This window comes from Mesorhizobium sp. M0276, assembly GCF_040321755.1.
In the GTDB taxonomy this organism is placed as follows: domain Bacteria; phylum Pseudomonadota; class Alphaproteobacteria; order Rhizobiales; family Rhizobiaceae; genus Mesorhizobium.
This window is the reverse complement of sequence record NZ_JAMYSC010000045.1, coordinates 1-48,066: the sequence shown is the minus strand read 5'-3', so window position 1 is coordinate 48,066 and position 48,066 is coordinate 1. Positions and strand designations below refer to the sequence as shown.

51 protein-coding genes and 4 pseudogenes are annotated in these 48,066 nt (G+C 60.1%); 24 read left to right on the top strand and 31 right to left on the bottom strand.

What is annotated here, in order from left to right; genetic code table 11:
• Nucleotides 1–285 precede the first annotated feature (285 nt).
• The 5 genes from pqqE to pqqA all read right to left on the bottom strand — a co-directional run bounded on the left by pqqE (nucleotide 286) and on the right by pqqA (nucleotide 3,544).
• Nucleotides 286–1,428, bottom strand: coding sequence for a pyrroloquinoline quinone biosynthesis protein PqqE (gene pqqE / locus NKJ01_RS27715; protein ID WP_050589501.1), 1,143 nt, complete (start codon nucleotides 1,426–1,428; stop codon nucleotides 286–288).
• Complete coding sequence (pqqD, locus tag NKJ01_RS27710; protein WP_023758472.1) at nucleotides 1,398–1,694, bottom strand: pyrroloquinoline quinone biosynthesis peptide chaperone PqqD; 297 nt, start codon at nucleotides 1,692–1,694, stop codon at nucleotides 1,398–1,400. The genes pqqE and pqqD overlap by 31 nt, the downstream gene beginning before the upstream one ends.
• Nucleotides 1,691–2,449, bottom strand: a complete 759-nt coding sequence (gene pqqC / locus NKJ01_RS27705) for a pyrroloquinoline-quinone synthase PqqC (protein WP_352732901.1) — start codon at nucleotides 2,447–2,449, stop codon at nucleotides 1,691–1,693. The genes pqqD and pqqC overlap by 4 nt, the downstream gene beginning before the upstream one ends.
• Nucleotides 2,446–3,372 (bottom strand): pyrroloquinoline quinone biosynthesis protein PqqB, encoded by a 927-nt coding sequence (pqqB, locus tag NKJ01_RS27700; protein WP_352732911.1) that lies wholly within the window; start codon nucleotides 3,370–3,372, stop codon nucleotides 2,446–2,448. The genes pqqC and pqqB overlap by 4 nt, the downstream gene beginning before the upstream one ends.
• A gap of 79 nt (nucleotides 3,373–3,451) precedes the next feature.
• Nucleotides 3,452–3,544 carry a pyrroloquinoline quinone precursor peptide PqqA gene (gene pqqA, locus NKJ01_RS36525; protein WP_156938501.1) on the bottom strand — a complete coding sequence of 31 codons (93 nt, stop codon included), beginning with the start codon at nucleotides 3,542–3,544 and terminating at the stop codon, nucleotides 3,452–3,454.
• Nucleotides 3,545–3,760: 216 nt separating this feature from the next.
• Between pqqA and NKJ01_RS27695 the strand changes: the two genes are divergently transcribed.
• Together NKJ01_RS27695 and NKJ01_RS27690 are read left to right on the top strand one after the other, a co-directional pair.
• Nucleotides 3,761–4,375, top strand: a complete 615-nt coding sequence (locus tag NKJ01_RS27695; RefSeq protein WP_352732898.1) for a Crp/Fnr family transcriptional regulator — start codon at nucleotides 3,761–3,763, stop codon at nucleotides 4,373–4,375.
• Nucleotides 4,376–4,530: 155 nt separating this feature from the next.
• Complete coding sequence (locus tag NKJ01_RS27690; protein WP_023758467.1) at nucleotides 4,531–5,058, top strand: YciE/YciF ferroxidase family protein; 528 nt, start codon at nucleotides 4,531–4,533, stop codon at nucleotides 5,056–5,058.
• Between the two features lie 51 nt (nucleotides 5,059–5,109).
• Here NKJ01_RS27690 and NKJ01_RS27685 read toward each other — a convergent pair whose 3' ends face one another.
• Together NKJ01_RS27685 and xth are read right to left on the bottom strand one after the other, a co-directional pair.
• A complete protein-coding gene (locus NKJ01_RS27685; RefSeq protein WP_023758466.1) occupies nucleotides 5,110–5,709 on the bottom strand; it encodes a cupin domain-containing protein in 600 nt (199 codons plus the stop codon).
• Between the two features lie 158 nt (nucleotides 5,710–5,867).
• Nucleotides 5,868–6,686, bottom strand: coding sequence for an exodeoxyribonuclease III (gene xth / locus NKJ01_RS27680; protein ID WP_352732895.1), 819 nt, complete (start codon nucleotides 6,684–6,686; stop codon nucleotides 5,868–5,870).
• A 411-nt stretch (nucleotides 6,687–7,097) separates the two neighbouring features.
• Here xth and NKJ01_RS27675 point away from each other — a divergent pair, with 411 nt between their 5' ends.
• Together NKJ01_RS27675 and NKJ01_RS27670 are read left to right on the top strand one after the other, a co-directional pair.
• Nucleotides 7,098–7,982 (top strand): hypothetical protein, encoded by an 885-nt coding sequence (locus NKJ01_RS27675; protein ID WP_352732892.1) that lies wholly within the window; start codon nucleotides 7,098–7,100, stop codon nucleotides 7,980–7,982.
• Nucleotides 7,983–8,298: 316 nt separating this feature from the next.
• On the top strand, nucleotides 8,299–8,505 hold the full coding sequence (locus tag NKJ01_RS27670) for a hypothetical protein (RefSeq protein ID WP_352732908.1): 207 nt from the start codon (nucleotides 8,299–8,301) through the stop codon (nucleotides 8,503–8,505).
• A gap of 354 nt (nucleotides 8,506–8,859) precedes the next feature.
• Here the strand turns inward: NKJ01_RS27670 and NKJ01_RS27665 are convergent, their stop codons facing one another.
• The 9 genes and pseudogenes from NKJ01_RS27665 to NKJ01_RS27625 form a co-directional block, all read right to left on the bottom strand.
• The gene (locus NKJ01_RS27665; protein ID WP_352732889.1) at nucleotides 8,860–9,291 is read right to left on the bottom strand and encodes a hypothetical protein; all 432 of its coding nucleotides are present in this window, start codon (nucleotides 9,289–9,291) and stop codon (nucleotides 8,860–8,862) included.
• A 353-nt stretch (nucleotides 9,292–9,644) separates the two neighbouring features.
• On the bottom strand, nucleotides 9,645–10,301 hold the full coding sequence (locus tag NKJ01_RS27660) for an integrase core domain-containing protein (protein WP_352732886.1): 657 nt from the start codon (nucleotides 10,299–10,301) through the stop codon (nucleotides 9,645–9,647).
• Nucleotides 10,302–10,803: 502 nt separating this feature from the next.
• A pseudogene (locus NKJ01_RS27655) lies at nucleotides 10,804–11,399 on the bottom strand (ABC transporter permease); the annotation flags it as partial.
• Between the two features lie 129 nt (nucleotides 11,400–11,528).
• The gene (locus tag NKJ01_RS27650) at nucleotides 11,529–12,092 is read right to left on the bottom strand and encodes a sigma-70 family RNA polymerase sigma factor (RefSeq protein WP_352732883.1); all 564 of its coding nucleotides are present in this window, start codon (nucleotides 12,090–12,092) and stop codon (nucleotides 11,529–11,531) included.
• Between the two features lie 716 nt (nucleotides 12,093–12,808).
• Nucleotides 12,809–13,132: a hypothetical protein gene (locus tag NKJ01_RS27645; RefSeq protein WP_352732880.1), complete on the bottom strand. Its 324-nt coding sequence runs from the start codon at nucleotides 13,130–13,132 to the stop codon at nucleotides 12,809–12,811.
• 1,103 nt (nucleotides 13,133–14,235) lie between these two features.
• On the bottom strand, nucleotides 14,236–14,478 hold the full coding sequence (locus NKJ01_RS27640; RefSeq protein WP_352732877.1) for a hypothetical protein: 243 nt from the start codon (nucleotides 14,476–14,478) through the stop codon (nucleotides 14,236–14,238).
• Nucleotides 14,479–15,384: 906 nt separating this feature from the next.
• Nucleotides 15,385–15,585, bottom strand: a complete 201-nt coding sequence (locus tag NKJ01_RS27635) for a DUF768 domain-containing protein (RefSeq protein ID WP_023762771.1) — start codon at nucleotides 15,583–15,585, stop codon at nucleotides 15,385–15,387.
• Nucleotides 15,566–15,787: a DUF768 domain-containing protein gene (locus NKJ01_RS27630; protein ID WP_023762770.1), complete on the bottom strand. Its 222-nt coding sequence runs from the start codon at nucleotides 15,785–15,787 to the stop codon at nucleotides 15,566–15,568. The genes NKJ01_RS27635 and NKJ01_RS27630 overlap by 20 nt, the downstream gene beginning before the upstream one ends.
• Before the next feature lie 607 nt (nucleotides 15,788–16,394).
• Nucleotides 16,395–16,706 carry a hypothetical protein gene (locus NKJ01_RS27625; RefSeq protein WP_352732873.1) on the bottom strand — a complete coding sequence of 104 codons (312 nt, stop codon included), beginning with the start codon at nucleotides 16,704–16,706 and terminating at the stop codon, nucleotides 16,395–16,397.
• A 1,172-nt stretch (nucleotides 16,707–17,878) separates the two neighbouring features.
• Here NKJ01_RS27625 and NKJ01_RS27620 point away from each other — a divergent pair.
• The 5 genes from NKJ01_RS27620 (at nucleotide 17,879) to NKJ01_RS27600 (ending at nucleotide 22,249) form a co-directional block, all read left to right on the top strand.
• On the top strand, nucleotides 17,879–18,619 hold the full coding sequence (locus tag NKJ01_RS27620) for an ATP-binding cassette domain-containing protein (protein WP_352487523.1): 741 nt from the start codon (nucleotides 17,879–17,881) through the stop codon (nucleotides 18,617–18,619).
• A 55-nt stretch (nucleotides 18,620–18,674) separates the two neighbouring features.
• Nucleotides 18,675–19,736 carry an ABC transporter permease gene (locus NKJ01_RS27615; protein ID WP_023762763.1) on the top strand — a complete coding sequence of 354 codons (1,062 nt, stop codon included), beginning with the start codon at nucleotides 18,675–18,677 and terminating at the stop codon, nucleotides 19,734–19,736.
• A gap of 55 nt (nucleotides 19,737–19,791) precedes the next feature.
• Nucleotides 19,792–20,796 carry a sugar-binding protein gene (locus tag NKJ01_RS27610; protein WP_352487520.1) on the top strand — a complete coding sequence of 335 codons (1,005 nt, stop codon included), beginning with the start codon at nucleotides 19,792–19,794 and terminating at the stop codon, nucleotides 20,794–20,796.
• A 93-nt stretch (nucleotides 20,797–20,889) separates the two neighbouring features.
• Complete coding sequence (locus NKJ01_RS27605; protein ID WP_352732868.1) at nucleotides 20,890–21,639, top strand: glucose 1-dehydrogenase; 750 nt, start codon at nucleotides 20,890–20,892, stop codon at nucleotides 21,637–21,639.
• 346 nt (nucleotides 21,640–21,985) lie between these two features.
• Entirely contained in the window at nucleotides 21,986–22,249 is a 264-nt protein-coding gene (locus NKJ01_RS27600) for a hypothetical protein (RefSeq protein WP_352732866.1), read from the top strand.
• Nucleotides 22,250–22,582: 333 nt separating this feature from the next.
• Here NKJ01_RS27600 and NKJ01_RS27595 read toward each other — a convergent pair whose 3' ends face one another.
• A complete protein-coding gene (locus NKJ01_RS27595) occupies nucleotides 22,583–23,272 on the bottom strand; it encodes a PIG-L deacetylase family protein (RefSeq protein ID WP_352487518.1) in 690 nt (229 codons plus the stop codon).
• 28 nt (nucleotides 23,273–23,300) lie between these two features.
• On the opposite strand from NKJ01_RS27595, the pseudogene NKJ01_RS27590 reads away from it, so the two are divergent.
• Both NKJ01_RS27590 and NKJ01_RS27585 read left to right on the top strand, forming a co-directional pair.
• Nucleotides 23,301–23,684 (top strand): annotated as a pseudogene (locus NKJ01_RS27590) (EamA family transporter); the annotation flags it as partial.
• Nucleotides 23,650–23,850: pseudogene (locus NKJ01_RS27585) on the top strand (hypothetical protein); the annotation flags it as partial. The pseudogenes NKJ01_RS27590 and NKJ01_RS27585, both read left to right, overlap by 35 nt.
• 365 nt (nucleotides 23,851–24,215) lie before the next feature.
• Here the strand turns inward: NKJ01_RS27585 and ligD are convergent.
• The 3 genes from ligD to NKJ01_RS27570 form a co-directional block, all read right to left on the bottom strand.
• Entirely contained in the window at nucleotides 24,216–25,994 is a 1,779-nt protein-coding gene (gene ligD / locus NKJ01_RS27580) for a DNA ligase D (protein ID WP_502898183.1), read from the bottom strand.
• 123 nt (nucleotides 25,995–26,117) lie between these two features.
• Nucleotides 26,118–27,569 carry a sensor histidine kinase gene (locus tag NKJ01_RS27575; RefSeq protein WP_352732863.1) on the bottom strand — a complete coding sequence of 484 codons (1,452 nt, stop codon included), beginning with the start codon at nucleotides 27,567–27,569 and terminating at the stop codon, nucleotides 26,118–26,120.
• Nucleotides 27,570–27,834: 265 nt separating this feature from the next.
• The gene (locus NKJ01_RS27570; protein WP_156938600.1) at nucleotides 27,835–28,017 is read right to left on the bottom strand and encodes a hypothetical protein; all 183 of its coding nucleotides are present in this window, start codon (nucleotides 28,015–28,017) and stop codon (nucleotides 27,835–27,837) included.
• 774 nt (nucleotides 28,018–28,791) lie between these two features.
• On the opposite strand from NKJ01_RS27570, the gene NKJ01_RS27565 reads away from it, so the two are divergent.
• A complete protein-coding gene (locus NKJ01_RS27565; protein ID WP_352487515.1) occupies nucleotides 28,792–29,097 on the top strand; it encodes a DUF982 domain-containing protein in 306 nt (101 codons plus the stop codon).
• 20 nt (nucleotides 29,098–29,117) lie between these two features.
• On the top strand, nucleotides 29,118–29,402 hold the full coding sequence (locus NKJ01_RS27560) for a DUF982 domain-containing protein (RefSeq protein ID WP_023761537.1): 285 nt from the start codon (nucleotides 29,118–29,120) through the stop codon (nucleotides 29,400–29,402).
• Here the strand turns inward: NKJ01_RS27560 and NKJ01_RS27555 are convergent.
• The 3 genes from NKJ01_RS27555 to NKJ01_RS27545 all read right to left on the bottom strand — a co-directional run bounded on the left by NKJ01_RS27555 (nucleotide 29,377) and on the right by NKJ01_RS27545 (nucleotide 32,447).
• The gene (locus tag NKJ01_RS27555; protein ID WP_352732858.1) at nucleotides 29,377–29,661 is read right to left on the bottom strand and encodes a hypothetical protein; all 285 of its coding nucleotides are present in this window, start codon (nucleotides 29,659–29,661) and stop codon (nucleotides 29,377–29,379) included. The two genes, NKJ01_RS27560 and NKJ01_RS27555, sit on opposite strands and share 26 nt — an antisense overlap.
• 360 nt (nucleotides 29,662–30,021) lie before the next feature.
• Complete coding sequence (locus NKJ01_RS27550) at nucleotides 30,022–30,894, bottom strand: SDR family oxidoreductase (RefSeq protein WP_352487513.1); 873 nt, start codon at nucleotides 30,892–30,894, stop codon at nucleotides 30,022–30,024.
• Nucleotides 30,895–31,667: 773 nt separating this feature from the next.
• Entirely contained in the window at nucleotides 31,668–32,447 is a 780-nt protein-coding gene (locus NKJ01_RS27545) for a Crp/Fnr family transcriptional regulator (RefSeq protein ID WP_352487512.1), read from the bottom strand.
• 262 nt (nucleotides 32,448–32,709) lie between these two features.
• Between NKJ01_RS27545 and NKJ01_RS27540 the strand changes: the two genes are divergently transcribed.
• The 3 genes from NKJ01_RS27540 to NKJ01_RS27530 are packed head-to-tail and all read left to right on the top strand — an operon-like array spanning nucleotide 32,710 to nucleotide 35,659.
• Nucleotides 32,710–33,030 (top strand): circadian clock KaiB family protein, encoded by a 321-nt coding sequence (locus NKJ01_RS27540; RefSeq protein ID WP_352732855.1) that lies wholly within the window; start codon nucleotides 32,710–32,712, stop codon nucleotides 33,028–33,030.
• Nucleotides 33,017–34,510, top strand: coding sequence for a circadian clock protein KaiC (gene kaiC, locus NKJ01_RS27535; RefSeq protein ID WP_352732853.1), 1,494 nt, complete (start codon nucleotides 33,017–33,019; stop codon nucleotides 34,508–34,510). Before NKJ01_RS27540 ends, kaiC begins: the two co-directional genes overlap by 14 nt.
• A gap of 3 nt (nucleotides 34,511–34,513) precedes the next feature.
• Nucleotides 34,514–35,659, top strand: a complete 1,146-nt coding sequence (locus NKJ01_RS27530; RefSeq protein WP_352732850.1) for a two-component system sensor histidine kinase NtrB — start codon at nucleotides 34,514–34,516, stop codon at nucleotides 35,657–35,659.
• Between the two features lie 375 nt (nucleotides 35,660–36,034).
• Here NKJ01_RS27530 and NKJ01_RS27525 read toward each other — a convergent pair whose 3' ends face one another.
• A complete protein-coding gene (locus NKJ01_RS27525) occupies nucleotides 36,035–36,319 on the bottom strand; it encodes a hypothetical protein (RefSeq protein ID WP_352732847.1) in 285 nt (94 codons plus the stop codon).
• 237 nt (nucleotides 36,320–36,556) lie between these two features.
• Here NKJ01_RS27525 and NKJ01_RS27520 point away from each other — a divergent pair, with 237 nt between their 5' ends.
• Nucleotides 36,557–37,954: a Do family serine endopeptidase gene (locus tag NKJ01_RS27520; protein ID WP_352732844.1), complete on the top strand. Its 1,398-nt coding sequence runs from the start codon at nucleotides 36,557–36,559 to the stop codon at nucleotides 37,952–37,954.
• 725 nt (nucleotides 37,955–38,679) lie between these two features.
• On the opposite strand, the gene NKJ01_RS27510 is transcribed toward NKJ01_RS27520, so the two are convergent.
• Nucleotides 38,680–38,904 carry a hypothetical protein gene (locus tag NKJ01_RS27510; RefSeq protein WP_352487507.1) on the bottom strand — a complete coding sequence of 75 codons (225 nt, stop codon included), beginning with the start codon at nucleotides 38,902–38,904 and terminating at the stop codon, nucleotides 38,680–38,682.
• Between the two features lie 525 nt (nucleotides 38,905–39,429).
• On the opposite strand from NKJ01_RS27510, the gene NKJ01_RS27505 reads away from it, so the two are divergent.
• Nucleotides 39,430–39,939, top strand: a complete 510-nt coding sequence (locus tag NKJ01_RS27505) for a ferritin-like domain-containing protein (protein WP_352487506.1) — start codon at nucleotides 39,430–39,432, stop codon at nucleotides 39,937–39,939.
• 62 nt (nucleotides 39,940–40,001) lie between these two features.
• On the opposite strand, the gene NKJ01_RS27500 is transcribed toward NKJ01_RS27505, so the two are convergent.
• The 4 genes and pseudogenes from NKJ01_RS27500 to NKJ01_RS27485 all read right to left on the bottom strand — a co-directional run bounded on the left by NKJ01_RS27500 (nucleotide 40,002) and on the right by NKJ01_RS27485 (nucleotide 43,189).
• Entirely contained in the window at nucleotides 40,002–40,412 is a 411-nt protein-coding gene (locus NKJ01_RS27500) for a hypothetical protein (protein ID WP_352732841.1), read from the bottom strand.
• The gene (locus NKJ01_RS27495) at nucleotides 40,409–41,221 is read right to left on the bottom strand and encodes an SIR2 family NAD-dependent protein deacylase (RefSeq protein WP_352732905.1); all 813 of its coding nucleotides are present in this window, start codon (nucleotides 41,219–41,221) and stop codon (nucleotides 40,409–40,411) included. The genes NKJ01_RS27500 and NKJ01_RS27495 overlap by 4 nt, the downstream gene beginning before the upstream one ends.
• Before the next feature lie 370 nt (nucleotides 41,222–41,591).
• Nucleotides 41,592–42,790: pseudogene (locus NKJ01_RS27490) on the bottom strand (IS256 family transposase).
• Between the two features lie 243 nt (nucleotides 42,791–43,033).
• Nucleotides 43,034–43,189 carry a hypothetical protein gene (locus NKJ01_RS27485; protein WP_352487745.1) on the bottom strand — a complete coding sequence of 52 codons (156 nt, stop codon included), beginning with the start codon at nucleotides 43,187–43,189 and terminating at the stop codon, nucleotides 43,034–43,036.
• A 144-nt stretch (nucleotides 43,190–43,333) separates the two neighbouring features.
• On the opposite strand from NKJ01_RS27485, the gene NKJ01_RS27480 reads away from it, so the two are divergent.
• Complete coding sequence (locus NKJ01_RS27480; RefSeq protein WP_023763179.1) at nucleotides 43,334–43,537, top strand: CsbD family protein; 204 nt, start codon at nucleotides 43,334–43,336, stop codon at nucleotides 43,535–43,537.
• 223 nt (nucleotides 43,538–43,760) lie between these two features.
• Here NKJ01_RS27480 and NKJ01_RS27475 read toward each other — a convergent pair whose 3' ends face one another.
• Both NKJ01_RS27475 and NKJ01_RS27470 read right to left on the bottom strand, forming a co-directional pair.
• The gene (locus NKJ01_RS27475; RefSeq protein ID WP_023763180.1) at nucleotides 43,761–44,153 is read right to left on the bottom strand and encodes a preprotein translocase subunit YajC; all 393 of its coding nucleotides are present in this window, start codon (nucleotides 44,151–44,153) and stop codon (nucleotides 43,761–43,763) included.
• A gap of 290 nt (nucleotides 44,154–44,443) precedes the next feature.
• On the bottom strand, nucleotides 44,444–44,674 hold the full coding sequence (locus tag NKJ01_RS27470; RefSeq protein WP_023763181.1) for a hypothetical protein: 231 nt from the start codon (nucleotides 44,672–44,674) through the stop codon (nucleotides 44,444–44,446).
• 392 nt (nucleotides 44,675–45,066) lie between these two features.
• On the opposite strand from NKJ01_RS27470, the gene NKJ01_RS27465 reads away from it, so the two are divergent.
• From NKJ01_RS27465 to NKJ01_RS27445, 5 genes are all read left to right on the top strand, one after another.
• On the top strand, nucleotides 45,067–45,537 hold the full coding sequence (locus NKJ01_RS27465) for an Hsp20 family protein (protein WP_352487747.1): 471 nt from the start codon (nucleotides 45,067–45,069) through the stop codon (nucleotides 45,535–45,537).
• Between the two features lie 75 nt (nucleotides 45,538–45,612).
• Nucleotides 45,613–46,107: an Hsp20/alpha crystallin family protein gene (locus tag NKJ01_RS27460; RefSeq protein ID WP_352487748.1), complete on the top strand. Its 495-nt coding sequence runs from the start codon at nucleotides 45,613–45,615 to the stop codon at nucleotides 46,105–46,107.
• Nucleotides 46,108–46,175: 68 nt separating this feature from the next.
• Nucleotides 46,176–46,928, top strand: coding sequence for an NADH dehydrogenase ubiquinone Fe-S protein 4 (locus NKJ01_RS27455; protein ID WP_352487749.1), 753 nt, complete (start codon nucleotides 46,176–46,178; stop codon nucleotides 46,926–46,928).
• A gap of 335 nt (nucleotides 46,929–47,263) precedes the next feature.
• Nucleotides 47,264–47,629 carry an SPW repeat protein gene (locus tag NKJ01_RS27450; protein WP_352487750.1) on the top strand — a complete coding sequence of 122 codons (366 nt, stop codon included), beginning with the start codon at nucleotides 47,264–47,266 and terminating at the stop codon, nucleotides 47,627–47,629.
• A 93-nt stretch (nucleotides 47,630–47,722) separates the two neighbouring features.
• Nucleotides 47,723–47,932: a DUF3072 domain-containing protein gene (locus NKJ01_RS27445; RefSeq protein WP_352732833.1), complete on the top strand. Its 210-nt coding sequence runs from the start codon at nucleotides 47,723–47,725 to the stop codon at nucleotides 47,930–47,932.
• The last annotated feature ends 134 nt before the right edge of the window (nucleotides 47,933–48,066 follow it).

Here is a 48,066-nt window from a genome sequence, read left to right as displayed (position 1 = left end):
CGGCCCCAAATCCCACCGCGCCGCCGCGCGCGCCGCGCCGCCCCCCACACAACACCACCCCCCCCCCCCCCCCCCCGCCCCCCCCCCGCGCGCGGCCCGCCCCCCCCCCCCCCCCGAGACTCCGTCGTCGTGCATCCAGCAATCCTTGTACCGAGGGAACTGCACGGCGGGCCCTGAACATTCGGGGAGTTGGATTAATTCCCGGCCAACGAAAAGGTTCCACTGGATCGTCATGCCTCGTGGCAACTGGCTGATCAGACACAGCTGTGAACGTACGATAAGAGCTTAAGCGCTGGCGATGCGGCGAAAGGCGTAGGGCGCGATGAGGTCTCCTCCGGTGCCTTCGGATGTCGAAAGGGCCTCCTCAACCAGCGTAGCAATCGCGGCATGGAGGGGCGACCTGACACATGCGGGATCAGTCGCAGCCGCATCGCCCGCCAGCGCCAGCGCCTGGCAACGGCAGCCACCCCAATCAAATTCACGCCGCTCGCAGCTGCGGCAAGGCTCAAGCATCCAGTTCGTTCCGCGGAAGGCCTCGAATGCCGGTGAGTCCCGCCAGATATCGGCCAGCGGCCGCGAGCCGAAGCGCTCGAAGCGCAGTGATGGAATGGTCGCTGCCGCATGACATGGCAGCACGGCGCCGTCCGGTGCGATGACGAAAGCATCGCGTCCCCAACCACCCATGCAGGGCTTGGGATATGTGGCAAAATGGTCGGCCAGGACAAAATCGATCTCCAACACGCCGACAAGTCGTGCCCGTGCCTCCTCCACAGTCGCGGCCTGATGCTCTATCGAGGCGCGATCGGGCAGCAGATGACGACGATTGAGCAGCGCCCAACCGGCATATTGTATATTGGCGATCTCCAACCGCTGGGCGCCAAGCGAGAGCGCCAGCTCGATGTAGTCCGGAACTTGCGCGATGTTGTGCCGATGGATCGGCGCATTGATCGTAAGCGCCAACCCGAGTTCCCGCGCCTGCCGGGCGGCAGCAAGCTTGTTCGCGTGAGCCCCGGAATGGCGTCCGATGCGCGCCGTCGTTTCGGCGTTGGCTCCCTGAAAACTCACCTGGACATGGTCCAGTCCAGCACCTGCAAGTGCTTCCAGCCGGGCCCCGGCAAGGCCAACACCAGAGGTGATGAGGTTGGTGTAAACACCGGCATGCGCAAGTGCCGAAACAAATTGTTCGAGATCCCGGCGCAGCATCGGCTCGCCACCCGAAAGATGCACCTGGAGAACACCCATATCCGCTGCTTGCTGGAAGAGGTCGAGCCAGCATTCCGTCGCCATTTCGCGGTCGGCTTTTAGCAAATCGAGGGGATTGGAACAGTAGGGGCACTGCAGAGGACAGCGATGCGTCAACTCCGCCAGCATGGCGATGGGTGGGAGCGGCACCTCCGTCACAGCCGCACCAAAAGCCGGTCGGCCCATTGTTGCAGAAACGCGCCGACGTCACGGTCGATCTCCCCGCCGTCGGCGTCGTATTCCAAAGCAAGAGACATCACCATAACACTGAACGGCGTCTTGCCGTCACAGCGCTGCAAGATGTCCAGCCCGATTGCGTCCGGCCAGAAAACGCGCTCGGGAGACAGCACCGCCCAAGCATGCCGGACCGGATCAAAGCGCAGGCGTACATACGGCGCGAGTCGCGGGAGAGATTGCCGCGATACAAACGCTCTTGGGCGGTCCACCGTCATCTTATCGCCTCCGGACGAAAGCAGCCAGGGGGCACCATCCCCTCGCGCCCGTAGGCGTAGTCGAGTGCATCGAGCATCGCCCAAAGCACATCGCATTTGAAAACCAGGGAATTGACAACCTTCTGCTGGCGTTCTGCCGTGTCGGCGTGGCGAAGCACGTAGTCCAGCGCGAATTCGGAATCGCGCGCGGCCTGGTCTGGCCGTCGGTCGAAATAGGCGAGCGCGTCGGTGGTGACGAAGTCGTACCGAGCCAGCAAGGCTGGCACGCGTTCGGCGATAATATCGGGCGAGAAAAGTTCCGTGAGGGAAGACGCCACTGCCTCGAGCAGGGTATGGGAGGCGCAGAAATTGACATACGCTTCCACCGCGAAGCGCGTTGCAGGCAGCGCAAGCCGTTGGCTTTTCACCTCTTCCGGCAAAAGACCGAGCGAGGTCGCGAGATGCAGCCAGCGCGCAATGCCGCCGCTCCGGCCGTCCTTGCCGTCATGGTCCTCGATGCGCTGACGCCATACGGCCCTGAATGCCGGATCCTCGGCATGGGAGAGGATGATGGCATCCTTGCGCGGGATTGCCTCCTGATAGCAATAGCGGTTGAGCGCCCACGCTTGCAGTTCGGCCTTTGACATCGCTCCCTCCACCATTCTGCGATGGTAGGGGTGTCGGTTGTGATAGCGCTCGTGACCGACTTGCAGAAGTACGGCGCGCAGATTTTGCGCGTCAAGACCGCTGCCGACCACATCGGAAAAATCGGTCACAGCACGAGCTCCATCCGGTCTTGCGCAATTTCCCATCCGGCCGCGCGCACGGCCAAGTGCTCAGGAGATGTCTCGTCCAAAACTGGATTTGTGTTGTTGATATGAATGAAGATGCGGCGACCGACCGGTATATCCTTCAGACGTGCGATCGCACCGTCAGGCCCGGACATCGCGATGTGCCCCATGCGCGCTCCGGTCTTCACGCCAACACCGCCCGTAATGAGCTCGTCGTTCGTGAATACCGTACCGTCGAGGAGAAGCATGTCGGCGCCGGCAATCCGTTGCTGCAATGTTTCATCGACGGCTGTACAGCCGGGGACGAAGAGCAACGAACGGCTTCCTTCCATCAGGCGAACCCCTATGGTTCCGCCATCGGCGTGACGGAGCTCGTGTCGGCCGTTATCTTCAAGAAAGAGCGCCACCTTGCCGGGAACGGGAAAGACCTCGATGCGGACGCCGATTTCCGCCCCCCCAGCATCGCGAAGATCGACGACGCCTTCAGCGGGAAGGCGGCGGCGCGAAACAATCCGAGCATCGAGGACATCGAAAATCGAATTGGAGGCGATGACCGCAAGGACCTGCTCGGTTGCATAGAGGGCAAAGGATTGTCGCTCGCGCAAGCTGAGGAGCCCCGCAATCTGGTCGACCTCGGCGCCGGTCACGACCACGGCGGCCATCGGCGTGGCACGGGCCGACATATTCGAATGCGGCTGGAGTTCCGTATTATCCGCGATCTGCTGGCGGATGTCTGGAGACGCGTTGAAAAGAATCCACCGTCGCCCGTCTGAGGATGCCGCCACACTGGTCTGAAGGCGCGAGCGGACGCCGGGAGCGCCCGCTCGCGCCGCCCTGTTGAGCCGGTCGTTGGCGTTCCACTGGGGAAAACCGCCACCCGCTGCGGATCCAATTATCCTAATCCACACGCCGTGACGAACTCCAGTTGCTATTGCACCAGTGTCAGGCAACCAAGCGAGCACAGCCGATGCCGAACCCGCCGGTGCGTCATTTCTTCTTGATTTCGGCAGGCAGATAGCGGGATATTTCCATGCCCGCCGCGACTTCGCATATGACGGGCTTCTTCCAAGTCCTCTTCATGATCTTCTCCGATCTTGCTGCCGCGAATGGAGCGGCCAATCCCATAAGCTCCTAGCCGCGCCTTTGTTCCCGATGGGGTCTTTTGGTCCAGACCGTGCCTCCCCTTCTGTGGACCATCTGTCGCGACCGTCTAACCTAGGCCGGCGGCTGCCAGTCCGAAGACCCAAGCCTATTGCAACGACCAGTAATGCAGGCGCCAGGCCATCATCTGACGTCTTGGACCAAGTCGCCGATGGCATAGGCCCCTTTACGGCGCTTCTTGCCCTCGTGGCTGGCGACCTCCCGGATCTGCACAGTCTGCACCTGTCGGTGATCAATTGCACTTTTTCGACGCTCATACCGACCCGGTTAGGCTTCATGCGCCACGATGCTCTGCGCGCCATTTGCGAACAGCACCCCCGCATCGCGACCGCGTTCTGGCGCTCGACGCTGATCGACGCGGCCATATACAGGGAATGGGTCACCAATGTCGGAAGGCGCGAGGCTTTCACGCGTATGGCTCACATCCTTTGTGAACTGATCTACCGCTTGCGTTCGGTAGGACGCATCAAGGACCACATAGCCGACATTCCGATTACGCAGGCGGCGCTTGGAGATGCGCTGGGTTTGTCCACGGTCCACGTGAACAGAATGCTTCAGGAACTGCGACGGAAGGGCCTCATCGCCACCTCAGGCCCAACGGTACATGCTCTGGACTGGCCAAATCTTGTTCGCGCAGGAGACTTCGAATGCGATGCGAAGGGTTGCCGCCATTCACCGGCCTCGCCGCCAGCGCATAGGCCGAGTTGGGCGCGGAAATCGAAGACATCGGCATCGCCCTCCTCGCGCTGACAACGGCGTGGAAAACGACGGATACGGCCAAATGCCGAACTGGCGCCGAAGTGTCATGGACGACTCATTTAATTGGACAGCAAGGGAACTGCCAGCTTCTCTCCGAGTTAGAAAATGCCCACGACGCGAAACAAGCCAACAAGGAGCACACAGCGATGGCAACCACTAAGAAGGCAAGTGCGAAGACCAAGAGCCTTGAGGATCTGTTCCTCGACGGTCTCAAAGATCTCTACTACGCCGAGAAAAAAATTCTGAAGGCCTTGCCGAAGATGGCCAAGGGCGCGGACGACGGGCAGGTCACCGCAGCCTTCGAAAAGCATCGTGCCGAAACCGAAGCCCAGGTGGAACGGCTTGAGGAGGTTTTCGAAATCCTCGGCGCGGCTGCGCGCGGGAAAACCTGCCCGGCCATCGACGGCATTCTCGAGGAGGGATCCGAAATTCTCGAGGAGTATGAGGGTTCGAAGTCGCTTGACGCCGGGCTCGTCGGCGCCGCGCAGGCTGTCGAGCACTACGAGATCGCGCGCTACGGCACTTTAATTGCGTGGGCTACCTCGCTTGGCAAGGACGATATCGTTGAACTTCTGAGCGCGACCCTCGAGGAAGAGAAAGCTACAGATAAGGCCCTGACGTCTCTGGGCGAAGCCGGCGTGAACGACCGGGCGGCCGAGCTGAAAGCGGCTTGAATTGAGACGGGTTTCAATGGTCCCGGCGCGACCGCCGGGGCCATGTCGTCGTCATTTCGGCCATACTGACAGCAGCGGGCCTTTGCTCCCATAGACTGGATCCTTCCGGGGACGGCCAACCTTGGGAATCGTTTGCAATGCCCGCTCATGTTCCTGGGCTGTCGTGCATTCGTCATAAGTCCCCGATGCCGGATAAGCACCGACCACCAGAAAGTCATCACTCTCGCCGAGGCATTGGTGTCCGGTGCCGGCCGGTAGAACGGCCACGTCGCCAGCCTTCAAGGACAATATCCGGCCCCTTTTGCCGCCGAACCGAACCCTGCCGGTTCCGCGCGCAACCCCAAGCACCTCGTGTATGCGGGAATGGTAATGAACGTAGTGATAGATGCCGTCGCGCCAGCTGTCACGCCAGCCATTCGCCTCGAAAAGCTCTTCCAGCACGGCCGCGAAGTCGAATTGCTCCATCGGCTTCACGGCGCCACGATAGACGACAAATGGCCAGAACGGATGGTTCGGCACGAGGCCATCGTCCTTGAACCGAAATTCGAGTGGTTTCTTCAACCTCACCAGTTCGGCGAGTTCTTGCGTTCTCGGTCGGCCAATACCCGTCGCCAACTCGGCCGCCTTCTTTACGCTTTCAAGAATACCCACGGCTATCCTCGGTTGGATTGTAGGGGCCAGATAGAGCAGTAAGACCCCTCCGCTCTGGTCTCAACAAATCTCAACCAGCGGCCCCGCATTTTGTTCCTTTTGCCGGATGGCCGTGGTCCGCGCCGCGACATCAAAGAAACGCTTCGCTTCCGGGGCGATCATCCAGCCTCACGATTGACATGACCCGCAACCTGGGCGGAGAGGTCGAGTTCTATCCAGGCTGGCGCATGATCACTCGGCTTTTCCCAACCTCGCACGTCAGCGTCCACGCCGGCATCACATAGCCTGTTCGAAAGTGATGGGCTGACGAGGAGATGGTCCATCCGGAGGCCGGAACTCCGATCATAACCGCCCTGGTAGGAGAAGTTCCAATAGGTGTAGATGCCTTTCTCCGGATGGATGCGACGAACGGCATCGATCCAGCCGTTACCAAGCATTTCAGCGTAGGCTTGCCGGCTCTCCGGAAAGTAGACTGCATCGCCTAGCCAACGCCTTGGTACCACGGCATCGATCGGCGTTGGCACGACATTGTAGTCGCCGCAGAGAACGCTCGCGACACCTTCCCTGAGCAGTAGCTTACCGTAGCTGATCAGACGGTCGAACCAGCGGAGCTTATAGTCGAATTTCGGGCCGGGCGCTGGATTGCCGTTGGGCAGATAGAGGCAGCCGACCACAATTCCATCCACCTCGGCCTCGATATACCGACTGTGGGTATCGTCGGGATCGCCCGGCAGGCCGCGTCGACGTTCCACCGGCTCCCTCCCCCGGGCGAGTATGGCCACACCATTGTAGGACTTTTGCCCGTGCCAGATCGCGCCGTAACCGGCGTTCCTGATGGCTTCGGCGGGAAATTTCTCGTCCGAGGTCTTCAATTCCTGGAGGCACACGATGTCGTGGTCGTTCTGACCCAGCCACTTGATGAGCACGGGCAGGCGACCGTTCACGCCGTTCAAGTTGAAGGTTGCGATGCGAATCATCCGAGTTCTCGACAAACTCTTGGTGAGCAAGAAAGACTTGGCTGTTGATCCTCAGTGGTCTTTGTAGGGGCTTGGCGGCCTCGTCAATCTTTCGCCGTCATTTCCGTAGCGACCTACCGACTCCCGCGCCTGCGCTGGGTGATGATCATGTGTCTCGATGACATGTCTCGCCTCTGCGCCCCCTTTACGGGACGAACGAGCCTTTCGACCGCTCGGCTCTAGCCGCATACTCGTGTGATATCGACATCGTTGATCCTCCCGGACCCTGCTTAAACTGCCAAGCGTGGGGAAAGTTTCACACACGTGTTGGGCATTGGCATCGTTCAGGCGCCATATTCCTGCGGACTTGGCCGGCTGATGAACCTTTGGCCCTGCGCCGCGTTCGCATGCAGCAACTCGGTTGATTTTACAATGACGGACCCCAACGCTCGTCCTGCGCCGCACAAACAGGATGCAATTGGTGCCGAAGTCGGCTTTGCGTACGATCGAATGGCGGTCGAGCGGTTTCAACAAGCTTTTCCGCGTGCCAGGTGGAGCGACGAGCGCAAGAGCTGGTTCGTGCCGGGTAAGACAGCGGCCCGGCGGATCGACCGCTGGCTGGAGCAAGAGGCGGCTTTGCGGGCGCCCCATGACGAGAGCAAGGGACGAGATGCCTTCGCCTTCGATCCGATATCGAGCCGGTATCTAGAAATCGCGGATGACCTGCGCATTCGCACGCCCTATTCCAAGACGGTGGTTAAGGAACTGCATGCTGTCCCGTGGGCGAGTTGGGACGATGAGTTGCGGGCCTGGAGAGTTCCATTCCGCTCATATGAGGCGCTCCGGCGTCGATGGCCAAACATCGAACAGGCTGCGCAGCACGCCGAACCGGAGGAAAGGAAACGGCGACTTGCGGCCACCAGAAACACGGCAGCCCATCAAGCCGCACAACAGCGGGCTGGAGAACGTAGGCGCCATCGCTATCCGTTGCCACTTCAGGATCTGCCTGCTTTGGGCCGCGCCGTCGCAACCGTGCAGTACGGGATAGTCGTCTTCACTGAAATTTCCGGTGAACTCGTTGAGCTATCTGACGCAGCCACCTTCTATCCCCATGCGATGCCTGCGACAGGTGATTTCGTTTGGGGCAAGTGGCGTCCGGCAACCCTGGCCGAACTTGTGAGCACATGGCCTGCTCCGTCAGCCGCCGGGCCGAGCGAACGCTTCAGAGGCTGGTGGAGACCAACCCTTGCTGAACTTAGACTTGCTCGTCGAAATGCACGCAGTAGTGAGCGTAGGAGGCGAAGTCGCGCGCGTTAGATACCCGGCCCGCATTCGTTTTGTCATTGGTGCATTGCTGTCGTCGCCGAGCCTTTACTGACTGCGGCGCTAACACGCAGCCGCGCTTCGGCCGATATCGGGCGCGCACGAGCAGGGGCGCCAAGGGCTCGCTACGGATAAGACCTCCTGCTCGACCGGCGGGGATTCGAGATCTTGTCAGCACGACAGCGCCGATGATTGGACAGTAGCCCCGGCCGTCAGGGCTTCTCACGAACAGCAGGGAACCAAAGCCAATCGCAAGCGGTTTACCAATCGAAGGGACCGCAATGGACGCGGAATAATGAAATTTTTGGATATGGAACTGGCGCGAGCCCGACAGCGACTTAACCGAGAGGAGCTTGCCCTCGAAAATGCCAACGAGATGCTGGATGAAAACTGCGGCGTCGGCATCAATATCGCGCTCTGCAACAGGATACGGGCCGCGCAGCGGCGCGTGATCGAGGCCAGATCGCGGTTGACGAAGATTGATCGCGGCAAGGCAAACACAATCCGCACAAGTTGATCCTTGCCGCTGGACTACGACCCGCGGCCGGTCGACAGGTTGCGCTCATGCCAACGTCTTCCTGGCGTAGAGCGCGGCGACCGAGGTTGCGTACCGCGCATTGAAATTTCGACGGTCAAAGATCGCACCGTCGTTTTTGATGTAAAGTCTTCCGCGAACTGGACGGCGAGCTGAACTGGCGCCTAACATCAAGGCCCGCTGCATCGAGAGAGAGCGGCGGGCCGATGCAGAGCCGGGCGACTTAGGGTGGGCGGTTTCCCGCGACGAGATAGCGAGGCTGCTGAAAGTCTGTCGCAAAGCACGCAGGACGAAGGAATGCCGCTCTCCGAGATGAGTGTCGCAGTCGTATCGACCTCAGTGCCGCATTCTCTGTCTCAGCCAATTAAGAAATCTGTTGCCACCGACTGTCCGGCGGATTCTTGCAGCAGCCCATTGCCCTGTCATCATAGTCCCGACATGACAACTACAGACCACGTCGTGCAATTGCCAGTCGGTGAGTTCGAAGAAGCGCTTTGCTTCCCCATAGGTATCATCTTTCAGGCCCAACGCACGCAGCACTGAATCCTCGAAAGCCACTGTGATTGGCGAGCCCTCACAGCGTACCGCGTCGCGGTCTTTCCGCTTCAGACGTTCGGTGCCGATCAGGGCTCTCAGGCGTCGCTCCGGATGTTCTGCAAGCAGCTCTGCCCAGCGCTCGATGCGCTGTTGCCGGGTCATGATCGGGTATGTCGAGAAGGGTTCCACTTCTGCGATTGTCTGCAGTTGATTTAAGGTTTGGTGTTTCACGGTCGTCTCCTGTGGATTGAAGATCCCCTCCCAACAAAAATTATCGCGCCCCGACCCGCTGACAAGTCCGGCAGGCGGTTTCTCGACGGATAATCGGGATTGCCAGTTTATGCCTGACACGGCGCTGTGAACCGGAACCGGTTCGCAGGCGAGCCCGTGGCCCAGCGATCGTCGAGACCCTGGAATGGCTTGACCGACAATGAAAGCCCCTCACCGAGCACGCAGTTGATCACAGAGAAGGGACGTCCGCCGCCTTGGGCTCCGGGCCAGATTACAGGACAGGCCGTTTCGGCGCGGGGGGCATTCAGCCGCGAGGTGAACGGCCGACGCAGGTGCCGGTGAGCATTGCCGCGTCAGCCGCTACGGCATTCTTGTTGAGGATGCAAGAAGCCGTAGCAAAGCTTAGCACCTGCTAAAATGACAGGCAACGAAGTGTCCGCGCTCAGTACATATGAGACGGCTGGGTCATCCGGTCTCGGCAGATTTTGAGATACTCGCTTGGAGTGAGGCCGTCGAGAGCTCTGTGGCCTGTGATGGTTGTAGAGATGCTGGAAAGCATCGACATGCTGGGCGATCTTGTCGATCTGGGTTGGCAGATCGACGGCAGCGTAGAATTCGTAGCGCCAAGCGCCGTTGCACCGTTCGACGGCTCCGTTGAGTTTTGGCGACCGTGGCGGCAGGACGGCCTTGCGGATGAGTTCGGGCACCGGCGTCACCCGGCCACGCTCGACCAGCTTCTTCAGGATGCGGCCGACAGTGGCGTTGGAGACGGCAAAGCCGGCCTTACGCAACACAGGACCGAGCTTGTCCTTGCCCCAGAAAGGAAAGTCCAGCCTGAGCCGCTCGACCTCGGCGCGCAAGGTCGGGCTCCAGCCGTTGGCGCGAACCCGGTGCGGACGCCGGCTCTTCGGCTCGGGTGCGCTTTCCCAGCGATAGAGGGTCGAACGCGGCACGCCGACCGCCCGCGCTGCCTGCCGGCATCCAGCCCGTCCCGCATCGCGCGCCGCCATCGCACCACCGCGTCGCGTCTTCTCTCTGCTTCGATTGTTGGGGTCGTCGCGCCGAGAAGCCGCGACGCCCGGCCGGCGTTGCCTATAATATGACCGGGCAGGCCAAAAACCTGCATGGGGTTCTCCTATGATTCGAGCTTCGCAACCCGAGTTACGGAGAACCCCTCCTCAACTGCAAGAATCTCATATCTGTCTGAGCGCGGTCACGAAGGTGCGGCGGCTGAGTGGGCCCGTCGCTCGGCCGAAGCACCTTGGACGCGGGAAGTGGACGTGGCCGTGCAACCTCGACACACAAAGCGTGCCGGCATTGCCATTCTCCCCAAATGACCGCGGCGTGGTTCGGTCGTTTGACCTGATGGGCACCCAATTTACCAATTTGGCGAGGTCGAGGCAGCGATCAGGTCAGGCTCAGGCGCTCGCGGCAACAAGCGCCTGGCTAACCTCGGTTCCGTCGTCACCTTGGTCGCCGGCCGGCATCATTGCCGACCGGCCGTCGGCAGCGTCAGGTGGCCCGGCTCTCGGTCGAATGCGGGCTCCACTGGATCAGACGGGCCTCGGCGATGTCGAGGATGCGGTCGATGATCAGCAGAAAAATCGCGAGAATCATAATGCCGGCGAAGACGCCGACCGCATCGAAATTGCCTTCCGCCTGGGCAATCAGACAGCCAAGGCCGGCGGAGGCGCCAAGATATTCGCCGATGATCGCGCCGACCTCCGCGAACCGACCCAGGTGCGCAGCGACGATAGGATCCAGCTGGCCGCCGCCGGGAAGTAGACGTGCGTCAGCAGGCTTGAGCGCTTGGCGCCGAGGGTCCGCGCGTTCGCCAGCACCACCGGGTTGACTTCCCGCACGCCCTCGATGGCTTTGAAGAAGGTGATGAAGAACACCAGCGTCACCGATAGCGCCACCTTCGACCACAGCGCGAGGCCGAGCCAGAGCACGAAGATAGGAGCGGGAATGCCGTTCAGCGGCCTCTATGAACGGGTCGAGGATGCGATAGGCGCCACGGCTAAGCCTAGCCAGACGCCGGCCGCCACGCCGTGGGCGGTGCCAATCACGTATCCAAGCACCGTCTCGGTGAGCGTGATCGACACGTGCCCTGGTCGGAAAGGACAGCTGAGTTGTTCTTCTTGATCCCGCGCCCTCAATATCAAGACGCGGGTATCCTCTGCCTGCACGCAGGTCAAATGCAGCGCGCTCGTGGAAAGGCTGGCACAACGTTTCAACTACAAGCGTCTATCCGCTTCGATGTGGCGTTGACCGTCCGATAGCTGATTTCGCCTCTCCATCAATGTCTGCAGCGAACTCTCTCCAAGAAATTCGAGAGCGTTCGCGCGAGCGCGGTTAAGCCGGCTTTTCACCGTGCCCACCGCGCAGCCGCATATCTCGGCTGTCTCCTCATAACTGACGCCCAGAACGCCTATCAGCATCAAGACTTCGCGTTGGTGTTCAGGCAGCCTCTGGATGGCGCCCTGAACCTCCTTGCTTTGTATGGTCCATTCCTGCGTCGCTTCCGAAACCGGCCTCGAGGAAGCGCAGTCAAGCAGCCCAGGCGCTTCCCTGGCAGCGAACTTGATGTGGGTGTAGTAGGTATTGCGCATGATGGTGAAGAGCCAGGACTTCATGCGCGTGCCGGGCTCGAACTTGTCCATGTTCGCGAGACCCTTCGTCAGCGTCTCCTGCACCAGGTCGTCGGCATCGTCGGGAATGCGGCAGAAGGTCCGCGCGAAAGCTCGCAGGGCAGGTATCAGGTCAACGATACAGACTTCACTGGTTTTCTGGTCGGCCAAATCGCAGCCTCCGGATTACAACGATCCAGCTCCCAGACGAAAGAGTGTTTGAACGACCTAGCTAAATGCATGGGAGTTTATATCGTTCCGGGCGTTGATACTCCCACTGGCGGTCACGCTCTCGCAGTCATCCGCGAAACGTCGCTCCGGCTCTGCGGGGCCATTGCCGTGAGGCGATCAAGATCGCGATGCTCCGCAGCACGCCTACCATCGTCATCCACGAGCAAGTCTTTCGCCAGCTGCCTTTCGACGCCAAGCCAGAACATAATCGACAACGCTCAACTGCGCGCTATTCGATGACGGCAGTAAGCTCGGCGAGGCCGTCATGGTGTCCAACACGACCAACAAGCGGCTTGCACGTTGGACGCTCTTCAAGGGCTTGCTCGTTTGTTGAGCGCTGTCCAACTCTGCAGCGCCGCTTTCGCCGCCTCGAGGTTCGCTGGCGCCGTCTGGCACTGCAGGTGGCGCCACATCGTCACCATGTGCGCCTGGTCTCTCGATGGCAGCATTCGCGGTTGTGGTGCTGGTGCTGCCGGCGAGGCCTAGCGGCACACATGGCCGAAAAGGAAAGCCCGCTGCCTCGGGGGAGAGCAGCGGGCCATTGACACACAATACGGCCGGATGGATTCAGGTTGGAAGGGGCATCCGGCTAGCGCAATAAACGTTGGCTCCGGCGTGATTTCCTCGAACACGCTGACGACGCGGTCCTGCTGCTTTCAGCGATGCTGTTCAACGAAAGTTCTACAGGCGGGTGACAACTGCCCCATCTTGCTTTGAAGATCACATTTGCCAATCGGCGTCGTTGGGCAAACCGATTTGTAATCGCGGTTGCATGCCTTGCCTTGGAAAGATTTGAAAGTTTTTACTTGCCTTGGGCTGGTTCCGCTCGCTGGAACCAGGCCGGAGCCAGTGTCCATCGCGCCATCCTTGCCACCCTTGCCACCCTTGCCGCCCCCTCTCGCAGAGGCAATGCCAGAAATGGCGGCGCATGCGACAGTTGCGCCGATCATGGAAAGCAGTGCACGACGTGATGTAGACATTGTCGAAACTCCCCTTTTCTTTCGCGCTACTAATTTAGCACAGGTGAATATAGATTCACATTCGGGGTTCGATCGAAATTCGCCGTCCCGCGCGCCTGGCGCCCACCTATTGGCAGCGCTGCCCCTGACAGGTGCCGACCTTCGCCAGCGCCTTCACATGCGGCCGAAAGTCGGCTTCGGAACACGCCTGGTGCGTGCTTCGTCTCGGCCTAGATAGTGATGCGGACCGTTTCGCGGGCGGCCAAGGTGTCGGCGAGGGTCTTCTGGAACATGGCGATCTCCGTTTAAGGGTCGCCGCAACGAAAGGATTATATTCCTCGATGTAACCTGGGGGGAAAGAGGCGCGACTGAATATTATCAGTCTCTCGAATAGGCCATTGGCCGCCCCAGAATCGGTTTTATGGCTCGCGGGATCAGGTTGGCTACGAGGTGGCGAATCATGGCGACGGTGCGGTGGCGGGTCACGGAGGATCGGGTCAGCGTGTCGATCCCAAGCTACCATTTCCCGCATTCGATCATCGACCGTCAAGGTGAAGAAAGGCCAGCCGATCGAATTGATCGGCGACGTCACCAAGATAGACGAGGACAAGTGACTGTGAACCTCGGCGGCCCCGTTACGGTCGATGCGCACACAGTGCACCTGGTGCAAAGCTCCGTGCCGTCAAAGCGAAGGAAAGCATTGATTGACCGCCTAGATTGGCGACGCAAAACAGCCCGCCTTGAGCCCTTTTGCCCCGGTGGGCCCAAGACGGGCTGCGGGAGCTCGGAGGTGCTTCCCGCTTCAAAACTTCAGAAGCGGGAACTTGTTCCGTTAGTCTGCGCTAAAATGCCCGCCACCTCTCGGCAGCGGGCAGTCTCATCGTGGGAACATGCATTGACTGGATGCCACACCGAAGCACCTCAGGGCAATAAGGTCCTCCTTCCGATCCAGGCTCTTCGATGTACACGATCTTCGATGACCTATCCAAAGCCCTCAGAGCCCCGTGCAGACGTGTGGCGCCCTGTCCGCCCCATTGCCCTCACAAGTTGGTGGCAAGGTGCTGACGGGCGTTGCCATCGGCTTTGGCGGACAAGCTGTAGCCGGCGGTTAGATCAATCCGGCTCTAAAATCCAGTTACGATCCACGGATTGGTGTCGTATCCGAGGCGCGGCTTTTCCGGTGTTGCTCCGTTCGGCAATTTGGCGGTTCCAGTCAAACTGCAGTCCAGCTCTGGCACCGGCTTCTTGGCCGAATGTTGTTTAGAGCACAGAGCGGCAGCGTCACTGACAACCACCTTCTTCTCCTTGGCAGCAGCGATAGCACTCGAAGCGATTTCGATTGCCGCGCAAAACACAGCTACTCTCATTCGAATTCCCCACGGATAGGCATCCCCAAGATGCCGACGTTACGCGACGTCATGAAAACATTAGTGCAAGCGAAGATATTGCACTCGTCGTTGGCAGGAGTTGCACCCTCGATCTTGCCGGCAAGCTGTTCCTAGCTAGACCATCATCAAGTCGGCATGTGGTGGAAGAACGCCCGCCGCCCCATTCACGGCAGCGACGGGCCGCCCCAGGATCAAGGGACTTGCAGGAGCGTTGGGCACCTGCCGTCAAGGGAACTATCAGGATCGCCTAAATGTTCCGGAGCTGGCCAGTAGATGATCAAACCGGCCATGACGCTATCGAAAGTCGGCTTCCAGCCAAATTGCGCTCACTACGAATTGCACGATTTGTACCCAGCCTTGGATAGCGAGCGCAAGGGTCATCCGAAGTGATTGAAGCCTGCGGCGAATGGTTCGTCCACGTGGTCGAAGAAGATCTGGAACTAACCCGATCCTTCGAACTGGAACGTACGCCCTCGCCTTCGTATAGCCTGCATCTGGACAAGTTTGCCCGGATGCAGGGCTGTCCGACCAACGCATGACACCGGCGGGCTAGTTCATCACAGACAGCTCGTCGGCTCGTCGACCGTCTGTCGGCTGCCTTCATCGCCTCGTCTGCAAGGGCGCTGATGGCCACAAGATCGTCGGTTCTGCCATCCATTTGTTTGGAAAGTTGACCCCGCGCGTGCTCGTCGAAAGATCGCCCACCAGATCGCGAACGCACCCGGTGCAAGCAACAAGGCAGCGGCCAGTATCAATACGCCCTCGCGTTACTGCCATCTCGGCGGCGGGGTTGGCATCAGTCGCTCGGGATTTCGTCCTGCGTCCATGGTGAACCAATCTGCCCGGCGATGTTAAGTTCCGCTTAGTGCTGTTTGGCTGCTCCTCTCAGCGTAAGCCCTGCATGATGAATTCGTACATCTTGCCAATTTCTTCATCGATCTCTTGGGCGGGAATTCCTTGGCTCTGCGCCGCCTGCTTCGCGTCCACGGCCATGTCGATCACCAGGAGTACTGGGTCGACGATAGGATCGTCCGGTAAATGATCAGAGATCCAATGGTAAAGAAAATCATTGCCGCGCTTGCTCATGTTCCCTGAAATCCTGCACCGACGCATGCCGAAGCCTATGCTCGCCGCGTAGCGTCCTGACACGCGCCCTAATCCCGAGGAAGCGGGCATCAGCAATCAGCTTGTGTGTCAACTCGTCGACAGAGATGACGCACGTCTGGATCTTCTCCGGGATGTTGTTCGCGATCCACCGATCAAGGAAGTTGATGCCGCGCGTAGTCATGCTTTGCCCCGCACCACGTACGAAAACGTTCGCTTCTGACCGCCTGTCTCGGTGACGCGAATCCAATTCTCCTCATTGCGCCTCAGCGTCACTGGCCGGCCTGAATGCTTCTCGGCCACTTTGAACGGTAAGATGTCCATGGCCAGGAAGGACGACACCACTACAAAACTGACAATGATCTCAACTCGATATTCCTGCACTCGTCCGCACCAAAGCCGGCCTCTTCGCCACTTAATTAGCTGGCGCTGAAATAGTTCCGCAATCGGGAAAGCGAGGTCTCCTGAAACAAAGCGCTCATTGAGCACTGCCGCAGCGAGTGCTCTGCCTCAATCGACGCCTTTGACACCAAGAGGCGGCTCCAGAGCAGTCGACCTCCGTTGGGCTGGCTCGCGGCGCTTCCGAAGCACAGGCCGATTATGCGATTGGTGTGAGGCATGGCCGAGCGATTACAAAATGATCGCGATGAGCCGGCAAAAAGTCTCTTTAGCTAAAACTTCGGAGATTCGCCAAATTGGCCGAAAATCCGTTGGAAGCTCGCTACAACCTAACCCAGACCCGCGACTAGGCACATACTCGAGCCGCTTCGGACGTAATATCTCGATTCCTTTCATTGGCGAAGCGGCGGGGACTTTCTGCAGCCGGCAGCAGTTTCTTTCATCTGGGCAGGGGCGGCGCCCTTGGCGTCGAGTGTCGCCTGACCAGTGGGCTGTGCAGTGCCGGTCTGCTGGTCGGCGGCACAATCTTTTACCGCATTCGGTTTCGATGTGCCGCCCGTTATGGTGGGGTCAAGCTTCATGCCGCCGGCCGCACCATAATTCGTCCTGATACCGTGTTTATGTTGAACGGGCGTGGCGGCTTGTGCCAACGACGGGTCAGCCGACAAAGCGATTACAATTGATGCGAATATAAACCGTTGCATGATATTTCTCCCGGTTTGAGCGCTGTCGCTCCGTTGACGGCAGCAGCGGGTCGTCCCCAAGGGAATCGCGAGGCTTGCAGAGCTTTGGTGACCCCTGCCGCCAAGGTAACTATTAGCCAAATCTAATGTTCCATTGCCTCGCCAGACGGGCTTACCGCTTCTTCACCTTCGGTGTGATCTGCTCGACCGGCACCTTAGCACCGCACGGCCAGCGCCTTGGCCTTGCCTTGCTGGTCCGATGACGTGGGTTGTGACCGTCATCCCATCGCAGTGCAATTGAAGCCCGCGCCTCTGTGGGAGAGCGCGGGCCGCTCAGGAGGAACAACGATCTTCAGCAGGCGATGGAGGTACCTGCCGCATGCATCAAACCTTTAGGGACGGCTAATGTTCCATCAAAACTGAGTGAAAAATCGACTTCCAATCGAGGTTGTCGCTCCAGAGAAACGAAGGAGTTTGCCATCATGGACTGGAACCGCGTCGAAGGATTGGAAGCAGGTTAATGGCAAGGTCAACGGTGGGGACCTCCACCGCATCGCCGGCAAGCGCGATCAGCTCAGGATGAAACGAGAGGCAAAGGTTCCAACCCAATATTCGAGCAGTGGCCGCCTTCCCCCAAAGGCGTGAAGCGCGCGCCGCGGCTTTGTGCTGCACTCGGCAAAACACGCATGCCTATCGGCCGGTTGCCGCAGCTTTGCTCGCCGCGAGCTTTGACCTTGGCGGGGGCCAGAGTGCTCATGGGCGCAATTGGCTTCCTATTGGACCACGTCGCTGTTCAGACTACCCATGCGGATCAACCAGCCTGCGCCAGCATGCGCTCAAAGACGCTAGCGCCGAATCGCAACGGATGGGCATTGCACCAACTCTTCGGCGGCCGCCAGCAATTTTCGAACACAACATTTAAGTCTTCGACCAGGAATGTCGGTCTCGATCCGCAGATGGACAGCCAGGTTCTGCATCGGTCTGGGATAACGCGAACCCGGCTTGCCCATTCCGCCAAATGAGGGTGTGACCAAGTCGATCCTGGGATATCGCCGCATCGAGATCGTGCAGCAGAGGGAGATTGCCATCTGATGCGCCGATCTAATAATCATTGTGTTGAATGCGTTTCGCTGATTAGCTGACTTGCATAACACCGGGACAAAATTGGCAAATGTTGTCCGGGGAGGACCGCGATGCCGGTGCTTGAGGTTCGTCACGTTTCCAAGAATTTTGGGGCCATCCAAGCCCTGACGGACGTCAGCTTCCAGGTGGAGCGGGGTGAAGTCGTGGGTCTGATGGGGGACAACGGCGCCGGCAAGTCAACGATAGTCAAGACAGTCGCCGGGAATTTTCCGCCGAACGACGGCGAAATTGTCGTGGACGGCGAGATTTGTCACTTCCATAAACCCGTTCAGGCCCGTGCCAAGGGAATTGAAGTCGTCTATCAGGACCTGGCGCTGGCGGATAATCTGACGGCCGCGCAAAATGTCTTTCTTGGCCGCGAGATGAAGAAGGGCTTCTGGCCGATCAGGGTGCTCGACAAGCAGGCGATGATCGACCGCTCGGCAGCGCTGTTCAGGGAACTCAAATCGGAAACCCGGCCGCGCGACCTCGTCAGGAAGATGTCGGGTGGGCAGCGCCAGGCGGTCGCCATCGCGCGGACCCGGCTTTCAAACGCCAAGCTGGTGTTGATGGACGAACCGACCGCCGCCATCTCTGTACGCCAGGTGGCAGAGGTGCTCGAATTGATCCGGCGCCTCAAAGCGCAAGGTGTCGGCGTCATGTTGATCAGCCACCGCATGCCTGACGTTTTCGCCGTTGCAGATCGTATCATTGTGCTCAGGCGAGGCTCGAAGGTTGCCGACAAGGATGCCGGCAATACGTCGCCCGAGGAAATCACCGGATTGATAACGGGGGCCATCCGTGGCGAATAGTGCTCGCGAATCCGTTAGTGTTAGGGAGTCGGCCCCGGAAACCAGCCGACCGGCCATGTCGGACTTTGTCCCGACCAAGGAAAAGACGGCGCTTCAACATGTATTTTCAAGTCAGCCGTTCTGGGTGACGATCGCGCTCATTGCCCTCGTCACCTTGATGACGATGATGGAGCCGAGCTTCGGCACCTCCGAAAACGCTGCCAATGTCACGCGCAACTTCGCACCTTTCGGCATCATGGCGCTCGGCATGACGGTGGTTATCATCACCGGCGGCATCGATCTGTCGGTCGGCTCGATCATGGGCCTGGTGGTCATCGTCGCCGGCCTGTTCCTGACCTGGCACTATCCCTGGTACATTGCATTCGCCGTCGGCCTTTTCTCCGGTATGGCGTGCGGCGCGGTCAACGGCTTCTTCGTCGCCTATATCGGAATGCCGTCCTTTGTGGTCACCCTCGGCATGCTGTCCGCGGCGCGTTCGCTGGCGGTCGTATTCTCCGCCAACCAGATGCTCTACCAATTCGGGCCCGATGCTCCGATCGTAAAGGGGATCGGTCAGGCAAGATGGCCGCTGCATGGGCCGCAGGATTGGGCGCCGCACTGGATACCAGAATTGTCATCACAGTTCTGGACCATGGTGATTCTGGCCATGATCGTCGGTTTCGTCTTCAATTTCACTGCCTGGGCCCGACATCTCTTCGCCATCGGCGGCAATGAGGAGGCGGCGCGGCTCACCGGCGTGCCGGTCGACTGGATCAAATTCGAGGCCTATGTCTTCTCGGCCTTCACCGCTTCGGTCGCCTCACTCCTGCTCCTCGGCTACAACGGCTCGGCCATCAATGCCATGGGCCAGGGCTACGAGTTGCGCGTGATCGCTGCGACGGTCATCGGGGGAGCCAGCCTTATGGGCGGAGCCGGCACGGCCTTCGGGGCGATCATTGGTTCGGCGTTCCTCGAAGTGATCAGGAATGCGCTGCTGATGGCCGGCATCGATTCAAATTGGCAAGGCGCCTTCGTCGGCGCCTTCATCGTTCTCGCGGTTCTTTTGGGCATGCAAACCGGCGGCAAATCGATTGTCGCCGCTTGGCTGGCAGTCTTGATGCCCAAAAAAGGCCGCTAGAAAACCCCGCCGGCGGGAGGCCTACGGGGCATTCCAGCTAGGAGGAGACGTCAAAATGAAAAAAAGTCTACTGATGGCGGCCGTGGCGCTTGGCGCAACGGTGCTCGCCGTTTCCGGCGCCCAGGCGAAATATACCTTCGCCCTGGTACCGAAGAACATGAACAATCCTTTCTTCGACCAAGCACGCGACGGCTGCAAGAAGGCCGAAGCCGAATCGAAGGGCGCCTTGGAATGCATGTATATCGGCCCCGGCGAGCATGGCGGCGGCGACGAGCAGGTACAGATCGTGCAGGATCTCGTGGCCAAGAAGGTGGATGGTATTGCCGTCTCGCCATCGAACGCCGCGGCGATGGCGGTTGCGCTGCAGGCCGCCAAGGAAGCCGGCATCCCGGTCCTCACCTGGGACTCCGACCTGCTACCCGAGAACAAGGAGCTTCGCGTCGCCTATATCGGCACTCACAATTATGAGATCGGCGTGAACCTTGCCAAGCTTGCCATGCAGGTCAAGCCCAAAGGCGGCACGATCTGCATCCAATCGGGCGGCGCAGCGGCGGCTAACCATAATGAACGCATGCAGGGTATTCGCGATACGCTTTCGGGCACCAAATCGGCGGCCTCGCCCGGGGACCGGCTGACAGGCCAGAATGGCTGGACCGAAATCGAAGGCTGTCCGCTCTACACCAACGATGATTTTCCGCTTTCGGTGCAGCAGTTTGAGGACATCATGGCGAAAAATCCGAACCTCGACGCATTCATCCCAACGGGTGGCTTCCCGCAGTTCATTCCTGATGCCAACCGCGCCGCAGTCGCACCGTACAAGGACAAGATTGCCTCGAAAGCGCTGGCCCTTGTCGTCGCCGACACGCTTCCCGTCCAGATCGACCAGATGAAGGAAGGGCTCTCGCTCGGCCAGGTCGGCCAACGGCCGTTCGAAATGGGCTACAAGACGATGATGGCGCTGAAGGACATGAAGGACGGCAAGGCGCCCCCGGCCGACCCGACCTACACGGGCCTCGACGTCTGCACGCCGCAGACGGCCGATACCTGCGTCGCCAAATAGTGCTTTTGGGCGGGAGGAAACTCCCGCCCTTTCATTGGAGCGAGATGCGGTTAGACTGCAGCATTGTCATCTTGTCTTGCTCCAGGGATTTCAATGTCGGAAATGTTCTCGCTCAAGGGCCGGGTCGCATTGGTGACGGGTGCTTCGCGTGGCCTCGGCTTTGCTATGGCCAAGGCGCTTGCGGAAAACGGCGCAACGGTAATTGTCAATGCGCGCGACATGGACACCCTCTGCGCGGCGGCGGAAAAAATCGGGGCCGAAGCCTTGCCGTTCGATGTTGCGGACGCGGCGACCTCAAGGGCGGCGCTTGAGGGGATCGTCGAACGCCACGGCCGCCTCGATATCCTGGTCAACAACGCCGGCATCCAGCATCGCAGCCCGTTGGTCGAATGGCAGGACGAGGACTTCAACCGCGTGATTGCGGTCAACCTTTCGGCCTGCTTCCGGATGATACGCGAGGCGGTGCGCCTGATGCTACCGAACAAATTCGGGCGCATCATAAACACTGGATCGGTCGCAGCGATCCTTGGCCGCCCCACCATTCACGCCTATGTGGCGGCAAAGGCGGGGTTGCATGGACTGACACGCTCGACTGCCGCCGAGATGGGCCGTCACGGCATCACCATCAACGCGATTGCCCCCGGCTATTTCGCCACCGAGCTCAACACCGCGCTCATCAACGACGAGGCCTTCACCAAATGGGTCGAGGCACGAACCCCTGCTGGCCGCTGGGCTCAACCTGAGGAACTCGGTGGAGCTGTGGTGTTTCTCGCGTCCAACGCTGCCGCCTACGTCAACGGACATGTTTTGGCGGTCGACGGAGGTCTATCGGTCTCCCTCTGACCTGCGAATTGCGACAATGGTAGCCAGGTGACAAACGATTGAATCATTGAGAAAGCATTGGCCTGGACACACCCTAACCTAGATGCGGTGGCCAGCTATGCCTTATGTGCGCCGCTTTCCAGACGATCTACGGGGAGCGATGATTCTGCCCGGACCCCGGCATTACGGGCTGGGAAAAATCGACCAAGGCTTCTGGCACATCGGGTTCATTCGGACACCGGACCACCTTGCAGAAAAGCTGGTGGATGGACGCCAGTCCGCCTTCCTGGGTGGTGCTACGATCAAGGACAATTCAGTCCGGCGGAGCGGGCTTATTACGTGAAAGCCTATAGCGCACCGCAGATACATGCTGCGTTCGAAATCTACCGGACGTTCCCCAAAAGACGGAGACTGGAACACCGCCCAGACCGCGCCGAATTCCACGCCTCTCGTGGTCGCTGTGGGCGAGAAGTCATTCTTCGCCGCCCATCAGCAAACCTTAGTGGATGGCTACCGGGCGAAGGGCATGACGCACATCGAGACTGCAGTGATCCCGGACGCCAGCCCTTGCGTTGTGGCCGACAATCTAGGCGGCGTGGCCGACGTTGTCGCTCGGTACGCCGCGCGATGAGGAGAAGATTATGAGTGACATTTCGTATGAAAATCCGGGGGCCCTCGCAATCGTCGATCGGAGCACTTTCCAGGCCGAAGTGGACGCGCTGCGGGTTCGAGAGAAGGCCGCATAAGCGCGAGACAGCGGACATCAGAGCGCTGTTGTGGGGCCACCTTTCGGGAGTGGTCGTGATCTGTGAGGTTGCCGGTTCTGCATTGGGATCGGAGATCGGCTTGTGTCTGGACTTGACAATACGGTTGACCCGGAGCGGCAGCCTCGGCCTTTCGAGGTGATCAACGGTGCCGGCGGTCGGGGTCAGTGGTCGGTGGATGACTAGTCCCGTCGCGCCGGTCAGTCGACCTGTTTGGTGCTCACCATGACCGGCCGGATCGGCGGCGCCGGCGGCAGCAGTTCGCGGATGTCGGCGAAGGGAAAAATAGGTTCGAAGCGGAACGCCTCGGCCAATGAACCTGGCTCGCCGTTGCACTGGCCTGAGCGAAAAAGGTTCTGCGTTCGCGCGCCGTCTACGAAGCGCTCGGGATCCTGCGACTGATGCTTGCGGATCGCCTTGGCCTTGATGTCTGCATGCGCGGAAATGTCGACATAATGCGTCGGCGAAAAACCGGTACCGCCCATCGTGTCGGCATGCAGCACCGGGACCGTGAACGACGCCGCGATGCGCACGCCGTCGGAAAGCGCGCGATGGTCGGCGTGATAGTCGTTGGGCGCATGCGTGATCGCCAGATCTGGTCCGGTCTCGCGAATCAGCTCTTTCAGCGCCCCGATCAGCGCTGCATCGGCCACCAGTTCGCCGTCGGGAAAGTCGAGGAAGCGCAGGGTCGCCCCGAGCAGCGCGGCAGCGGCCGACGCTTCTGCACGACGAACGCGAGTGAGAATTGCGGGATCGCTCGTGCCGCCCTTGGCACCATCCGTGGCTATGGCAAAAGTGAGTTCTGCGCCTTGCGCGGCATAGGCGGCCATCGTACCGAACATGAAGATCTCGATGTCGTCCGGATGCGCACCGAGCGCCAGTATTTTCAAACCACTCTCTCCCCGGAAATGGAAAAACGTGCCGAACGGAATCCTGCTCGCCCTGATCGCCTATGCAAGCTATTCGGGCAGCGATGCCGTTGTCAAAAGCCTGGGCGGACAGCTCACGGTCTTTGAGATCGGATTTTTCATAACCCTCTTCGCCGGTTTCTTCCTCTTTTTCACGCGCCCAGCAGACGAGCGCTGGCGTGATTTCTGGCGCACCAGGCTGCCCTGGGCGGTGCAGGCGCGTGCGTGGGCGGGAATCGCTTCCGGCGTGCTTAGCGTCTATGCCTTCACAACCATTCCGCTGGCGGAGTGCTACGCGCTGATCTTCCTGGCACCGCTCTGCGTCACCATTCTCTCCGTGGCGATTCTCGGGGAGAAGGTTGGCCCGTGGCGCTGGCTGGCGGTGGTCGCCGGGCAAGATCATCTTCGTTGCCTTCGACCTGCTGCATCTGAACGGAAAGGACTCGCGGCGTGAACCCCTGTGGCAAAGGAGGGAGCGCTTGCTGGAATTGATCGGCCCGGGCGATGGCGTCCTTCAATACAGTCAACACATCTCGGGAGGCGGGGCCGAGTTCTACGCGGCGGTTGATCGTTTGGACCTTGAAGGCATGGTGTCGAAGCGGCCGGGCAGCGTTTACGTTTCATCCTTGGGAAGCGCCATTTTGGTCTACATGGCGACCAAGGACTTCGGACCCGATCTGTGGCCGGCTGATCCGAACAACGGGCGGATGGGCTGCGTATGTTGCGTTGGAAACGGGGCTGATGTCGGCTGCGAATGCTGTTCGCGTCCTAAGAAACCCGTCATTGGAGATCGAGGCGGAACTTACCTGGCGCCCTTGGGGCACTCTTTGCTTTGCTTGATCATAGAGGACAGGAAGAATCGTCCGACGAAGGCGCTAAGTGCCGCTGTTCAGTTCCCGTCCGGCGTCTCCACAAACCCTGCGATTCAAGCCGCCTTTCTGGCAACTGCCCTGAACGGATGGTCGATCGTAAAGGCATCAGGTCGGATCCGTTGCTCAATCTGGCTCCAGGTTACCGGATGGGCGATTGGGAAGCCGGGCCGCGCTCTTGGCGAGAAGGCCCCAACGGCAGTGTTGCCGCGCCCGTTGCGAAGGTAATCGATGAAGATGCGGCCCCTTCTGGCTGCCGGCGCGGCGGAAAGCAGGTAACGATCCGGATGCATTTCGGCGAGCCGATTGGCCAAAGACCGGGCAAGGAGCCGGGCCTTGTCGTGCGTGATCTTTGCCCCAAGCGGGGCCATCAGGTGAATGCCCTTGCCACCGGTCACCTTCGGCCAGCTCTCCAAACCTTCCGCTTCCATGATGTCGCGGAGCGTCAGCGCGGTCCCAACGACTTCATCCCAGTCGACCCCCTTACCGGGGTCGAGATCCAGAACAATGCGGTCAGCATGCTCAATGTCATCAACTGTGGCGTTCCACGGATGCAGTTCCACAGCGTCCATCTCGACCAGTCCCAGCAAGCCGGCAAGGTCGTCCACCCACACGCGCACACCTTCGCCACCCTCACGCTTCTGGACCCGCAACTGATGCACGGCGGCCGGAATTTTCGGCAACGCGCCCTTGTGGTAGAAGGTTGCGCCAAGTGCGTGGCGGACCAGCTTCAGCGGTCTGTGGCCGAGATGGGCGAGTGCCTGATCCGCAACCCTCTCCCAGTAACGCGCAAGCTCTTCCTTGGAGGGCGAGACCGCTTCGGGCAGCAATTGCAGAATGTTCTCGCTGGGAACGCCATGTTTCCGGATTGGCCCGGGTCGCTTGGATCGGGCTGGAGGCTTGGCCGGGATCGGCACGAGGTCTTCGCGCAGACCCTTGAACACGGCCTCGCGCAGCACGCCGCGATCAGTGACGCCGCTGAATTGCACCTCGGCCAGAACGTCCGGTCTCACCCAGGTCGCCTTGGGTTTCACAATGGGCTCTGACAAAGGCGACTTGCTGATGATCAGCGGGTCAAGCCGCTCTCGAACGGATTGGGCAGCGCTCAAGGTGTACCCGCTTCTCGCTTTCCCCGCATAGAGCAGTCGGTCGCCCTCGCGGCGCCCGATGTAGAGCGATGCAATGCGGCGCGGGCGAGCGCCGAGTTTCTCGACAAAAGCGACGATGGGAAAGGTATCGCTCTTGACGCATTTGACCTTGAGCCAACTGGTCTGGACGCCCGAGCGGTAGGTGCCATCAACGCGCTTGGATACGATACCCTCCAATCCCATCCGGCAGGCATGTTGAAACACCTCTTTGCCACTCACCTCCAGATGTTCGGCATAGGTCAGTGTCGGCGCAGTGTCCCTCAGCAGCTTTTCCAGCGCTGCCTTGCGGCTCATTAGCGGCTGTTGCCGAAGATCGCGCCCGTTAAGGTGCAGCAGGTCGAATGCGTAGAAGACGAGCCTCGCCGAGTCTGGATTGCCCAACTCCCTTTCCAGTGCTTGGTAATCCGGCAGGCCAGTGTTACCGAGAACGACAGCCTCCCCATCAATGATCGCGGTCTTCACCGGCAAGCCAGCAGCTGCTTGAACAATTCGTCGATATCGATGCGACCAGTCGTAGCCCCGGCGCGTGAAGGCTCGCGCTTTGCCGCTCTCAATGATCAGCTCGGTGCGGTAGCCGTCGTACTTGATCTCATGGATCCATTCGCCGCCCTCGGGTGCATTCGCGACCAGCGTCGGCGACTGAAACTCAACGAACGAGAGCCTAGTCTCCCCGGCCTTGGAACTCACGGCACGCTCCTGACATCGAACAAAAGCGTGCGGCAAGCGAATAGGTTCCAAGACATAGTTGACCGACCGCTTGTCCGGAAACTGCGTAAACGGGGCTGGGCTGCCCGCCACGTCACGTGGCCGTCAAGCGACCGAACTATTGGCAGAGAGGGTTTCAACAAGGTCTGCTGGCGCCTCGAGCGTCCAGACCAGACCGTTGGGGTGGTGCTGAATCCAGCCAGTCCCGCCCATGGCCTGCGGCGCCACACGTGTTAGCACCACTGTTCCAAAGCCGCTGTGCGCGACCTTTTCAATTTTGGAGTGGACCGTTTCGCTCCAGGTCAGCCTGAACAATTTCGTTTCGGCCGTTTCGATCCCCCAGGCCACCACTATTTGTCCTGACACACCTGCCAGGACGCCATATTTTGCCGAGTTCGTTGCCAATTCGTGGAACGCAATGCCGAGATGCTGAACCGCATTAGGACCAAGGACCACGGATGGCCCGGACATCGAGATGCGCTCTTCACTGCCAAAGGGCTTTAACTGTGCCAGCAGCAATTCGAAGACATTGGCGCCCCTCCAATCATCCGAGACGAGGAGATCATGCGAGGCAGAAAGTGCCATGATGCGCTCGCGAACGTCCCGTTCGAAGGCGTCCGGGTTCCTGGACCGCTTGTTGGTCTCCCGGATCATCGACAGAATCACAGCATACTGGTTTTTTACTCGATGATTGACTTCGCGCATCAACGCGCGAATGCGGTATTCGCTTTCTTTGGCAGCTGAAATATCGCGGGCGATCTTCGACGCCCCGACGATGCGTCCTGCCCCATCGCGCACCGGCGATATCGTCAGGGAGACGGGAACGAGGCTTCCGTCCTTGCGACGACGAACCGTCTCGTAGCTCTCAACTCGCTCGCCGTTGCGAATACGGTCCAGGATATAGACCTCCTCGTCTTGCCGGTCGGCGGGAATAAGCATGGTGATCGGCTTTCCTATCGCCTCGGAGGCTGGGTAGCGAAAGAGTCGTTCAGCACCGTGATTCCAACTTTTTATTACCCCGTTCAGGTCCTTGCTTACGATCGCATCGAACGAGGACTCGACGATGGCCGATAGATGCTGGCGGACTTCTTCCGCTTGCCGCCGCTCACTGAGGTCGACGAGCAAATTGACAGCCCCGATCAGTTCACCGGTCTCGTCCCGCAAGGGTGTCGGGAAGGGGAGGAAAGGAATCAGCGTACCGTCGGGCCGCTGTGCGATAGCCTCCTGATTGCGGATCGGGCGGTTCTCCTTCAACGCCACGGCCATCGGACAATCTTCATGCGGTAGAGGATTGCCGTCGGGAGTGAACAGGCGAAACGTCACGCACCACTCGTCTACTCCAATCTGCGGCTCGCGCCCGGCAAGTTCGGCCGCCGCGCGATTGTAGAAGGTGATCTTGCCAGACCGATCCGTTGTGTAGATGGCGACGGGAAGCGCCTCGAGAACTTGGTGAAACAGATTGTCTTTGCGGAGCAGAGCCCGTTCTAGCTCGCCGTTTGCGAGAGCTGGCCGGCAGCTATCGTCCTTTGAGGCCAGACTTCCCGGTTCCAATTGCATAGTTAGTGCTCGAAATCCGAATGCTGCCGCCGTGATCTTGGATATTTGCGTCCCGCGACCCCGAACGCGGCTGGTAGGGTATGGTTCCATAAGCTCTCCTTTAACTATAGCGTGAATCGACCTCAGGGAGATTGAAGGAAATGCCAATAGGAGGACTTATCGATGTCGTAGCCCCACTGGTAAGTGGATCGGGTTTCGCCGGAGAGTGGCGTAGATCGAGCCGACACACGAAGTGCAGCAATTGATTGGCAAACCAATGCGGAGATCACACGTCGCAGACGATCAAAATCCGCAGGCGATCTGTCTGAAGACGGCTGATCTCGTCGCCGCAAATGTGGAAACAAGGCGCGGCGGCTTGCGCACCGTCCACGCGAGGCAGCGAATTGAGCCGCGCGCGCATCGCCATGTTGATCGCAAACCGACGCGCGAGCACCCCAACAACCGCCAACCCCGGCGAGCCTACGGCTGGGCCTACTCCTTCCGGCTTAATTGCGTGATCACCAATATCCCGCTACTTTCAAATCCTAGCGCGTGACCGGTGCGACGGGTTGTCATGTGTCCCCTCAACAGTCCCTCGCCGCGCCGGTCATCTCTTGCCTGTGGATGATCCAATCCACTAAGCCAGCTTCGATCTGCTCACATCAGCTAAAGTCGTGAATGAGTTATGCGCAGATCATGCCGCTGATCCTGCGGTACGTCCCTAAACAGGACCAAAGCTGGAAATACAGCGCGGAGAATTTCGGCGTCGAAAACGCAGACGGCAACAGGAGCCGGTCCTCATCTTCCGAGATGTGAGGTTGTGCAGTTGCGGTGCAAACCGCCGCCGAACATGGCGAACAGCCCAAAGACGTGATCACTCGTGCCGGCAGTCATCGTGTTGGGCGCGCGGTTGGGTCTCCGAACTGCGCGAGCACCCTTATCGCGTTCGGATAACTGGAATCGAAGATCGCAACGACATCGCGCAGGTCTCCGGCGCTAGTCGCCGCGATCTCCGGCGCCGTTCGCCAGTGATCGCAATAAGCGCGACCGTCCCGATAGAACCGCCCGGTCGCGGCAATGCGGATTACAAACGCAGGAACCGAGGACTTTGTCGGATGCGCCACTGGCTTCATGCGGTCTTGACATCGAAAATCGGCCTTCACATATTTTGCGCAGGTCGCTGCCGGCTGCTGGGGTGACCATCCTCAACCACCTGAAATCGTTCAGACAATTGGAGGTTTCGATGAGCGTGAGAACATTTGAGAGTCCCGTGTTCGTGAGAGCTTCGGAAGATCTCATTCTAGAGATCGCTTGCCTTGAGGATGCTTTCGACTTCCTCGACGAATGGCCGAAGCATCGGCGCGGCATAGTCTATGATACGGCAAAGCGCGCCTGTCACCGCGCCTTCGATGGTCTCATACCGTTGAAAGTCGCGCGCGATGCGTTCGCCGGCTTTGCCCGCTCTGTGAAGATCCTTGAGGACGTCGCAACGACGATGCCTTGGATTACGGCAAGACGGTCGGGAGAGACGGGCGGCGTTGCCGCCTGACTGCTCGGAGGGAGGAAACCATGCTTTCTCAGCCCTTCGAAAAGCCCGTTCGCGTCTGGGTCGGACTTGGCTTGCCCAGGCAGCTGAACTCGGTCGTGGATGCCTACCAGTTCGTCACAGAGTGGTGCGGGAACAGTCCTGAACAAAGGGCGGCGATCCGCGCCTGTAAGGCCGCATTGGCCGGCGAGATCGACGCGGAGACTGCGCGTGGCAGTGTTCTGCAGTTCGCCAGGAAGAAAGACATCCTGCTCGAAGACGGCATGATAACGCCGGTCACTGCTACCGAGCAGCTGCTGCAAGCTTGATCCGGGTGACTTCAGAGGCGGCGGCCAGCGGGCCGCCGCCCAAAAAGTTGCGCCGTGGGAAAACGCCCGCGTTGATGCACCGGCATGGGTTGCTGGCGGTCATGAGCGGGCGTCGTAGAATGCCGGAAGCCATTTTGGAGCCGGTAAGGTTAAGGAGCGCCGCTTCCTTGCTCAATGCAGGAAATGCCAATGAAAACACTTTCGGCTTCGTTGAAAACACTTTCGGCTTCGTTGAAAACACTTTCGGCTTCGTTTCCAATTTTCGGAGCGCTCCTATGACCGCTTCGAGCGCAGTATCCTCCTCGGCTAGCACAAGATCGATGCCCGCTTCAGAAATATTGTCTTTCGGCGACCGATCGCAGCGGCAGCGCCAGCTCCCTGCCCCGCGCAGAGGCGACGCCGGAACAAACCCGCAGTCCATGAGCGCAGCAAGGAGGGTCGTACCGATCTTATCGCTGGCAGCGTCATTGGGGCTCCTTGTCGCGTTGATCGGCCGAGCGGCGGAATGACCTTTAAGCCGGCAAAGCAACGTAAGCGAGATTCGTCACAACGGCTGCGCGCGCCCGACCAGAGCGTTGGCCCGACACGCGACCTTGCCTTCTCACCCCAAGACAATTCATTAAAGCATCGGCCTTCCGCCAGTGACCTCGTAAAGGGCGCCGGTCGTATAGCTGGCACCGTCCGAGGCCAGAAGCACATAGGTGGCCGCGAGCTCGGCCGGCTGGCCAGGGCGCTTAAGCGGTGTATTCTTGCCGAACTCCTTTACCTTTTCGGCCGGCATCGTCGAAGGGATCAAGGGCGTCCAGATCGGCCCCGGCGCGACGGCATTGACCCGGATGCCGCGCTCCGCGACCAGTCCAGCCAGCCCGGCGGTAAAATTCGCTATCGCCCCCTTGGTGGTGGCGTAGGCGAGCAACATAGGTGAGGGGCTGGTGGCGTTGATGGATGACGTGTTGATAATAGCGGAGCCGGGTCTCATCACCTTCACGGCCTCCTGTGAGAGGTAGAACATCGGATAGATGTTCGTCCTGAAGGTGAGATCCCACTCCTCGGCCGTGATATCCTCCAGCCTTTCGAATGTCGCCTGATGCGCGGCGTTGTTGACCAGGATGTCCAGCCGGCCGCATTCATCCATGGCACGCTTGACGAGCGAGCGTGCAAAACGTTCGTCGCTGATGTCGCCGCGCGCGATCACAGGCTTGCGGCCGGCATCCTCGACCCATCGGGCCGTTTCCTTCGCGTCTTCGTCCTCCTCAAGATAGGAGATGATCACATCCGCGCCCTCGCGGGCGAAGGCGATTGAGACTGCACGTCCGATGCCCGAGTCCGCGCCAGTGACCAGCGCAACGCGGTCCGTCAGTTTGCCGCTGCCGCGATAGCTCTGCTCGCCATGGTCTGGGCGGGGATTCATCTCGTCGGTGTAGCCGGGCATGTCCTGCTGCTGTTCAGGCATGGGTGGCTGAGGATGTTTCTGCCGGGGATTATTCTGCATGCTCAGCTCCTTTGGCTCTAGTTTGGGTTTCAATGCTGGGAGTCCGTGAGAGGGCCTGAGCGCCGCCTCTGTGCTCGGGCGAACCGCGCCTTGCGGGGTTCTCATTCTTCGTGGCCATCGACCGATTTCCTCCGGCAGTCGCACATGGCGACCGCAGCGACCCACACACGTATGATTTCTCCTAACCGGTTTGAAAGCGGAGTGTTCCACTCGCCGTGCGTTCTGCGTTCAGAATTCATGGGACGGGTTCAATGTCGCCAAGCCGAATGGTCCGAGACTTTTGGCACAGCCGGCACAGGGAGGATCCTTGCCAATCGACGTTGGCGCAGGGATCTCAGGGCGAGAGTCTCTGTGCCGATCTGGCGCTGGAAAGCATCGGCGATCCGCAGCGCTGGCGGACCCTTCTGGCCCAGATCGACGCGCCAGTCGCCCAGGCCGACATGTGCCTATGACCGGAGCGTCCGTCAGCGATCTTGTCGAAATGTGGTTTGGCGGCCAGGCAGAGGTTATGATCCCGCTACCGAAGAGCGCTTAGACGAGCGTCAACAGTGAAATCGACGTGATCCCAACCCAAGGCTCAGACGGGCAGGCAGAAATCAAGCGGCTATAATCAGCGCTCTCGGATCGAAGCGCAGATGAGACGCTGGAAGACGCTGATCGGACCGAAACTAAAGGCAGGATCCTCGTCAACCAACGCGTGGCATAAGCAAAGTCACAGGATTGGGTGCTTCCCAAGGCAAATTGCGATCCCTGCAAGACGGTCCTCAACGCAGTCATTGCGCTTTCCCCAGCGGCACGCCCCGTGAACCTGCGACGCTCTTTTCAGCCGGGTAAACGCCCTCCAACACGTCGTTGAAATGGCGGCTAACCGCCGCATTGCACTCGCATGCAAGCGAGCGCAGCCCGGCCGGATTGCGCACCGCCAGCCGGCCACGCCCTGTCTCAATGCAGTCGCGCTGCCTCAGGTCGCGGATGACTCGGCTCATGTAGGAGCGGCCGACCCCGAGCATTGCAGCAAGCTGTTCCTGGGTCAGCGTCAGATTTCCGGCCCCTGTGCGCTCTGTCGCGGCCAGCAGCCATCTCGCAGTGCGCTGTTCGATGGAATGCGCGGCGCTGCATGCAACGGACTGAAACAGCTGCGCCATCAGACAATCGGCGTAGCGGGCGAACAGGTGACGCAATGATAAAGAACGCGATTTTGCTTCTTCCAGATGGTGCAGGTCGATCCTGAAGAAGGACCCCCCGACTTGAACCTCGGCACGTGTATAGGCCGGGAGCCTACCTTGGCTCACGATCCCACCGACCGCTCCTTCACGTCCGATAAGCGCAGTCTCTATCGCTCGTCCGTCACTCAGCGCGACGAGGTAGGAGATCATCGCAGACCCGCGGGGAAAGTAAGCGTAGCGGACAGCGTCGCCTGGTTCGTGCAGCAATGTACCGGCAGGCGCTGACCATTGTTCGAGGCTCGGCTGCAGGATCTCCCAGTCATCGCGTCGTAGCGCCCGAAGCAGGTTGTTTCCAATCGGTTCCGATTTTTTATAGGCGTTCGCCATCGCGCTCCTCTCTTCCAAAGAATGGGACATCTACAACGGCTAGCGAGGAGAAATGTTCACTAGTGCGCAGACGGAGCGTGCGCAGCCATTTACAAAATGTCGCAGGGGCGCTGATCCAGGCCTCACCGAGCGCGAGCCGTGGTGCATCGGCTCCCGGGCAGACCTCGGGCTGCCTAGGGAAGAAAAATGCCGGCGACTGGATCTGCGGCGTGGCGCCTCAAGCACGCCGAAACTGCAATGTTCGTGCAGCAAGGCGTGAAACATGAGCTCCAGCCATCGGTCCGATCCAGGGGCCAACGCGTTGCTCCGCCTCTATATCGCAGGAGACACGCCGAGCGCCAGACGGGCGCTGGAAGGTCGTCTGAGGATAATGGAGGAATGGGCCGGCGGAATCGAAATCCATATCGTCGATATCCTCGCGCATCCCGAAGCGGCGGAAAGCGCCGGCATTCTAGCGACGCCGACGCTCTCGGACGAGAGAGCCACCCCTCCACGGCGGCTGATCGGCGACATCAGCAACACCGCTCAGGTTCTCGACTATTTCGGTTTTCGCGGGAAGGACAGTGGCTATGACCACAGCTGAAGAGATCCTGATCGACCCTGTACTCGAACGCGTCAGGACCGGCATCGAGGCTTTCGACGACCTTGTGATGGGCGGCCTGCCGCGCGGGCGCACCACCATCGTCGGGGGGACGCCCGGCAGTGGCAAGACTGTGTTTGCGACGCAGTTTCTGGCCCACGGCATCACCGTTCTGGGCGAGCCCGGCGTCTTCGTCACCTTCGAGGAATCGCCGGCCGAGATCGAGGTCAACATGGCCAGCTTTGGCTGGACCATACGCCGTTGGCGGGAGGCGAACAAACTGGTCTTCGTCGACGCCAGTCCGCGTGACCACGACCAGATGATTATCGGCAATTTCGATCTAGCCGGTTTGCTGACGCGTGTCTTGCACGCTGCGCGAAATTCCGCGGCAAAACGTATCGTGCTGGATTCCGTCACCCAGCTCTTCGACCACTTCGTGGCGGAGCAGACGTCGGTGCGTCGGGAGCTCCTGCGCATCGCGACAGCCCTCAAGAAGCAAGGCTTGACGGTGCTGATGACCGCCGAACGCAACAGCGAGTATGGCGAGATATCCCGCCACAGGATCGAGGATTTTGTCGCCGACAATGTGGTCATCCTGCGCAACGCGCTCTATCGCGAGCGGCGCAGGCGCACCATCGAAGTCCTGAAGATGCGAGGCAGCCGCCATGTCGAAGGCGAGGTGCCGATCACGCTTGTTGAGAAGCAAGGCATAGTGGCGGTGCCATTGTCCTCACTACGGCTGGAGCAGCAATCGAGCACGAAACGAGTGACCAGCGGCATTTCGGAACTCGACAGCATGTGCAGCGGCGGATTTTTCCGCGACAGCATCACCCTTGTCAGTGGTGCGACGGGTACCGGAAAGACGCTGCTGGTCACCAATTTTCTCGCCGGCGGCGTAGCGGCTGGCGAACGTGCCTTGCTGGTCGGCTACGAAGAGAGCCGCGGTCAATTGTTCCGCAATGCTCGTGGCTGGGGCGTCGACTTCGAGGCAATGGAGGCGGATGGCCGGCTCAAGGTCGTTTGCATCTACCCGGAAGCGCAGAACTTGCCAGACCACCTTTTGATGATCCGCGAGCTCGTGCAGGTGTTCAAACCTGACCGGATCGCGATCGACAGCCTGTCGGCCCTGGAAAGGATAGCGCCAGACTCCGGCTTTCGGGAATTCCTGATCAGCCTCACATCCTTTATCAAGAAACATGAGATCGCTGGCCTTTGTACGGCGACCGACAAGTCGCTCGTCGGCGGCCAGAGTGCCAGCGAACAGCATATCTCGACGCTCACCGACGCCATCATCCTGTTGCGTTACATCCAGGAGGGCAATTTCATGCACCGCGGGATCATGGTGCTGAAAATGCGCGGCAGTGAGCACGACAAGCAGATCAGGCGCTTCACGGTCGACGGCGCCGGCATGCATCTCGGTCAGCCCTTCAATGGCGCGCCCGACCTATTCGCAGAATCCGCGGCGTCTCGGCGTGAGGAGTAGGCAGTGACGCGCAGCGCAGCCGAAATTCTGGACCCGTCTGCCAACGCATTCTTGACGGGCATCAGCCAACTCAACTTTCGACGCCTGATCGAGACATTGGCCGATGGGATTCTCGTCGTCGATCTGTCGGGAACCGTGCTCTATGCCAATCCGGCGGCGGCCATGATCTTCGGCTATCCGGCTGCCGATCTCGTTCACATTCCACTCGGCCGACCGGTCATATCCGGTGAAACCACCGAAATCACTATCCACCGCCGCCGTCGGTCACCAGCCGACGTGGAAATCAGGACCGTCGAGGTCAGCTGGGACGGAAAGCCGGCGCTGCTTGCCAGCCTGCGCGACGTGTCGGCGCAGCGAGCTCAGGAGGAGCGCCGACGCCAGTCGCAAAAGCTCGAAGCGATCGGCCGCCTCGCCGCTGGAATCGTTCACGACATTAATAATCTGCTGGCTGTGTTCGAGTCGGGGCTGCGGCTCCTCCAGAAGCAGTTGGGAGGGGAAGCGCCCAACCCGAATTCAGCCATGCTGGTAGAAGAGCTGATCAGCCGGACACGAAATGGCGGTGCGCTTACGCAGCAATTGCTCGCCTTCTCCCGCGGACAATCGCTTTATCCCGAGACCATCGATCTGAATGCTCGAATCGAGGCGCTTAGCATGCTGCTGGAGCGGACTCTGGGGAGCGGCACGCAGGTCAGATGTGACCTCGATCCGGCACTTGATGCTGTCCTCGTCGACGCCAATCAACTCGACGTCGCCATTCTCAACCTGGCTGTCAATGCCAAGGACGCAATGGATGGCAAGGGAACCCTGTCGATCGAGACCAGCAATTCTCCCGCCGATATCGAAGACGTGCCGGCTGCGGCTGCCCGTTTTGTTCGTGTCACCGTAAGCGATACGGGTTGCGGGATGAGCAAGGAGGTCCTTTCCCAGGTGTTCGAGCCGTTCTTCACGACAAAGGGCGACGGGCGGGGAACCGGGCTCGGCCTCAGCCAGGTCTACGGCTTCATCAAGCAGTCCGGCGGGCATATACGGATCGAGAGCGTTGTAGGGGCGGGAACGAGCGTACATCTGTTTCTTCCGCGCCCGCCGCGAGCAACGAACGACGAACCGCGATCGTCGGGCGAGATCCGGCGCAAGCGTATGGATGAATAGCCGCCGAATGGGGGCCGCCAAGCGGCAGCCACGATGAGTTGGAGAAAAAGCGGGCCCGATTCCAGGCCCGCAAAAATCTTCGTCAGGCCCTTGAGAACGGACGGTTGCCGAAGAACCAGAGGCTTCCGGCAGCCAGGGCCGCCACGACGGCACCCACGATCACATACGCCCACTTGCCGCTGGACGTATGGAACGCGCCAGGACGAGTGGAAGCGGAGAGAATGCGCTGGCACCCTTGCGCTGGCGAGCTCACCAGCGAGTCAGGTGCCTCGGATGCGGGAGGGAGGCGGCGTCTTCGCTCAAAGTCCATCGACGGATGCTGTGAGACCGGCCACCACGGTGCTGCACGCGACCGCGGCCGACATTGCTGGGAAGCTACTCCGATCGATCCAATTGGCGCAACGCGTCCATTATGGCGTCGAAGCTGACCGGTTCGGTAGCTCCCGGAGGCATGCGCAGTGCCGGCACGGATTCCACCGCCCAGGCATCCGACGCCCATGACGAAAGAACGGCGCGCTTTTCGTGGACGTCCAGCGTCGTGTCGGCCAACACCTCCCGCGGGTGCCCGAAATGCCGTGCCGGATGGAGTAACCGGTCGTCAAGGAAAAGATCAGGGGCCTCGGGCCCGATCGGAAAACTCGTCGAAATGGCTCCTTCCATCGATGGTCCTCCTTCGGATAATCTCCTCTGTTGACGTCGTTGGTGGCTCTTGCCAGTTCCACCAGCAAAATCTCGGACGTTGCCGATCAAATTTCAATGGGGCAGCGAGGTCACACGTTCACGATTTTCATCCGTTCGCCCCTATATTTTGAGATCGGTGAAACCATCTGCATGAATCTCAGTTTCTGTCTCCTGAGCCGACGGCGACGGCCGGCCGGCTGGGCAGGAGAACTCATCATGTTCGTGAATTCGAGGAAGGGACTGTGCGCCGGTGTGGTGGCGGGAGTTCTGCTGTTCTGTCCCGGGGGCATTGCTCCGCTCACAGCACAGGAGATCCCGAACGACTTCACCGCGATTGTGCGCCAGAAGTTAGCGGCGGTTGTCGCGATCACGACAAGGCAGATCATCCAGGATCAAACGACGCTCAACGATTTTCTCGACCCTTTCAATGGTCGCCCGGGGCCCGCCCAGCCGCAGGTCCGAGAAGCTCTTGGCTCCGGCTTCGTCATCAATCCTGAGGGCTACATCGTCACCAACAACCATGTCGTCGCCGATGCTACCGAGATCCATGTGGTATTCTCGGATAAGGAGACTGCACCCGCGCGACTGGTTGGCCGGGATCCGGGAACCGACATTGCGGTGCTGAAGGTCGATCCGCGGCCCAACATGGCCACAACCGCCTGGGGCGACTCGGACGCAGTTCAGCCCGGCGCCTGGACGATCGCGATCGGCAGTCCGTTTGGGCTCGGCGGGACAGTTACCGTTGGCGTGCTTTCTGCCCGTTCGCGCGATATCCAGGCCGGTCCCTACGACGATTTCCTGCAGACTGATGCCTCAATCAACCGTGGCAATTCAGGCGGCCCCCTGTTTAACGCGCGCGGTGAAGTGATCGGGGTCAACACGGCGATCGTCTCGCCATCGGGTGGCAGCATTGGTATTGGCTTCGCGGTGCCGTCCCGAACTGCCCAGAGCGTCGCCGATCAGTTGATCCGCACGGGCCATATCGAGCGCGGGTTCATCGGCGTTCGTCTCCAGGAGGTCACGCCGTCGATTGCCGCGGCGCTCGGGATACCGGGGAGCAAGGGAGCGCTGGTGGCCTCGGTCGAGCCCGGCAGCCCGGCAGAGAAGGCAGGTATACGGGCAGGTGACGTCATCACCCGTTTTAACGGCAAGGACATCCAAGGCGTCCGTGACCTCACGCTGGCGGCGGCGAGCCAAAAGCCGGGGTCGAAAGCGACTGTGACCAGGAATCGAGATGGCAGCCAGCAGGAGTTGACACTGACAGTCGGTCAACGCAAGGACGAGGAGGGACAGACTGGCGCTGTTCCTGCTCCGGATGCGGCTGACCAACGTCTTGGCCTGTCACTTAGCCCCATTCCGGACGAAGTGCGCCCGCAACTCGGCCTCCAGCCGGGAACCACCGGCGTATTTATCCAGGACGTGGCACCGAACAGCCTCGCAGCCGAGAATGGCCTTCGGCCCGGAGACGTGATCGTCTCGGCCAACAACCGGGATGTGGCACAGCCGTCGGACACCCAGGAGGAGTGGGCAAAATCCCGGCGGCAGAACAGGCCCATTCTGTTGCGCATAAATAGGCAGGGACAATCGCTCTTCGTTGCCGTGGCCGCATCCTGACGTAGCCTGTCTCAGAACCGAAATTTCTACGGCGTTCAGCAAAGCGACGCACGAAATGCGGCAAGAGCTGCGACCGCGACAGGGCGAACCAGGGAGGAAAGGGTTCTGCTTTCCGCTCTCGGGAAGGCGACCACGCCACAAGCGCGGTCTTCTTCCATGAGCGCGGCGAAATCCGCGACGCTCATTCGAGAAGCAGGCGTTCCGCGCTTCCGGTCTCAACCCCGTCACAACCCCGTCGTCGACGCCATCGTTAACGCTGTCCAATTATCTTGACCGCGCAGCCACACGCCTGTGTATGGCGCGCAGGACGATCTCGGATGACCTGCTCAAAACGCGCCTCGCCGCTCAGGTGGGCTGGGATACTGAACAATGCGCGAAGGCTTCGGGACGCTTCGCTTGCCGGCAGCAATCCACGGGCGGCGTGATGTTTCTAATTCATTCGGCCTTAGCGTGCGTTCTGAACCGTTCTGACCCCGAACTGGTCCGCGTCTGCGTGCAACACGCGCGGCCTGGCAGTCGGGAACGACGCCTTGCCGCGGGCAGCCGCGGCATCGCCCACCAGCTCGGGCGCGATCGTCCGGATTTCATGGTGAGATCGATGTCCTCCGAAAGCCCCGAGCTGGCGCGATTTCATGACGGGCTCGACTGCTGCTCGAGACGGCAGTCGGCTGGCAACTTTAGAAAGCCCGCCCGGGCATGCTCCGTACGGGCTAACAGCATGCTTGTCAGCTCTTGCAGGCGGCCAAAACCCTCAGAGCCTTGTCTGCACTCGAATAGCTCGAGTACATTTTCTTGCCGATGGCCGTCATCTTTACTCCGTCGGGCTTCGCGGAGACCACCGCGCATGTCTTCGTGCTCGTGTCCTTGGCGACCCAATAGTGAGTCGCAGCAATTGCGGGAGCACCCGACAGGCCCATCAGTGCGGCGGCGATTACAAGGGTTCGTTTCATAGCTTTCTCCATTTTTCGTCTTTCAACAGCAGTCCGCCTGCGCCAAAGTTCGAGCAGCGGACGACACGACCGGACGGGTGAGCGACGAGTACGTCCGGGCGGCGAATGAACGATGATTGTTCCAGCCGAAATTTATTGCCGGCCCCAAATTCTGCTTGCCAATACAGCCTCTTGTTGCAGGCGCATGACTCGCTTGCGATGGCCAGCCACTCCGCAACATACTCACTGTGAACCGGCCGAAAGGCCTCGCGACGGGCGGCGATAGGTCGGCGCTAATCGGCGTCGGGCGAGTTCCGCCACAGCCTCGAAAGACTGGATGGCCGAAGTTCGCGAAAGGAGAAGCGCAGGGTTACGACGGTCGCAAGGCGTGTCGCCTGCGAGCCGAGGGGAAACGGCCTGACGAGGGCTGGGATCCACCACTATTGGCCGATCATGGCGGGCTGCTCAGATGCCTTTCTACGCTCCGGCCGTTCTGGAACAATATGTCCTTTTGCAAGTTTGGACGGCTCATGAAGGAGTAACGAAATGTCAGAATCGCGCGAATGGTTTGTCCAGTGGCTCAGGGATGCTCATGCGATGGAGGAGCAGGCTGAGACCATGCTCAATGGGCAATTGAGCCGTATAGAAAATTATCCTGAGCTCAGCAGCCGAATTCGGCAACATCTCGAGGAGACGGTGCAGCAGGCCGCCCGGCTCAAGACCTGCCTCGACCGCATCGGGCAAGGGCCCTCCCGGCTGAAGGATGCCGGTGGAAAGCTGACAGCGATGGCGCAATCAATGAGCGGCATCTTCGCTGGCGACGAGGTCATGAAGGGATCGCTTGCGAGCTACACGTTCGAGCACATGGAGATCGCCTCCTACACAATTCTCATCGCCGCTGCTCGATCCCTGGGTGAGACCGAGGTCGCGCGCGTATGCGAGCAGAACCTGCGAGAAGAAATTGCCATGGCCGACTGGTTGAAAGACCATCTCCCGTCTACGGCCGAGCGGTTCCTTGCGCGAGCCGATACGGAAAGCGAGAGCGCTAAGCGCTGACCATCGTCGACGCTTGCTTGCCACTTGGTCTCCGTAGCCCGGCCATCCCACGGTCCCCCGGCTTAGATGCTTGCTTGAAAACAGGTTCGGGCAAGAAGCGTGCAGTCCGAAGCTGAAGGTGGCTGCCGGTTCTGCTGCTGCGATGGAAAACCAAGACGGTCGCGGGATCCGCCCGCGCCGGCTGTAATCTTGCGGCTGTTGCGGGAAGCGAGCAAATCAGAGTTTTCCCGCTTGACCGAGCCGGGATCCAAGATCGCGGCGACAGCGCATCGAGGATTGCGCCCGATCTCCGTTAGCTTCGGCTCGCCATCGTGAACGTCGTCTGCTTCGGCCTGCCCGAGGGCGGTGACCGCAAATAAGTGGTGACGACACGGGATTGCCGATCGCGAAGCAGCTTGGCAGATGTCGCGGAGAGGCGCTTTGACCGGAACGCCCATGCATGCGTGCGCGGCATACACCAGACCTCCCGTCATTTCGCTTCGGCGATGTTGCTGAGAAAAGCTGCCAAGCTCTGCTGCGGATCCTCATCGTCCCCAGCCACGACGTTGAGCCCCCAGCGTCCGAGGACCGCCTCCTGAACCACGTTCGGGCCCGGCATGAACACGAATGACTTTGGACGGTCCCGCTCGTAACCCGATAGGCGCCAGGTCTGCCACAGACGGTGCAGCAGCAGACGGATGTTCATATCCGACATGCTGTAGCCGATGAACAGGATGGTGCGCCCCAGTGCATCTGCCCGGAATTTCACATCAAGTGGTGAGTCGAAGGAAAGCCGGTCAAAATAGTCCGTCTCTGCCAACACAAGGGAAGTGTCGTCGTCAAAATCGCCATGGTATTTGATGATCTGTGTCAGGTCGCCGTTGACTTTGGCGATGTCTTTCGCGTTGGCGATTTTGACGAACGGCCGGCCATAGATCTCGAAAGCAGCTTCCAGGTTTCGATCGTAATTGGTGGTGTAGATGATCGGGAAATCGAGCGACACGATCAGCTTGTGGATCTCCGATCGCTTTACCTTGTCCCGAGAAACGCTCCACTCGCGGTCCATCCAGCTGCGCAGGGGGCCGATGCTGCCATGCTTGAGGCGGTAGTATTCGGCAAGCGCCTGGTAGGTCGTGTCAGGCATGCCGACCGTCTGGTCGTCCAGGCCGAGATCATCTGCCATGTGCTCGATGAGTTTTCTCCACGGTGGCAAGCCGACGCTCATCGACACTCCAGCGCCAACAAACAGCATGGCTCTCCGCTTTTTCAGCGACCGCGCAATTTGTTCGAACATCGACTGCATGCCAGCAAACTGGCGAATGCCTCTTCTGTTCCAACCATTGTTTCCTCGACCACAGGCAAATCCGCAGTCGCTCGCCTGGACCGGCGCCGCAAAGCACGCGACCCCGCGTGAGCGGCTTCTCGGCACAGGACGATTGGACGCCCGGCTTTCCGAGCCGGGATTCCTGAACCCGCAAGGGCGGGGTTCGATATCCGGCGCGGTTCGAAAGAGCACACAAAACGCTCCTATGAATCAAAACCGCCTTCGCACCGCTACCCGCATAAGCTTGCGGCCAAGGAGAGCCTCTCTTGACGCAAGCGCGGATCGTGTCCCTGGGAGTGGTGTAGCTGACGGCTTTGGTCGCCGTGCTCTCCGGCATTGGCCGGGCTGATCAGCGCGCCACGGCTGGCAAGCTGATCAGAGGATCATCGCTCATTTGCGACATCGTTTCCAGTGTCATGTATCTTGCGCGCTGGACGGCCCATTCATCGTTCTGTTCGAGCAGCAGGGCGCCGACGAGGCGCACGATCGCATCGTCGTTCGGGAAGATTCCGACGACCTCGGTGCGCCGCTTGATCTCGCCGTTGAGACGCTCGATCGGATTCGTCGAGTGGAGCTTGGCGCGATGTTCCTTAGGGAAGGTCATGTAGGCCAGCACGTCGGGCTCGGCGTCGTCCATGATTGTCGCCAATTTCGGCACCTTCGGCCGGATCTGGTCGGCGACGGTGCGCCATTGTACGGACGCGGCCTCGGGCGTCTCCTGGGCGAAAGCGGTGCCGATGAAGGCTGAGACGACCCTGCGGCCGCTCTTGCCGGCATGGGCCAGCACGTTCCTCATGAAGTGGACGCGGCACCTCTGCCATGTCGCGCTGAGCACCTTGGTGACGGCCGCCTTGAGGCCTTCGTGCGCATCGGAGACGACGAGCTTGACGCCGCGCAGGCCGCGACGGGTCAGCTTGCGCAGGAACTCCGTCCAGATCGGCTCGGCCTCCGAGGTGCCGATCTCCATGCCAAGCACCTCGCGCCGGCCGTCCGCGTTGACGCCGACGGCGATGATGACGGCGACGCAGACGATGCGGCCGCCACGGCGCACCTTCAGGTAGGTCGCATCGATCCACAGGTATGGCCAGTCGCCTTCGATCGGCCGGTCGAGGAAGGCCTTCACCTTGCCGTCGATCTCCTCGCACAGCCGAGAGACCTGGCTCTCGGAGATGCCGCTCATGCCCATCGCCTTGACCAGGTCGTCGACCGAGCGTGTCGAGATGCCCTGTATATAGGCTTCCTGGATCACTGCGGTCAGCGCCTTCTCGGCCATGCGTCTCGGTTCGAGAAAGCCCGGGAAGTAGGAGCCCTTCCTCAGCTTCGGGATGCGCAGCTCGACCGTGCCGGCGCGAGTCTCCCAGTCCCGGTCGCGGTACCGTTGCGCTGGGCCGTCCGAAGTGGGCTCTCCTCGCCATAGGCAGCACCCGTCGCGGCGCCCACCTCCATCTCCATCAGACGCTCGGCGGCAAAGCCGATCATCTCACGCAACAGATCGGTGTCGGGTGTCTTCTCCACGAGCGCGCGCAGGTTCATCATGTCGTCGGTCATCGGTAGTCCTTCCGGTCAAAGGTTGGTGTCGCAACCAGACCCTACCGGAAAGCGCCGATGACCACCGCAAAGCCGCTCGCTCCCTACAGCGCCATCGAGGGCGCGCTCGCGAGCAGCTTTTGCTACCGCCGAGCTACACCACTTACGGGGACACGACCCAAGCGCGGTCATTCAACAACTTATCAACCACCCACAATGCCGCGTGGCGTGGCATTCGACGTCTAGAACAAAGAACCTATGTAGTCAGACGGCGAAAGCAGCGATCTTGACGGTGAAGTTCTCCTTGTCCAGCAAGCCCACAAGACTCTGGAACCTCCGATTGGTGTTTTCCTGAGATATCGGCCAGATCACGGTGAAACCGACAGCCAGTGATTTGGGCACGGATTTCTGCAGCGTCATGAGGGATCGCAAAGGCCTTTCGCGCGTAACGATCGTGCTGGTGGCAAGCACGGCGCGGTACCTATGTGAGCCCGCGTTTCAAAATCAGCAGGAACTTCTCTTACCGGATAACGTTTTCATTTCGGAAACCAGGAGATCACTGCCATGGATTGGGACCGCGTCGAAGGAAATTGGAAGCAGGTTAAGGGCAAGGTCAAGGAACAGTGGGGCAAACTTACGGACGACGACCTAGACCGCATCGGCGGTAAACGCGACCAACTTGAAGGCATCATTCAGGAGCGCTACGGCCTGGAGAAGGATCAGGTTCGCCGGGACATTGACGAGTGGTATGGCAGGCAAGACTGGTAGACGGTTGCCGCGACGCTCGAACGGCATAACAGATTCGTGGTATCCCTTGCTGGACTCAAGCTCATGCTGCGGACAGCTGATAAGCACCTATCGGCCGTCATTGGCGAGGCTTCGAGCGGCGGGATTGCCCTTTCCATCGTGCGTTGCCGGAATCCGATCAGGACGTGCCGTTCACGGCGGAATTTGGCGAGCGCATCGTGCGCAGAAACTTCCCTGCCCAGCTTCAACCCGCTCCAGCTCGGCGGTGCTTCTTCAGCCTGGTAATCGCAGCCTTGTCGACAGTAATCAGGCCTCCGCAATCAATTCGCACCGTCAATTTATCGGCTTCGCGATCGACGCGAGTAACATCCCCAACGAGAACGACCTTATCTCCTGCTCGGGTTTTAGGTGGCGGATCGATCGCATAGGGATGGTTATATGATGGGATGCTTACTCTAGCGCGCCCGCTGGGGAGAACCGTGATCACCGTACTGGTCAGCGCCACTTCGTCACCGATCTCAAATTCCCGAGGCATGCTATGGTGCAACATGGGTTTCCTGCGGTGCTTTTTCTTAATAATGCTGGCAAACTGACTTGGTTGCGCGAAATCGTAGCGAATGGCGAATGCCGAACTCATTTCTCTCGGAGGGCCCCGCCAGCGTGAAATTTCCTTCCATCGAAACCACGCAGGACAGCGATCGGCTCGGGCCATCTGCTGACCTGCTCCCACCTGGCGATGCTCGGCGCCTCCGTATCGGCACCTCCCACACCACGAAATTTGGTGGGCTAGCCAGATCGGAAGCTAAGAGACGATCACGAACGGTGCTGCGGCGCTCACGTCGCCCCAGCCTGGCACTCCTCCTTGCTTTGCTCGCACCTGCGCACTCAGCAGACATGAACCGCCGCCATCGCGCAGCCGGTAGTGTCTCAGTTTGAAATTCGCCGACCTCTGCGGCGCTGCTTAGAAAGGGCCTTCAATAGGTCCGCTTCATCTGTGATCCCGTTCTGGAAAGCGTTGACGACTTCCTCGGCGAGTGCTTCCATCTGCGCCACGTCTTTCTTGGCGAGGAAGCGCTCCTTGGATATTTGGTCGAACACTCGCTTTAGCAGGGCCAGATCAGCGGCGTCGAATGCTCCGCCATAGCGTCGCAGTGGCATTTGCCGTCCTTCAAACTTGGCTTGATTGCCTGACTGTCTCACAAACGATGAATGACCGCTACCAGCCGTACACGGAATGGCGCGGCTTTCCCATTATCCAACTTGGAGGGGCGCAATGCTGGAGGTGGAAGGCTGGAAAATCGCTTGGGGCGTGGTTTTCGAATTTGTTTCATATATGGACACTAGCCTTCGGCCTTATGATCCGAAATCTACCGGGCATCGAAGAAATTTCACTGCTCGCTGAAAATTTTCCTATGCGCCCTCTTGAAGCCACAACGCCCTGTTATAAATAGCTAATTGCCGGTCGCCAGATGGGGCCGGTAGAGCCTAGGAGGCTTCAAGGCGATCCTAGGCCTTGTTGCAAACCATGTTGCTCAAAGGAGGATATGGCTATGAGGACAAACCTTGATTTTGCCCCCCTGTTCCGGTCCAGCATCGGCTTCGACCGCGTCTTCGACATGCTGGAAAATGCGAGCCGCGTCACTGCGACAGACAATTGGCCGCCCTACGACATCGCCAAGGCTGGTGAGGACGACTATCGCATCACCATGGCGGTCGCCGGCTTCTCGCAGGATCAGCTGACAATCACTCATCAGCCTAACCTGTTGATTGTGAGTGGGTCGCAACCTGGCGAGGACAATGGCCAGTACCTCTATCGCGGCATTGCCGGGCCCGCTTTCGAGCGTCGGTTCGAACTGGCCGACCATGTGAAGGTCGTCGGCGCCAGCCTGAACAATGGGCTGCTGAACATCGATCTCAAGCGCGAGCTTCCCGAAGAGATGAAACCGCGCCGGATCGCCATCGCCGGCAGCACGGCAAAGGCAGCGCCGCGGCAGATCGAAGCCGAAAAGAGCGCGGCCTGAAGTCATCGTGAATCAGAAGCGTCAGGCACCGGCAATCGTCCGGTGCCGCGCGGTTGAACGTGGAGGTGAACGAAGATGAATATGCGTGACCTTATCCCGTGGGGCCGTAACAACAACCAGGCCCCGAGCATCTATAGCGGTGGCGATCCCTTTCTTTCGCTTCACCGCGAGGTGAACAGGCTCTTCGATGACGTGTTGAGGAGCTTCGAGACGCGCTTGCCTACTGCGGGGCAGCTTTCGCCTTTCGATGGCGGCTGGCCGAAGGTGGAGATCTCGGAGTCGGATAATGAGCTTCGCGTCACCGCCGAGGTTCCCGGCATGGAAGAGAAGGACATTGAAGTCCTGCTCGATGAGGACATGCTGACCCTGCGTGGCGAGAAGCGGTCGGAGACCGAGGAGAAAGGCTATTCCGAGCGATTCTACGGCCACTTCGAGCGGCGCATCCCCCTCGGCTATGAAGTCGAGGACGACAAGGTCAAGGCGTCCTTTGCCAATGGCATCCTGACCCTGACGCTGCCCAAGAACCCGAATGCGCAGTCGAAGGTGAAGCGTATCCCCATCACCCACTGACGCACAGAGCAGGCCGGAGGCGGTACCTAACTGCCTCCGGCGCATCCTTCGCTCCACGGGAGGGACGAATGATGCCGAAGCAAGCAAGTGAAGTCACACCAGTCGTAGAAAGTCTCGGCCCGGCAAACGACAACTGCGGGCGAGCGCTGTCATTCGGCAGATCCGAGTTCCCGCCTGATGCGGTCGCGCGGATCTACCAGCCTTGCCGGTCGGTCATGAGCTCGGGCCGTGCGCGACCGAAAGGATGGCGGCTGGTGTTCGAGCGGCGTATCGCACCCGTCATCGAGCCCCTGATGGGTTACACCGGAAGCTGTGACACCCTGACCCAAGTGGAGCTCGATTTTTCGACGGCTCAGGCGGCCATCGACTATGCCGAACGTCAGGGCCTCGCGTACAGGGTTCAAGGAAGCCCGGCGGCCGAAAAATCCATTGTCGAACCTTCCGATGCTGAGAAGCGGCTGCAGCCCGGCGCGGATCTTGTCTGGAACCGCCTCCAGTTGGCGTTGCTACAGACCAGTTACGACGCTGTTTCGCAGGCGTCGCATTATCGGCCCGCATTGACGGACCCGGAGCCACTTTTTGCCTCGCCGATAGAAGTCGTCGTCGACCCCCTTTTGACCGTCGAAGAGAAACGCGCCGTCCTGCGCAACTGGGCGTGGAATGAGTATCTGGTCGATCTCGCAACATCCGAGGGAATGCCGGAAAACGCACGTCCGACCCGGCTCGACGAAGTGGAACAGGCGCTGCTCGCATTGGAACCACGGATGACGGCAGCGAACCTGACCGTTTCGATCTCGGAACAAAAGCAGAAGGCAATGTGAGGTGACGCTATGGATCCGATCATCGTGTTCGATTGTGAAAATGCCGTTCCCAACCGTTTTGCGCTGGCCGTCGCCGCAGCGGGCCGTGCGCTCAGCCGGGGCGCCGAGCCTTGCCCGACAAAGCGACGATGCCAGTGGAACCGCCATGCGCGAGATCGCCGGCAACCGCTTCCGGCCCGACGAGGTCGAGCCTTTCCTTCTGGCCGGCTGGTTCCGCGTGATTGGGCCCGGCAGGTGAAGAAAGCTTCGCGGTGACTACGGACAGTCCTCGGCCGCCGCGCCCGTTCTCAACCAGAGGACGGTTCACTGACCATGTCACGAAAGGAGGATGAACAATGCAGAAATGGCTGAAATCTGAAAATCGTCCGGTGATCGACATCGTCAATTTGGTCGCCGGAATCGCGCTAGCAATATCGCCCTGGTATCTCGGGTTTGCGGCTGAAGCCTATGCGGCCTGGAACGCCTGGATCGCCGGTGCGGTGATCGCCCTGATCGCCGTGGGTGCGCTGGTTGCGATCCACGAATACGAGGAATGGGCAAACATCGTGGTTGGGCTGTGCACATTGGTCTCGCCTTGGGTCCTCGGTTTTTCGGCCGTGGCAGCGGCCCTGTGGGCGCATGTGATCGTAGGCGTCATAGTGGCGGTCCTGGCAGCGGGAAGCCTCTGGTCCTTCGGCAACCGTCCGCTTTCGAAGGCCTGACCAACGCCCTCCTTATCCCGCGTCCGGGCTGCCGTGCGCAGGAACAAAAGCAGATCAAAATGCGTTTCGTCATTCTGACGTGAGGAGAGCGCCATGCAACCTTCGGACCGCGCCAAAAGCGAAAGCATCAATAAGGCCCCTGATGAATGGACTAGCGGTGACGACCCGATGACGCCGGCCCAAACTTCCTACCTGAAGACGCTTTGTGAGCAGGCGGGCGACGAACAAAGTTTTGCCGACGACCTCAGTAAGGCTGAGGCTTCCAAGCGCATCGATGCGCTGAGGACCAAATTAAGGCTTTAGAGCTTTTTGGGGGAATCCGGTGACATGCATAGACACTCCGACCGGGCCATGAGCAGCAGGCGTCGATCGGGTCGTGCTGTGGAATCTTGTCGCCATGAGCGATGAACCGAGGTGACTTGCCGAAGGAACAGCGG

Excerpts from the sequence above, each read along its gene's own strand:
- NKJ01_RS27470 (WP_023763181.1), bottom strand. The coding sequence starts at position 44,674 with ATGCCACTGCGACGCTATGGCGGAGCATTCGACGCCGCTGATCTGGCC.
- NKJ01_RS27630 (WP_023762770.1), bottom strand. The coding sequence starts at position 15,787 with ATGACTACGCGCGGCATCAACTTCCTTGATCGGTGGATCGCGAACAAC.
- pqqA (WP_156938501.1), bottom strand. The coding sequence starts at position 3,544 with ATGAAGAGGACTTGGAAGAAGCCCGTCATATGCGAAGTCGCGGCGGGC.
- NKJ01_RS27500 (WP_352732841.1), bottom strand. The coding sequence starts at position 40,412 with ATGACGGGAGGTCTGGTGTATGCCGCGCACGCATGCATGGGCGTTCCG.
- NKJ01_RS27495 (WP_352732905.1), bottom strand. The coding sequence starts at position 41,221 with ATGCAGTCGATGTTCGAACAAATTGCGCGGTCGCTGAAAAAGCGGAGA.
- NKJ01_RS27465 (WP_352487747.1), top strand. The coding sequence starts at position 45,067 with ATGAGGACAAACCTTGATTTTGCCCCCCTGTTCCGGTCCAGCATCGGC.
- NKJ01_RS27670 (WP_352732908.1), top strand. The coding sequence starts at position 8,299 with ATGGAACTGGCGCGAGCCCGACAGCGACTTAACCGAGAGGAGCTTGCC.
- NKJ01_RS27460 (WP_352487748.1), top strand. The coding sequence starts at position 45,613 with ATGAATATGCGTGACCTTATCCCGTGGGGCCGTAACAACAACCAGGCC.
- NKJ01_RS27545 (WP_352487512.1), bottom strand. The coding sequence starts at position 32,447 with ATGGCGAACGCCTATAAAAAATCGGAACCGATTGGAAACAACCTGCTT.
- NKJ01_RS27575 (WP_352732863.1), bottom strand. The coding sequence starts at position 27,569 with ATGCAATTGGAACCGGGAAGTCTGGCCTCAAAGGACGATAGCTGCCGG.
- NKJ01_RS27520 (WP_352732844.1), top strand. The coding sequence starts at position 36,557 with ATGTTCGTGAATTCGAGGAAGGGACTGTGCGCCGGTGTGGTGGCGGGA.
- pqqE (WP_050589501.1), bottom strand. The coding sequence starts at position 1,428 with ATGGGCCGACCGGCTTTTGGTGCGGCTGTGACGGAGGTGCCGCTCCCA.
- NKJ01_RS27540 (WP_352732855.1), top strand. The coding sequence starts at position 32,710 with ATGAGCTCCAGCCATCGGTCCGATCCAGGGGCCAACGCGTTGCTCCGC.
- kaiC (WP_352732853.1), top strand. The coding sequence starts at position 33,017 with ATGACCACAGCTGAAGAGATCCTGATCGACCCTGTACTCGAACGCGTC.
- NKJ01_RS27660 (WP_352732886.1), bottom strand. The coding sequence starts at position 10,301 with ATGGCGGCGCGCGATGCGGGACGGGCTGGATGCCGGCAGGCAGCGCGG.
- NKJ01_RS27635 (WP_023762771.1), bottom strand. The coding sequence starts at position 15,585 with ATGAGCAAGCGCGGCAATGATTTTCTTTACCATTGGATCTCTGATCAT.
- NKJ01_RS27645 (WP_352732880.1), bottom strand. The coding sequence starts at position 13,132 with ATGTCTACATCACGTCGTGCACTGCTTTCCATGATCGGCGCAACTGTC.
- NKJ01_RS27600 (WP_352732866.1), top strand. The coding sequence starts at position 21,986 with ATGCTGCGTTCGAAATCTACCGGACGTTCCCCAAAAGACGGAGACTGG.
- NKJ01_RS27625 (WP_352732873.1), bottom strand. The coding sequence starts at position 16,706 with ATGCAACGGTTTATATTCGCATCAATTGTAATCGCTTTGTCGGCTGAC.
- xth (WP_352732895.1), bottom strand. The coding sequence starts at position 6,686 with ATGATTCGCATCGCAACCTTCAACTTGAACGGCGTGAACGGTCGCCTG.
- NKJ01_RS27510 (WP_352487507.1), bottom strand. The coding sequence starts at position 38,904 with ATGAAACGAACCCTTGTAATCGCCGCCGCACTGATGGGCCTGTCGGGT.
- NKJ01_RS27610 (WP_352487520.1), top strand. The coding sequence starts at position 19,792 with ATGAAAAAAAGTCTACTGATGGCGGCCGTGGCGCTTGGCGCAACGGTG.
- NKJ01_RS27475 (WP_023763180.1), bottom strand. The coding sequence starts at position 44,153 with ATGAGTTCGGCATTCGCCATTCGCTACGATTTCGCGCAACCAAGTCAG.
- NKJ01_RS27525 (WP_352732847.1), bottom strand. The coding sequence starts at position 36,319 with ATGGAAGGAGCCATTTCGACGAGTTTTCCGATCGGGCCCGAGGCCCCT.
- NKJ01_RS27455 (WP_352487749.1), top strand. The coding sequence starts at position 46,176 with ATGATGCCGAAGCAAGCAAGTGAAGTCACACCAGTCGTAGAAAGTCTC.
- NKJ01_RS27480 (WP_023763179.1), top strand. The coding sequence starts at position 43,334 with ATGGATTGGGACCGCGTCGAAGGAAATTGGAAGCAGGTTAAGGGCAAG.
- NKJ01_RS27620 (WP_352487523.1), top strand. The coding sequence starts at position 17,879 with ATGCCGGTGCTTGAGGTTCGTCACGTTTCCAAGAATTTTGGGGCCATC.
- NKJ01_RS27485 (WP_352487745.1), bottom strand. The coding sequence starts at position 43,189 with ATGACGCTGCAGAAATCCGTGCCCAAATCACTGGCTGTCGGTTTCACC.
- NKJ01_RS27605 (WP_352732868.1), top strand. The coding sequence starts at position 20,890 with ATGTCGGAAATGTTCTCGCTCAAGGGCCGGGTCGCATTGGTGACGGGT.
- pqqD (WP_023758472.1), bottom strand. The coding sequence starts at position 1,694 with ATGACGGTGGACCGCCCAAGAGCGTTTGTATCGCGGCAATCTCTCCCG.
- NKJ01_RS27615 (WP_023762763.1), top strand. The coding sequence starts at position 18,675 with ATGTCGGACTTTGTCCCGACCAAGGAAAAGACGGCGCTTCAACATGTA.
- NKJ01_RS27450 (WP_352487750.1), top strand. The coding sequence starts at position 47,264 with ATGCAGAAATGGCTGAAATCTGAAAATCGTCCGGTGATCGACATCGTC.
- NKJ01_RS27505 (WP_352487506.1), top strand. The coding sequence starts at position 39,430 with ATGTCAGAATCGCGCGAATGGTTTGTCCAGTGGCTCAGGGATGCTCAT.
- NKJ01_RS27640 (WP_352732877.1), bottom strand. The coding sequence starts at position 14,478 with ATGAGAGTAGCTGTGTTTTGCGCGGCAATCGAAATCGCTTCGAGTGCT.
- NKJ01_RS27690 (WP_023758467.1), top strand. The coding sequence starts at position 4,531 with ATGGCAACCACTAAGAAGGCAAGTGCGAAGACCAAGAGCCTTGAGGAT.
- NKJ01_RS27565 (WP_352487515.1), top strand. The coding sequence starts at position 28,792 with ATGAGCGTGAGAACATTTGAGAGTCCCGTGTTCGTGAGAGCTTCGGAA.
- NKJ01_RS27550 (WP_352487513.1), bottom strand. The coding sequence starts at position 30,894 with ATGCAGAATAATCCCCGGCAGAAACATCCTCAGCCACCCATGCCTGAA.
- NKJ01_RS27445 (WP_352732833.1), top strand. The coding sequence starts at position 47,723 with ATGCAACCTTCGGACCGCGCCAAAAGCGAAAGCATCAATAAGGCCCCT.
- NKJ01_RS27675 (WP_352732892.1), top strand. The coding sequence starts at position 7,098 with ATGACGGACCCCAACGCTCGTCCTGCGCCGCACAAACAGGATGCAATT.
- NKJ01_RS27560 (WP_023761537.1), top strand. The coding sequence starts at position 29,118 with ATGCTTTCTCAGCCCTTCGAAAAGCCCGTTCGCGTCTGGGTCGGACTT.